52 protein-coding genes and 1 pseudogene (2 of these 53 cut by a window edge) are annotated in these 57671 nt (G+C 37.4%); 26 read left to right on the top strand and 27 right to left on the bottom strand.

Going from position 1 to position 57671, the window contains the following annotated elements; translation table 11 throughout:
* The 9 genes from DEU40_RS11150 to DEU40_RS11190 form a co-directional block, all read left to right on the top strand.
* Positions 1–1540 carry the 3' portion of a heavy metal translocating P-type ATPase gene (locus tag DEU40_RS11150; RefSeq protein ID WP_110009903.1) on the top strand. The gene continues 839 nt to the left of window position 1, outside the view, so the window shows 1540 of its 2379 coding nt (coding positions 840–2379); the start codon falls outside the window, past its left edge; the stop codon is at positions 1538–1540.
* A gap of 109 nt (positions 1541–1649) precedes the next feature.
* Positions 1650–1862, top strand: a complete 213-nt coding sequence (gene ccoS / locus DEU40_RS11155) for a cbb3-type cytochrome oxidase assembly protein CcoS (protein WP_110009904.1) — start codon at positions 1650–1652, stop codon at positions 1860–1862.
* Positions 1863–1883: 21 nt separating this feature from the next.
* Positions 1884–4145, top strand: a complete 2262-nt coding sequence (ccoN, locus tag DEU40_RS11160; RefSeq protein WP_110009905.1) for a cytochrome-c oxidase, cbb3-type subunit I — start codon at positions 1884–1886, stop codon at positions 4143–4145.
* Positions 4146–4167: 22 nt separating this feature from the next.
* Positions 4168–4368: a cbb3-type cytochrome oxidase subunit 3 gene (locus DEU40_RS11165; RefSeq protein WP_002983870.1), complete on the top strand. Its 201-nt coding sequence runs from the start codon at positions 4168–4170 to the stop codon at positions 4366–4368.
* A 10-nt stretch (positions 4369–4378) separates the two neighbouring features.
* Positions 4379–5260: a cbb3-type cytochrome c oxidase N-terminal domain-containing protein gene (locus tag DEU40_RS11170; protein WP_110009906.1), complete on the top strand. Its 882-nt coding sequence runs from the start codon at positions 4379–4381 to the stop codon at positions 5258–5260.
* Positions 5261–5354: 94 nt separating this feature from the next.
* Positions 5355–6809, top strand: coding sequence for a cytochrome c oxidase accessory protein CcoG (gene ccoG, locus DEU40_RS11175; RefSeq protein WP_110009907.1), 1455 nt, complete (start codon positions 5355–5357; stop codon positions 6807–6809).
* Positions 6810–6819: 10 nt separating this feature from the next.
* A complete protein-coding gene (locus tag DEU40_RS11180; protein WP_110009908.1) occupies positions 6820–7272 on the top strand; it encodes a FixH family protein in 453 nt (150 codons plus the stop codon).
* Entirely contained in the window at positions 7263–7988 is a 726-nt protein-coding gene (locus DEU40_RS11185; RefSeq protein ID WP_110009909.1) for a sulfite exporter TauE/SafE family protein, read from the top strand. Before DEU40_RS11180 ends, DEU40_RS11185 begins: the two co-directional genes overlap by 10 nt.
* Positions 7989–8007: 19 nt before the next feature.
* Positions 8008–8745, top strand: coding sequence for a hypothetical protein (locus tag DEU40_RS11190; RefSeq protein WP_110009910.1), 738 nt, complete (start codon positions 8008–8010; stop codon positions 8743–8745).
* Between the two features lie 55 nt (positions 8746–8800).
* Here DEU40_RS11190 and serS read toward each other — a convergent pair whose 3' ends face one another.
* The 11 genes from serS to DEU40_RS11245 form a co-directional block, all read right to left on the bottom strand.
* The gene (serS, locus tag DEU40_RS11195; protein WP_110009911.1) at positions 8801–10069 is read right to left on the bottom strand and encodes a serine--tRNA ligase; all 1269 of its coding nucleotides are present in this window, start codon (positions 10067–10069) and stop codon (positions 8801–8803) included.
* A 65-nt stretch (positions 10070–10134) separates the two neighbouring features.
* Positions 10135–10653 (bottom strand): hypothetical protein, encoded by a 519-nt coding sequence (locus DEU40_RS11200; RefSeq protein ID WP_110009912.1) that lies wholly within the window; start codon positions 10651–10653, stop codon positions 10135–10137.
* Positions 10654–10691: 38 nt separating this feature from the next.
* Positions 10692–12590 (bottom strand): asparagine synthase (glutamine-hydrolyzing), encoded by a 1899-nt coding sequence (asnB, locus tag DEU40_RS11205; RefSeq protein WP_110009913.1) that lies wholly within the window; start codon positions 12588–12590, stop codon positions 10692–10694.
* Positions 12591–12656: 66 nt separating this feature from the next.
* Positions 12657–13910 carry a polysaccharide biosynthesis C-terminal domain-containing protein gene (locus DEU40_RS11210; RefSeq protein WP_110009914.1) on the bottom strand — a complete coding sequence of 418 codons (1254 nt, stop codon included), beginning with the start codon at positions 13908–13910 and terminating at the stop codon, positions 12657–12659.
* 5 nt (positions 13911–13915) lie between these two features.
* Complete coding sequence (locus DEU40_RS11215; protein ID WP_110009915.1) at positions 13916–15049, bottom strand: glycosyltransferase; 1134 nt, start codon at positions 15047–15049, stop codon at positions 13916–13918.
* Between the two features lie 98 nt (positions 15050–15147).
* Positions 15148–15636, bottom strand: a complete 489-nt coding sequence (locus DEU40_RS11220; protein ID WP_110009916.1) for a hypothetical protein — start codon at positions 15634–15636, stop codon at positions 15148–15150.
* An 86-nt stretch (positions 15637–15722) separates the two neighbouring features.
* Positions 15723–16859, bottom strand: a complete 1137-nt coding sequence (locus tag DEU40_RS11225; RefSeq protein ID WP_110009917.1) for a hypothetical protein — start codon at positions 16857–16859, stop codon at positions 15723–15725.
* A 20-nt stretch (positions 16860–16879) separates the two neighbouring features.
* On the bottom strand, positions 16880–17665 hold the full coding sequence (locus DEU40_RS11230) for a (Fe-S)-binding protein (protein WP_062676022.1): 786 nt from the start codon (positions 17663–17665) through the stop codon (positions 16880–16882).
* A 79-nt stretch (positions 17666–17744) separates the two neighbouring features.
* A complete protein-coding gene (locus tag DEU40_RS11235) occupies positions 17745–19082 on the bottom strand; it encodes a (Fe-S)-binding protein (RefSeq protein WP_110009918.1) in 1338 nt (445 codons plus the stop codon).
* Positions 19083–19090: 8 nt separating this feature from the next.
* Positions 19091–20041, bottom strand: a complete 951-nt coding sequence (locus tag DEU40_RS11240; protein WP_110009919.1) for an MlaD family protein — start codon at positions 20039–20041, stop codon at positions 19091–19093.
* A gap of 128 nt (positions 20042–20169) precedes the next feature.
* A complete protein-coding gene (locus DEU40_RS11245) occupies positions 20170–22323 on the bottom strand; it encodes a SurA N-terminal domain-containing protein (protein WP_110009920.1) in 2154 nt (717 codons plus the stop codon).
* A 260-nt stretch (positions 22324–22583) separates the two neighbouring features.
* Here DEU40_RS11245 and lon point away from each other — a divergent pair, with 260 nt between their 5' ends.
* Together lon and DEU40_RS11255 are read left to right on the top strand one after the other, a co-directional pair.
* Complete coding sequence (lon, locus tag DEU40_RS11250; RefSeq protein ID WP_110009921.1) at positions 22584–24989, top strand: endopeptidase La; 2406 nt, start codon at positions 22584–22586, stop codon at positions 24987–24989.
* A 201-nt stretch (positions 24990–25190) separates the two neighbouring features.
* The gene (locus DEU40_RS11255; protein ID WP_110009922.1) at positions 25191–26303 is read left to right on the top strand and encodes an AI-2E family transporter; all 1113 of its coding nucleotides are present in this window, start codon (positions 25191–25193) and stop codon (positions 26301–26303) included.
* A gap of 90 nt (positions 26304–26393) precedes the next feature.
* Here the strand turns inward: DEU40_RS11255 and DEU40_RS11260 are convergent, their stop codons facing one another.
* Positions 26394–26642 (bottom strand): bacteriocin-like protein, encoded by a 249-nt coding sequence (locus DEU40_RS11260; RefSeq protein WP_110009923.1) that lies wholly within the window; start codon positions 26640–26642, stop codon positions 26394–26396.
* Positions 26643–26795: 153 nt separating this feature from the next.
* Between DEU40_RS11260 and DEU40_RS11265 the strand changes: the two genes are divergently transcribed.
* On the top strand, positions 26796–27173 hold the full coding sequence (locus tag DEU40_RS11265) for a DoxX family protein (protein ID WP_110009924.1): 378 nt from the start codon (positions 26796–26798) through the stop codon (positions 27171–27173).
* Between the two features lie 111 nt (positions 27174–27284).
* On the opposite strand, the pseudogene DEU40_RS11270 reads toward DEU40_RS11265, so the two are convergent.
* Positions 27285–28642, bottom strand: a pseudogene (locus DEU40_RS11270) (acyl-CoA dehydrogenase family protein).
* Between the two features lie 208 nt (positions 28643–28850).
* Here DEU40_RS11270 and DEU40_RS11275 point away from each other — a divergent pair.
* From DEU40_RS11275 to DEU40_RS11325, 11 genes are all read left to right on the top strand, one after another.
* Entirely contained in the window at positions 28851–29762 is a 912-nt protein-coding gene (locus DEU40_RS11275; RefSeq protein WP_110009968.1) for a DUF4349 domain-containing protein, read from the top strand.
* 161 nt (positions 29763–29923) lie between these two features.
* Complete coding sequence (locus DEU40_RS11280; protein ID WP_137904798.1) at positions 29924–30799, top strand: TraB/GumN family protein; 876 nt, start codon at positions 29924–29926, stop codon at positions 30797–30799.
* Between the two features lie 24 nt (positions 30800–30823).
* On the top strand, positions 30824–31333 hold the full coding sequence (locus DEU40_RS11285; RefSeq protein WP_110009926.1) for an RNA polymerase sigma factor: 510 nt from the start codon (positions 30824–30826) through the stop codon (positions 31331–31333).
* Positions 31323–31928 (top strand): hypothetical protein, encoded by a 606-nt coding sequence (locus DEU40_RS11290; protein ID WP_062676034.1) that lies wholly within the window; start codon positions 31323–31325, stop codon positions 31926–31928. Before DEU40_RS11285 ends, DEU40_RS11290 begins: the two co-directional genes overlap by 11 nt.
* 206 nt (positions 31929–32134) lie before the next feature.
* The gene (gene pgi / locus DEU40_RS11295) at positions 32135–33775 is read left to right on the top strand and encodes a glucose-6-phosphate isomerase (protein ID WP_110009927.1); all 1641 of its coding nucleotides are present in this window, start codon (positions 32135–32137) and stop codon (positions 33773–33775) included.
* A gap of 47 nt (positions 33776–33822) precedes the next feature.
* On the top strand, positions 33823–34707 hold the full coding sequence (locus DEU40_RS11300; protein ID WP_034692667.1) for a bifunctional 5,10-methylenetetrahydrofolate dehydrogenase/5,10-methenyltetrahydrofolate cyclohydrolase: 885 nt from the start codon (positions 33823–33825) through the stop codon (positions 34705–34707).
* A 7-nt stretch (positions 34708–34714) separates the two neighbouring features.
* On the top strand, positions 34715–35344 hold the full coding sequence (locus DEU40_RS11305; protein WP_110009928.1) for a 7-carboxy-7-deazaguanine synthase QueE: 630 nt from the start codon (positions 34715–34717) through the stop codon (positions 35342–35344).
* Positions 35345–35429: 85 nt separating this feature from the next.
* Complete coding sequence (locus DEU40_RS11310; RefSeq protein WP_228406501.1) at positions 35430–36758, top strand: exopolysaccharide biosynthesis polyprenyl glycosylphosphotransferase; 1329 nt, start codon at positions 35430–35432, stop codon at positions 36756–36758.
* A gap of 102 nt (positions 36759–36860) precedes the next feature.
* Entirely contained in the window at positions 36861–37613 is a 753-nt protein-coding gene (locus DEU40_RS11315; RefSeq protein WP_110009930.1) for an MlaE family ABC transporter permease, read from the top strand.
* Entirely contained in the window at positions 37613–38428 is an 816-nt protein-coding gene (locus DEU40_RS11320; protein ID WP_002983922.1) for an ABC transporter ATP-binding protein, read from the top strand. The genes DEU40_RS11315 and DEU40_RS11320 overlap by 1 nt, the downstream gene beginning before the upstream one ends.
* Positions 38412–39023, top strand: coding sequence for an outer membrane beta-barrel protein (locus DEU40_RS11325; protein ID WP_110009931.1), 612 nt, complete (start codon positions 38412–38414; stop codon positions 39021–39023). The genes DEU40_RS11320 and DEU40_RS11325 overlap by 17 nt, the downstream gene beginning before the upstream one ends.
* 36 nt (positions 39024–39059) lie before the next feature.
* On the opposite strand, the gene DEU40_RS11330 is transcribed toward DEU40_RS11325, so the two are convergent.
* Together DEU40_RS11330 and DEU40_RS11335 are read right to left on the bottom strand one after the other, a co-directional pair.
* On the bottom strand, positions 39060–39371 hold the full coding sequence (locus DEU40_RS11330) for a hypothetical protein (RefSeq protein WP_110009932.1): 312 nt from the start codon (positions 39369–39371) through the stop codon (positions 39060–39062).
* 85 nt (positions 39372–39456) lie between these two features.
* Positions 39457–40263, bottom strand: coding sequence for a M48 family metallopeptidase (locus tag DEU40_RS11335; protein ID WP_110009933.1), 807 nt, complete (start codon positions 40261–40263; stop codon positions 39457–39459).
* Between the two features lie 105 nt (positions 40264–40368).
* On the opposite strand from DEU40_RS11335, the gene DEU40_RS11340 reads away from it, so the two are divergent.
* Entirely contained in the window at positions 40369–40917 is a 549-nt protein-coding gene (locus tag DEU40_RS11340; protein ID WP_110009934.1) for a DUF4251 domain-containing protein, read from the top strand.
* Here DEU40_RS11340 and meaB read toward each other — a convergent pair.
* Positions 40914–41906 (bottom strand): methylmalonyl Co-A mutase-associated GTPase MeaB, encoded by a 993-nt coding sequence (meaB, locus tag DEU40_RS11345; RefSeq protein ID WP_110009935.1) that lies wholly within the window; start codon positions 41904–41906, stop codon positions 40914–40916. The genes DEU40_RS11340 and meaB overlap by 4 nt on opposite strands.
* A gap of 197 nt (positions 41907–42103) precedes the next feature.
* Here meaB and DEU40_RS11350 point away from each other — a divergent pair, with 197 nt between their 5' ends.
* Positions 42104–42301: a hypothetical protein gene (locus DEU40_RS11350; protein ID WP_228406502.1), complete on the top strand. Its 198-nt coding sequence runs from the start codon at positions 42104–42106 to the stop codon at positions 42299–42301.
* A 116-nt stretch (positions 42302–42417) separates the two neighbouring features.
* Complete coding sequence (locus tag DEU40_RS11355; RefSeq protein ID WP_034692685.1) at positions 42418–42705, top strand: c-type cytochrome; 288 nt, start codon at positions 42418–42420, stop codon at positions 42703–42705.
* A gap of 181 nt (positions 42706–42886) precedes the next feature.
* On the opposite strand, the gene DEU40_RS11360 is transcribed toward DEU40_RS11355, so the two are convergent.
* The 11 genes from DEU40_RS11360 to DEU40_RS11410 all read right to left on the bottom strand — a co-directional run.
* Positions 42887–43393, bottom strand: coding sequence for a tetratricopeptide repeat protein (locus DEU40_RS11360; RefSeq protein WP_110009936.1), 507 nt, complete (start codon positions 43391–43393; stop codon positions 42887–42889).
* Between the two features lie 16 nt (positions 43394–43409).
* Positions 43410–44078, bottom strand: a complete 669-nt coding sequence (prfH, locus tag DEU40_RS11365; RefSeq protein ID WP_110009937.1) for a peptide chain release factor H — start codon at positions 44076–44078, stop codon at positions 43410–43412.
* Positions 44079–44145: 67 nt separating this feature from the next.
* On the bottom strand, positions 44146–45537 hold the full coding sequence (locus DEU40_RS11370) for an RtcB family protein (RefSeq protein WP_110009938.1): 1392 nt from the start codon (positions 45535–45537) through the stop codon (positions 44146–44148).
* Between the two features lie 27 nt (positions 45538–45564).
* Positions 45565–46302, bottom strand: coding sequence for a hypothetical protein (locus DEU40_RS11375; protein ID WP_110009939.1), 738 nt, complete (start codon positions 46300–46302; stop codon positions 45565–45567).
* 448 nt (positions 46303–46750) lie between these two features.
* Complete coding sequence (locus tag DEU40_RS11380; RefSeq protein ID WP_110009940.1) at positions 46751–47251, bottom strand: hypothetical protein; 501 nt, start codon at positions 47249–47251, stop codon at positions 46751–46753.
* A 57-nt stretch (positions 47252–47308) separates the two neighbouring features.
* On the bottom strand, positions 47309–49426 hold the full coding sequence (gene scpA / locus DEU40_RS11385; RefSeq protein WP_110009941.1) for a methylmalonyl-CoA mutase: 2118 nt from the start codon (positions 49424–49426) through the stop codon (positions 47309–47311).
* A 138-nt stretch (positions 49427–49564) separates the two neighbouring features.
* Positions 49565–52600 (bottom strand): reprolysin-like metallopeptidase, encoded by a 3036-nt coding sequence (locus DEU40_RS11390; RefSeq protein WP_110009942.1) that lies wholly within the window; start codon positions 52598–52600, stop codon positions 49565–49567.
* 137 nt (positions 52601–52737) lie between these two features.
* Entirely contained in the window at positions 52738–54840 is a 2103-nt protein-coding gene (locus DEU40_RS11395; protein WP_110009943.1) for a prolyl oligopeptidase family serine peptidase, read from the bottom strand.
* 86 nt (positions 54841–54926) lie between these two features.
* On the bottom strand, positions 54927–55604 hold the full coding sequence (locus DEU40_RS11400; protein ID WP_110009944.1) for a hypothetical protein: 678 nt from the start codon (positions 55602–55604) through the stop codon (positions 54927–54929).
* A gap of 72 nt (positions 55605–55676) precedes the next feature.
* Positions 55677–56762, bottom strand: coding sequence for a peptide chain release factor 1 (gene prfA, locus DEU40_RS11405; RefSeq protein WP_062676053.1), 1086 nt, complete (start codon positions 56760–56762; stop codon positions 55677–55679).
* Positions 56763–56909: 147 nt separating this feature from the next.
* On the bottom strand, positions 56910–57671 hold the 3' portion of the coding sequence (locus tag DEU40_RS11410) for an APC family permease (RefSeq protein ID WP_110009945.1). 537 nt of this gene lie beyond the right edge of the window; 762 of the gene's 1299 nt are visible here — the last part of the coding sequence; its start codon lies beyond the right edge, outside the window; its stop codon occupies positions 56910–56912.

The raw sequence follows: 57671 nt of genomic DNA on the forward strand, positions 1-57671 counted from the left end.
AATTTTCCAGAAAAGAACGTACAGCGCGCTTTCTTACGACAGGGACTACAAATCTTTTTACCCTATTGCCGTAACGAAGGTAGACTTTGAGGGAAAACAGGAAAACATCCTTCTTTCTGCAGTAAAAGTTGGAGACAGAATTTTAGTTAGAAATCAGGAAATCATTCCGGTAGATGCGATTCTTATTAACGGAGAAGGAAATATCGACAACAGTTTTATTACCGGAGAAAGTGAAAGCATCAGTAAACAGCCGGGCGATAAAATCTTTGCCGGAGGTAAGCAGATCGGGTCATCTCTGGAGCTGGAAGTTATTAAAGATGTAGACCAGAGTTACCTTACTCAGCTCTGGAATAAAGAAGCCTTTAAAAAACATGAAACCGGACTGGATACATTGACCAACAGTATCAGTAAATATTTCACATTCATTATTTTAGGTATTGCTCTGGCTGCTGGAATTTATTGGGCATTTATTGATTTGGAGAAAATGTTTCAGGTTATTTCAGCCATTCTGATCATTGCATGCCCTTGCGCACTTGCACTGTCCGCACCGTTCACTTTCGGTCACATTATGAGGATTTTAGGCCGAAATAAGTTTTATGTAAAAGATACTTTAACGATTGAAAAAATCGCAAAACTTGATACGATTGTTTTTGACAAAACAGGAACGATTACACACAGAAAAAAATCAAATATCAAATACGAAGGATCTGAGATCAGCGAATTTGACTCTTTGAATATCAAAACTTTATTAAAAAATTCCAACCACCCGCTTTCAAAATCATTGTACGAATTCATAGAGGTGAACGATGAATATTTCCCTGTAGAGAAGTTTGTTGAAATTTCAGGAAAAGGGTACGAAGCCAGTGTAAGAGGAAATCTTTATAAAATTGGTTCAGCACGTTATAATAACCAGGAACCTAAAAACCTCGAAACAGCCGTTTATATCAGTAAAAATGGTGAATACCTGGGTAAATTCATCTTTAAAAACGAATATCGTCCAAGACTGAAAGAACTTTTCACAAAACTTACCCAGTACAAAATATTTATCCTGAGCGGAGACAACTCCTCAGAAGAAAACCAGCTTAAAGAACTTATTCCGAATTACAAAGGAATGGCCTTTAATCAAAGCCCGGAAGACAAACTGAACTACATCAAAGCCCTTCAGGATCAGCACTTAAAAGTGGCAATGCTTGGAGACGGGCTTAATGATGCAGGAGCCTTAAAACAAAGTAATGTAGGAATCGCCATTGCTGATGATACGAACAGTTTTACCCCATCTTCCGATGTCATTATGAACGGAGATAAAGTAGTTACTCTTGACAATTATCTGAACGTTTGCAAGGGTTCCATCACGATTGTGAAAATGACATTTATAATCAGTTTTTTATACAATATTGTTGGTTTAAGTTACGCTGTTACAGGGCATATGCATCCGCTCTTCGCAGCAATCATTATGCCAATCAGTTCGATTACAGTGGTTACCTTTACTACAGTTTCAACCTGGATTTTAGGTCGTAAATATTTCAAAAAACAGGCGTAAAAGCCCTTATTTAGACTGATTTTAAATTAGCTGAAATCGGCATTTCGTGATGAATGTCATTATTTTTCACTAAATTTGAACCCCGAAAATAGGTTAATTTTGTTGTCCAATGGATATTCTATATTTAATGATCCTCTGCAGTGTTTCTTTGGCTGCGATTTTCTTGGTCGTATTTATAGTGTATGCCCGAAAAGGACAGTTTGAAGATGATGAATCTCCGGCTGTCAGAATCCTTTTTGATGACGAAAAAGTTGAAGAAAAAGATGAAACCGGCAACAAAAATAAAGACGAAAAAGAAATAGGAGAAAATAATAAAAATTGAGAAAAATAGTGAATAGTTGATATGGAAACACAGAAGTTTAGTTATGACAATAGTATTGTCCGTGCGTTCCTTTATGCGACCTTAGTTTTCGGTCTCATTGGATTTACGTTCGGGCTTACGGCGGCATTAATGCTTTTCTACCCTGAATTACCTGAATTCTTTTTCGGGACAGATGACACAACCATTAAAAGTTTGGCATCGGGTAATATTGAAGGGTTAATAAACACTCATGGTGCATTTGGTTTTGGTAGAATCAGAATGCTGCACACCAATACCGTAATCTTTGCATTCGTTTGTAACATCGTTTACACGGGTATTTATTACTCATTGCAAAGATTATTAAAAACAAGAATGTACAGTGACACCTTGTCTTGGCTACATTTCTGGACCTGGCAGTTTATGATCGTTGCTACGTTCATTACCTTCTTTATGGGGATCAATACCTCTAAGGAATATGCTGAACACGAGTGGCCGATCGACATATTGATCGCATTCTCATGGATCATTTTTGGTATCAATATGTTCCTGACTATTTCAAAGAGAAGAGTGAGACACCTTTACGTAGCCATCTGGTTCTACATCGGTACCTGGATTGCAGTAGCAATGCTTCACATCTTCAACAACCTTGAAGTACCTTTATCTTTCACGGGCTGGAAATCTTATTCAGCATATGCAGGGGTAAAAGATGCTATTGTACAGTGGTGGTATGGACACAATGCGGTTGCATTCGTATTGACAACTCCGGTTCTTGGTTTAATGTATTACTTCCTTCCGAAGGCTGCAGACAGACCGGTATTCTCTTATAAACTGTCTATTATTCACTTCTGGTCATTAATTTTCGTATATATCTGGGCTGGTCCTCACCACCTTCAGTATACAGCTCTTCCGGCTTGGGCTCAGGCGGTAGGAACAGGTTTCTCTATCATGCTTATTGCACCATCATGGGGAGGTATGTTAAATGGTCTTCTTACGCTGAGAGGAGCTTGGGATAAAGTAAGAGAAAATCCTATCCTTAAGTTCTTCGTAGTAGCTGTTACCTGTTATGGTATGGCAACGTTTGAAGGACCGCTTTTGGCAACTAAAAACATCAACAAAATTGGTCACTTTACAGACTGGGTTATCGGTCACGTACACTTAGGAGCTCTTGGATGGAATGGTTTCATGGCATTCGGGGTTATCTATTACCTGGTACCAATCATGTGGAGAACAAAACTTTGGTCTGTAAAATTAGCTAACTGGCATTTCTGGTTAGGTACTTTAGGAATCATTTTCTATGCAGTTCCAATGTATATTTCAGGATTTACACAAGGATTAATGTGGAAGCAATTCAACCCGGACGGAACATTATTATGGAAAAACTGGCTGGATACGGTAACTGCAATTATTCCTTACTTCAAAATGAGATTCGTAGGAGGTCTATTCTATATCTCAGGATCTATCCTGATGATTATAAACGTAATCGCTACAGTAAGAAAAGGATCATTCCAGAAAGAAGTTCCTGCTGAAGCTCCTGCGTTGGCAAACATCAGTAAAAACAGAAAAGAAGGAGAAGGTACTCACCTTTGGCTGGAAAGAACTCCGGTATTATTAGGTATCTTATCTTTCATCACGATATCTATCGGTAGTTCAATTGAAATTATCCCTACACTATCTCTTAAGAAAAGTGTACCTACGATTTCTGCAGTGAAGCCTTATTCACCGCTGGAACTTGAAGGTAGAGATATTTATATCCGTGAAGGATGTAACGCTTGTCACTCTCAGATGATCAGACCGTTCAGAGATGAGATTACAAGATTCAACGGTAAAAACGGACAATACTCCAAAGCTGGAGAATTCGTATACGACAGACCATTCCTATGGGGTTCCAAGAGAACAGGACCGGATTTGCATAGAGAAGGTGGTAAAAACCCAAGTTCTTGGCACTACAAACACATGTATAACCCAAGATCTACTTCTGCTGGTTCTATCATGCCACGTTACCCTTGGTTAATTGCTACTGACTTAGACAGAACCAAGATGGTGGACAAAATGAAACTGATGAAGAATGTGTTTGATGTACCTTATACTAAGGCTGAAATCGATTCTGCAGACAAATGGGCTAACAACCAATCGGCAAAAATTGTGAAAGATATCTTCTCTGAAGCTAATGACCTTAAGCAGGCTTATGCTAAGAGACCTCAGGGAGAACTAGAGAAAAAAGAAATTGTAGCTCTTATTTCTTATCTTCAGAGATTAGGTACAGATATCAAAACAACTGAAATCAAAACAGCAAGTAATAACTAAAAAACATTAAAAAGTTCATACTATGATTCCTCAGAACTTTAAAGATATATTATCCAATACTGAAAATGCTGGCTTCTACCAGACACTGGCTCTGATTTTCTTTATGCTGTTCTTCATAGCTTTAGTAATCTATGTTTTTAGCAGACCTAAAAAATATTACAAAGAAGAAGAAGAGGCACCTCTTGGGGATGATGAAGATGACGATTTTAATTTAAAAAATTAAACTATTTTTTATGAAACAAAGAACACCTGTTGTTATAAACATCTTAATAATAATCGGACTTTTAATAGTTTTTTATTATTTATTTGTACAGAGCTACGCGTTCCTTTCTTCACCTTACTTCTGGGGAACTGTTGTGATCGCTGGTATCCTGTCTTACATTCATGGAGCTATCGGAGACCTTATCGAAAACAACAAATTCAAGAAATTATCTCCTGAAGAAAAGGCAGCTTATTTAGCTGAAAAGAAAGTTCCTTATTTCAAAAGATTGTACCAAAGTGCATTCAAAAAGCAATCTGCTTCTGAAGAAAAGGATATCCTTATCGACCACGGTTTCGACGGAATCATGGAGCTGGATAACCAATTACCGAAATGGTGGGTAGGTTTATTCTATTTTGGGACCGCTTTTTGTATTGTATATATTGCAGCTTACTCTTTCACAGACTTCGCTCACCCGTTAAGCGAATATGAAAAAGAATATAAAGAGCAGTTGGCAAGTATTGAAGAATATCAGAAATCTCAGCCTCCTGTAACGATTGAAACAGCTAAGTATTCAGCTGATAACATTGCAGAAGGTAAAGAATTATTCAAAACAAACTGTGCATCTTGTCACAAAGAAGACGGTAGTGGAGGTATCGGACCTAACCTTACTGATAACTATTGGATCAACCAGCCTGAGAAAACGTTATTCAAAAACGTGTTCCATATGGACTGGAATGGTTCTCCTACTAACCCTGCCATGAGAGCATTCGGTAAAAATGGAGAAGTTTCAGGTGCAGAGATTGAGAAGATTGCAGCTTATGTATATCACATCAACCAGGAACAACCACCAGTGACTCCGGCTCAGGGAGGAGCAGCTCCTCAAGGAACTGAAGCGCATTGGGAAAAAGAATAATTTAAAAAATTAGAAACATATGAAAAAAACATAATTTGTTATTAGATTAAAATAGTAACGAATTATGTTTTTTCTTTTTTAAAACCTATTATATATGTCAGACATAGAAGATATAGAAGTACGCGGCGGACAGGGACAGGTTCTGGACCCTGAGACTTACAGAGATTCTATAGGGACAATGGAGCAATCCGGAAAAAGAAAATGGGTCTTTCCAAGAAAACCTAAAGGAAAGTACACCAACTATAGAAATATTGTAAGTTATTTACTATTAATTATTTATTTTACATTACCGTTTATCAAAATCAATGGTAACCCATTGCTGATGTTTAATGTAATAGACAGAGAGTTTTTCATTTTTGGACAGCCTTTCTATCCACAGGACTTTTTTATCCTTACTTTAGGTGCTATTGCCTCTTTGATCTTTATTATTGTTTTTACGATTGCGTTCGGAAGAATTTTCTGCGGGTGGATCTGCCCTCAGACAATTTTTATGGAATCGATATTCCGTAAAATCGAATACCTGATTGAAGGAGACCGAAATAAGCAGATGAAGCTGGACAGACAGGAGTGGAACAGTGAGAAGATCTGGAAAAGAAGTTTGAAATGGACTATTTATGTCATCATTTCACTCATTATTACCCACTTTATGTTTATGTATATCGTAGGATATGAAGAAGTATTTAAAATAGTTGGGGAAGGGCCATTTGCACATCCTACCAATTTTATTGTAATGATACTTCTTACCGCAGCATTTTACTTTGTATTTGCGTGGTTCAGAGAGCAGGTTTGTACATTGGTTTGTCCTTACGGAAGACTTCAGGGTGTATTGATCGATAAAGATACCATCAATGTTTTCTATGACTTCAAAAGAGGAGAAAACAGAGCAAAATGGAGAAAGGGCGAAGATCGTAAAGCTGCAGGAAAAGGTGATTGTATCGACTGCCACCAGTGTGTTGTGGTATGTCCTACCGGAATTGACATCAGAGACGGGCAACAGCTGGAATGTATCAACTGTACAGCATGTATTGATGCCTGCGATGAAGTAATGGAAAAAGTTGGCCTTCCGAAAGGACTGATCCGTTATGCTTCTGAAAACGAGATTGAAAAAGAAACTCAATTTAAATTTACAGGAAGAATGAAAGGGTTCTCTATATTCCTGTTCCTTCTTGTAGGATTCTTAGGATATCTTCTTTACAGCCGTGGTGAGATGGAGGCTAAATTCATTAAACCTGCGGGAAGTACATTCTTTGTGAGAGACGGTAAAATTACCAATACTTATAATTATACCTTCCTTAATAAAACGAACGAGAAAAAAATCGTTACCATCAAAGTGATAGATCCGGCACATGGTGAAATTACATATAGTGCATCAAGTAAGATTCAGGTAGACAGAGATAAAATTTCCAAGGGAACCATCAATATCAGCTTCCCGGAAAATGATATGAAACTCTCTAAACAGAATATAACAATTGGTGTTTACGATATGAAAGGTAAACTGATTGATTCATACCAGACTTATTTTGAAGGACCTTTTAAACTGCAATTTTAATTAGAAAAGAATGAAAAACTTTAGTTGGGGACACGGTGTTGTAATTGCATTATTAGCATTTATAGTTTTTATATTATCCATGATGTTTCTTTTCCCGAACGGACAGAAGAATTCTGAAATGGTAACCGATAATTATTACGAAGAAGAATTGAAGTATCAGGATGTGATTGATGCTAAGAAAAAAGCAGATGACCTGCAGGAAAAACCTGTATACAGCCAGAATACCAAAGGCATTACAATCACTTTTCCAAAAGAATATAATAATTCAAATACTACGGTAAAATTTGTTTTAAACAGAACCGACGACCAGAATTTAGACATTAAAAAATCTGTACAGCTTGATGCCAGCCAGTCTTTCACCATTCCTGCGCAGGTATTGAAAGTAGGAAACTATACGTTAAGATTAAGCTGGACAAAAGATAAAACAGACTACCGAATGGATTATGACGTGATATGGAAATAGGACTTATTGTATCGGCTATTGCTTTAGGATTTGCTTCCGGTTTTCACTGTATCGGAATGTGCGGACCTATTGCTTTATCGATGGGATTAACCAAAAAACAGGCTGCCAATTTCTATCTTCAAAACCTTACCTACCAATTCGGAAGAATTTTCACCTACTCATTATTAGGTGCTCTTCTGGGGATTATCGGGCAGGGATTTGAAATGGCAGGCTTCCAGAAATATCTTACCATTACTGCCGGGGTTCTTCTGATCATTATGGCTGTATTTTCATTTGGTGGAAAAGATTTTGCTTCAAAAATTCCTTTCCTATCCAAGTTTCTGTACAGTGTAAAAATGAATTTAGGAAAATTACTTCAGAAAGCGGATTACCGTTCGAGATTTACAACAGGTCTATTAAATGGCTTTTTACCATGCGGAATGGTGTATATGGCACTTACAGCCAGTCTTGCAGGCGGAGGAATATGGCAGGGAGCTTTATATATGGCTTTATTTGGGCTGGGAACCCTTCCGTTCATGTTCGCTATTGTTCTGGCCGGAAATCTCATGAATCAGGCCTTCAGAGTAAAAGTTTTAAAAGCAGTTCCGGTAATCATGATTATTCTGGGAGGATTATTCATTCTGAGAGGTCTTGAGCTGGGAATTCCATATGTTTCTCCGAAAGCAGAAGCTATGACGATTATGAAAGATCCAAATGGAGCTGTTAACTGTCATTAATCCGTATTTTAAATCAACCATGAAGAAAATTATTGTCTTATTTCTGATAGGCCTTTTCACATTGCAGTCCTGCAGTGTGAATTCTGAAATTGTTTATCACAAAGATGCCGCTTCCACTTCTGTCACCGATATCGATACAAAAGAATTTATGTCGGAAATGATGGCAATGACACCGGATTCCTTAAAGCAGAAAGAATTCGGGGAAATGGATAAGCTTCCGATTGCCTGGACAAGTATGTATGATCTTGCCAAACAGGAAGGAAAATTGAAAACCGAAAATCCGGATTCGATTCGGATTATGAAAAAGGTCTTCATGAAATCAACAAAGGAAGATCAAAAGCTGGCTGGATTTTCTTTCAAAATAGAGCATTTTACTCCGGAAGACTATCAGGCTTTGAAAAACTTCACGAAAACTGAAAAAATTCCTCTGGATCAGAATATTTACAATAATTGGGACGGAAAGACTTTAACAATTAATACAGATAATTTTAATCTTAAAAATATTGAAGAAGCTATCAAAACCAAAAGCTCAAAGGAAGAAGCTGAGAAAGTAGCAGGTATGATGGTAATGTTTTTCAAAAAGATCGGTACTACCTTAAAGTTTGAAAATAAAATACAATCAATTTCAGGTAAACATGACTGGGTAACACAGATTGATGATCATTCCATAAGAATAGAATATGATCTGAAAGCTATTTACGATAATGATACAAAACTCAAAAACGCTGATAAGAAGATTATCATCGTTACTGAATAAAACAAAGACCACCGGATTATGGTGGTCTTTTTATTATTACTAAAAATAGATTAATTTAGTTGATCAAATCAAATCTTGCATATTCCGCAACCTTCTTAGGAAGCTTAATTCCTTCCGGTGTCTGGTTATTCTCCAGCAATGCAGCCATAATTCTAGGTAAAGCCATTGCAGATCCGTTCAGGGTGTGAACCAGCTGAGATTTCCCATCACCTTTATAACGGCATTTCAATCTGTTGGCCTGGAATGTTTCAAAGTTAGACACTGAACTTACTTCCAGCCACATTTCCTGTGCGGCACTCCAAACTTCAAAGTCATAAGTCATGGCAGATGCAAAACCTGTATCACCTCCACAAAGTCTTAATACTCTGAACGGAAGTTCAAGATCTGTAAGAATTTCTTTGATGTGTTCTACCATTTCTTCCAGCACAGCATAAGAATTTTCTGGTTTCTCAATTCTTACGATCTCTACTTTTTCAAACTGGTGAAGACGGTTCAGACCTCTTACATGAGCTCCGTAGCTTCCCGCTTCTCTTCTGTAGCACTGAGAGAATGCTGTATTCTTAATCGGAAGATCTTTCTCATCAAGTAATACATCACGATAAAGGTTTGTTACAGGAACTTCCGCCGTAGGGATCAAATATAATTTATCTTCATTAATATAATACATCTGTCCTTCTTTATCCGGCAGCTGTCCGGTTCCAAAACCGGATGCCTCATTCACAACGTGAGGAGGGTTCACTTCTGTGTATCCTTTTTCCACATTTTTATCTAAGAAATACTGAACCAAAGCTCTTTGTAATCTTGCTCCTTTTCCTAAATAAACAGGGAAACCGGCTCCGGCAATTTTTACTCCTAGTTCAAAGTCGATAAGGTTGTATTTTTTTGCCAGTTCCCAGTGAGGGATTGCTCCTTCACCAAGACCTTCTACCGGATGAGACTGGAAAATGATTTCGTTATCATCCGCAGAAGCACCACTCTTTACCAATTCATTTGGAATGTTGGGAAGCTGATACAGAATATTCAGTAAGTCGTTTTCTTTACCTTCTAACTGGGATTTCAATTCTGAGCTCGACTCTTTGTATTGTGCTGTTTTAGACTTTGCAGATTCCGCTTCTTCTTTTTTTCCTTCTTTCATCAAAAGACCGATTTCTTTCGAAATTTTGTTGATTTCGGAAAGCTGGGAATCTAGTTCAAACTGGATTCTTTTTCTTTCGTCATCGGCAGCGATAGCCTCGTCTACCAACTCAAGATTTTTGAATTGTCTTTTCTTAAGACCTTCTAAAACGCGTTCTTTGTTGTCGCGCAAAAAATTGACTTGTAACATTTTATTTAGATGTTAAATATTAGATATTAGCCTATAATCAGCTAACTGTTGTACAAATTTAAAAATTATTTTGTGACCGTGACAGTATTTATCGAAGTTGGTGCATTGGCCTCTTTTGAAAATACCGGAACTCTGTTATACAGAACTTTTGAAACCTGGAATACCGTTGGGGTATTGCGATACTGAATTTCCAAAGTATCAATCACATTATCGCTTGCATTTGTGCTTTTTGTATACGTAATCTTCATTCGGGAATAATAGGAGGTTCCTGTTCCGGGATTATCAGGGCTGATGGAATCCAGTCTTCTTCTTTTGGCTCCAGCCAGATATTCCATATAAAATAATGAATCTGTAGTCATTTTCAATGAAATGTTGATCGGAGCAATATCTTTAGTCCCAAAAATATCATTCACAGAATACCCTGTAAAAGATCCTGTTTTCTTACTGTTCAGCAAATCCTGACCAGCACTGTTCCTGACATAGATATTCATTAACTGATCTATTCTCTGCAAAGAATCATCATCACTTTTACAACTGATCAGTGCAAAAACCGCTACAAGTATACACCAAAAATATTTCATCATAAATACAAAGGTAAAATATTAATCTTTAGGCTCCTTCTTTATTTTTCAAAATATTTCTGATACCACAACTCAAAAGTAACCAGCTGCCAGATTTTTACCCAGTCATACTCATGTTCCTGGTGATTCCACCAATCATCAATCACCGCAGCATTAAAGAAGTTTCTCTTTTTTAAACTTTCAAGATTTTCAGTAATAAATTCTCTTACTCTTTTTTCGTTTTTAATGAAATAATTGACAGGAAATGAAAATCCTTTTTTGGGCATATTCAAAACTCCCTGAGGAAGATAATTCTCTGCTGTTTTACGCAATAGAGGTTTATTCTGAATTCCATTAAATCTGATGTTTCCAGGAAGTGATGCTACATAGTCTATTAAACTGTTGCTTAAATAGGGATAACGAAATTCTACGCTGTATTTCATCGCACTCAGATCATCCCGGAAAACATGGTGGGAGGATAGTGAATATTTCATGTCATATTCAAAATATCCCACATAGTTTTTTGCTTCTGAAAGGTGGTATTTTGAAAGATGTAAATCTATTTTACTATAAATATCCGGGGTTATAAGGCTTTTAATTTCCAGCGGTCTCATACTGATCTGGCTCTGCCTGAAAAAATCAAACATATGATCCTGGGAAAAGTAGTTTTTTACCCGTTGTGAAAATTTATCCTTCGTAAATATTAAAGAGCTTACAAAATTAAAATGCCTCATCAGAAGCCATCTGTTCAGCTTCAGTGTATGAGAATAACCGGCAAAAAGTTCATCAGCGCCATTTCCGCTTAATACGACTTTAAAATTCTGATCATGTGCATATTTTGCAGCATTGATCAAGACTTCGAAGCTGCTGTAAGGTTCTTCAAAGTGCTGGATATTTTCTTTAAGGTCTTCCAGCGCTTCTTCGTCACTCACTGCTTTCACCGCATGCGAAACACCAAAATGTTTAGCAGCTATAGATGCATTCTTCACCTCTTCTTCAGAAAACGGATAAGATATGGTGTATGTATTAATATTGGTATTAAAAGATTTTGATTTTGAAGCAATTAAAGTAGAATCAATACCTCCGCTCATCATTACTGCGACAGGAACATCTGCATATAACTGTTCAGAAATATTTTCAGAAAGCAGTTCATCTATTGTTCTTACAGCTTCTTCCTCTGAAATATTTTTTTGAGACGTTGAAGGTAGATTCCAGAATTTTTCTTTAGTGATGTTCTGATTGTTTAAATCAACAGTCATGATGGAAGCTGGTTCAAGGGATAAAATATGCTGAAAACAGGTTTGTGGAGCTAATGTTGTCTGAAAAAGAAAATTGGTATAAACTCCGTCCCAGTTGATTTCAGGCTTTACCAGCTCATTCTTCAGCAATGATTTTATTTCTGATGCCCAAACCAATCCCTGCTCGTTTTGATGGTAAAAAAGAGGCTTCATCCCAACTCTATCTCTTGCTAATATAATTTTCTGACCGGAAAGATCAACAATACAGATGGCAAACATTCCATCTAATTTTGCAAAGGCAGAATTTCCCCACTCCTGATAGGCTTTGAGAATAACTTCAGTATCAGAACTGCTATGGAAAGAATATCCCAAAGACTCAAGTTCTTTTCTTAATTTTTTAAAATTATAAATCTCTCCGTTAAATGTAATAATAATCTGCTCATTCTGTGAAAGCATAGGCTGATGGCCTTTTTCGGACAGATCAATGATGGATAATCTACGGAAACCTAAAGCAATATCATAGTTCCCCTCTTTTAAAACCGGAAACTGCTCTTTGATTTTTTGGGTGGAATCATTCCCTGAAAAAGAAATTCCTTCATTGGCATTATACAGCCAGAATCCTTCATCATCCGGCCCGCGGTGTCTGATCGCCTGATTCATTTCCAGAATATTTGTTGAGGAAATACTTTTATGAAATGAATAATAACCGCTGATTCCGCACATAGTAAAGAGGTAATAGATTTGTAAAAATAGGAAAATGACTTTATTTTATGGGTGTGCCGGAAATAATTATTTCTTCAAAAATTTCTTTTTTAAAAGCTGTATTTCCCGTTTTGAAACCATATAGTCTTTCAAAATAAACGGAGTAGACCTATAAAATTTCCTGAACAACAGGAAGGCCGAAACAAAGTAAGATGATGTAGTTGCTATACAAGCTCCGATAATTCCCCATTTCGGTATTGCAATGAAAGAGAGTACCACTGTAACCACTAGCCCTACAATCGATTTGATATTGAGAATTTTTAAATCTCTCATTCCTGAAAAGTAATGCCCAACCATATCACTTACCGCAATGGCAAAAATTCCCGGTGATAAAAGAAGCATTATTTCTTTGGTATCTCTGAACTCTTTCCCGAAGATCATCTCGTAAACCTGAGAGGGTATGATTATGATTCCCAGCACAAAACCTATCATCAGAAAAAAGGTCAGTTTTAAGGATTCTTTGGTTTTCCCTATAGATTCTTCACTGCTTTTACTATTGACTACATCTGAGTATAAAATCACAGCAATACTGCGGGTAATGGTCCATATCGCTTCTGAGAAAGTAACCCCGATGGAAAATATCCCTACACTCGCTAAACCTTCAAAATGTTCTAAAAAATAAAACGAAAGCCTGTAATTCAAAAACTGCACAAAAGCACTCAGCTGGGTCTTCCAGCCGTATTCAAACATGTTCCTGCCTACCTCTTTACAGAATGATATCTGGGATATATTGCATTTTTTAATGATCTGGAAAAAGCTGGTAAGAAAAAGAAGTGCAAGACATATAATCTGGGCGAGAAAGTATACGGAAACATCTTTCTTTCCGAACAGATAAACCAATATTCCAATAAATACAATATGTACAAGCTGCTGCAAAACAGTATACATATTGAACCTTTTAATATCCTGTGTTCCAATAAACAAGCTGATATTAGTAGATAAAAGTGAAGAAAAAACGGAAATTCCGATAAGGTACAGGAGATATTCACCCTGAATAGAAGCAATACTGAATAAAAAAGGAATTAGAAGACCCGTCAGGAGAGACCACAGATAGGCATACAATAAAACCTTTTCTATTTTAAACCTTGAGGCAAAATACGAAGCACTGCTTCCGGAAAAGATATTGCTGAAAAAACTTACTGCTGCTGCATTGGCCACCACAATAGAAATGGTTCCTTTCCCCTCACTTCCCCACATATTCGTTGAATAGATCACCAGCCCGAAGCTGAGGATCAGAATAAGAAAGCGTGAGACAAAGGTTTTAATGATAGTAAGCTGCATGGTGATTATGGATCAATAGATTTTTTTACAAAATCAACGAAGTTATCTTTTATAAGTTCCCAGTTATATTTTTCTTTAAATTCTTTTCGTGCATTGAGAGTATGGGATCGATAGAGCTCCGGATTCCTGATATAATTGATGATAATATCCGAGATTGCTTCTGCATCATGAGGATCAACAAGACTTCCAAACGAAAGCTCTCCCATATGCTCCCTGATCCCTTTCAAATCTGAATAAATCACAGGTTTTCCTGCTCCCATAAAATAAAACAGTTTTATCGGCAGCGAATGATTGTTTTCAAAATTAATTTCCCGAAGATCAAAACAAAGGTCAGCTTCTGTAAACGCTTCTGTAAAATACTCAAAACCAGTAGGTTTTATAATATCTATATTTTCAAAAGAATAGTCCTTTACTAATGTTCTAAAATACACATCATCACTTTCGTGTATTGCTGCTCCTATGATCAGGATTTTAATATGAAGATCAGGAACTTTTTGACGGAGAAGGTCTACGGCCTTAAAGAAATTTTCAATTCCTTTATCTTTGGAAATCTGACCCGTGTAACATAATGTGATGCTTCCCGGAGTGAGTTCTTTTATACTTTCATTAATATAAACAGAAGCCGGATAATAAGGCAGAATCATTTGTTTTTTAAATCCAAAAAAATAGGCCAAAGGGAATTTCTTGGTGGTTTCACCAAAAATAAAATGTGTACTTAGAAACCCTGCATACAGCTGAATAAGAGTAAATTTCACCGCCTGAAAAATTTTAGCAGGAAAGCGATAATTTTGAAGCATTGACATGGAAGGATACCATTCTGTAACATCATAGATACAGCTTATCCTGTGTTCTTTTACAAACTTCTTTACTGCCACAACAGCCAATGGTTCAGAGCAAATGATACCATCCGGATGAAAAGTATCACAAACTTTACTGAAAGTTTCCATTTTCGTTTTTATACTTTCTTCAAGAACAGCAAAAGATTCTATTTGTATCCCATCAATAAAACCTTTATACTCTGCATATAAACTGCATATTTTTATTTCATACCCATTATCTCTAAGAGCTTTTGCCTGATGATAAAAAATGCGGTCATCATTATAGCTGTGGGAAGTCGTTAAAAAAAGTACTTTAGGCATTAGTCACTGCTCGAATCTATACAAATATACATTAAAACAAAAAAGTGGAAATATATTTTCCACTTTATGATTATTCTTTTGTATCAGCTTAACAGCTATTATTTTATAGAAGCCGCCCAGCTCTTCTCCAAAGGAAGAAGGAAGTGGCTTAAAAAGTCCAGATACGTATTTTTAGAGAAGTCAAAAACCTGAATATCTTCTGCAAGTTCTCCGTTTCTCAGCTTCGTTTTAAAGTCTATTAATTTTAACGTTTTCACTTCACCATTCTCCACAAAACTTGCTTTCATCCTGTCGAAAAGGCCTAGCTGATATTCTTCGTCAATTTCTCTCATTACCTTTCCTAATGCATCAATGCTGCATCCTGAAGCCATTTCTTTTTCTTCATCCACACATACGATGATAAACTGATTCTTTTCAATTTTAAAGGAAGAAGAAAGTGGTTTTCCATGAGCAGCCCACGTTGCAAGGAAATCAAATAGTTTTTCAGTAATAGCTTTAGCTTCTCTTGTTTCAAAAGGTCTTGAAGCCGGATATATAATGACTCTGTAGTCGTTGGTTTCTACAATATTAGATTCTTCGATTTTCATAATGTAAATATTTATTTTTCAAGATATTAAACAATCAATCTTTATTTTACTTACCATTGAATGCTCCTATCATTGTAAAGACAAAATTACGTAATTTTCCCGAGTTTAAGATCATTGTATTTTTTACTCAGTACATAGAGCATCATAATGAAAACCGGAAAGATAAAAGGAAAGAAGAACCTTAAAGCTGCCGACTGCGGAAAGAAAAAGAATTTTATATAAACATTCACCAGGAAAAGAACCGAAATTATTCTCACCCATGCATCTTTAGAGCGCCAGAAGATCACTCCGATCATAATAGCCAGTGATAAAGTGACTTTTTTAAAATAAATGATTTTAATATAAATAATACTCAGATAGTCTTTTAAACTGACATCAATAGGATGTGTAGAAATAATAGGTCTTCTGTCAATAAAAGTATCATAAAACAGATCTTTCCATCCGGGATAATGATAAAACTTAATGATGGCGAGATACATGGCAAGAAGTACGATTCCCTGTGCAATAAAAGAAATATCAATTTTCTTTTCCCGGAAATAATGAAAAAAGAAAACAGACATAATATAAGTCAGGGTAAATGTAATATAATCTGGCCGAATAAAAGTAATACCAAATAATAGCGCAAACATTCCCCATTTATTCCATTTTTTGATTAAGCCAATCATAAAGATCAGCATAAACTGGAAAATAAACATATCAGGTGTAGAAACCCTCGACATATAAGTCATTGGTGGTAAAAGCATGGTGGCAATCGTTAATAGTACCGCAAGCCAGTATTTCTTTGGAAACAGGAGTTTCAGAATATAAAATAATAATATTCCTGAAAAAAAGTAAGAAATAAGACTGGTAAATAATACGGCCATTGGCGCTGTAAACCCTAGTTTGTAAAAAAGAGTTATCACAAGAATATACCCTACTTTGATCTGAAAATAGGGTAATTGTTCTATAAAAGATTGTGTATTTTTAACGAAATACTGCCTGGGAATATCCCATTGCTTTATTCCGATGATGTCTGTATAGTGTTCTGCTGGAGCCTCTTTCTTGATTTCCTCATAGGTCAGGATTCGGACTTTATCAGGAGAATTCGGGAACTCGGAAGTATACATACATCCCATATAGCCCGGCATATCCCAGTCATATACTCTGTTCTGATAATTCCAGAATGTAAGAAGAGCAAGTACCGAAATGATAAACAAAAAGGAGAGTCTCCATTCCCGCTTCATAAGCCTGTATAAGATTACAATTATAAGTCTTCTGCTTCAGCAAGAAGTTCTACGATATCTTTTACGGCTACCTCAGTATTTTTATTAAAATGTTTTACTCCATCCGTCATCATGGTGTTACAGAAAGGACATCCCGTTGCAATTACCTTAGGTTCAAAAGATAATGCTTCTTCTGTTCTTTCAATATTGATGTCTTTCTTTCCTTTTTCAGGTTCTTTAAACATCTGCGCACCACCTGCTCCACAGCAAAGTCCGTTGGTCTTGCAGCGTTTCATTTCTACAAGCTCAGCGTCCAGTTTCTCCAGAAGCATTCTTGGCGCTTCATATTCGTCATTGGCACGTCCTAAATAACATGGATCATGGAAGGTAATTTTTTTCCCTCTGAATGCACCTCCTTCAATTTTCAGTCTTCCTTCCTCCATTAAAGTTTTAAGGAACTGAGTATGGTGAACTACTTCAAAGTGCCCTCCCAGGCTGGGATATTCATTCTTCAGGGTATTGAAACAATGCGGACAAGCCGTTACGATTTTCTTTACTTCGTAAGCATTCAATACTTCGATATTGGTAAGCGCCATCATCTGGAAAACGAATTCGTTTCCGGCTCTTTTTGCAGGGTCTCCGGTACAGCTTTCTTCCTGACCCAGAACAGCAAATTCAACGCCTATTTTGTTTAATATCTTACAGAATGCTTTTGTAATTTTTTTGGCACGGTCATCAAAACTTCCCGCACATCCAACCCAAAATAAAACTTCAGGGGCTTTTCCTTCGGCAGCATATTCTGCCATTGTTTTTATAGTGAAATCCATTCTAAATCAAATTTATCAATATACCAATGTAACAGTTTACCAATGATTGTTACATCGTTACATTATTTACATTGTTACATTAATTTTCGTTTGCCCAGTTCAGACGGTCTGCCTGATTGTACTGCCAAGGGGCTGCGTTGTTTTCCACATTGGTCATCATCAGGTTCAGTTCCTGTGGAGCAGCAGACTGTTCCATCACCAGGAATCTTCTCATTTCAAAAATAATGGAAAGCGGGTCAAGCAATACCGGACAGGCTTCTGTACATGCATTACAAGTGGTACAGGCCCAAAGTTCTTCTTTTGTAATATAATCGTTCAACAACTTTTTACCGTCATCTACGAATTTTCCGTTCTTATCGATGTTTCGTCCTACTTCTTCCAATCGGTCTCTGGTCTTCATCAGGATCAATCTCGGAGAAAGTTTTTTACCAGTAATATTAGCCGGGCAAACGGAAGTACAACGTCCACATTCTGTACACGAATAGGCATTCAGCAATTGTACCTGGTTCAGATCAAAAATATCTTCTGCCCCAAATTTGGAAGGAACGTCGGCTTCAGCTCCTTCAGCTGGTGCTGCGTAAGGATCTGCATTAGGATCCATCATTAGTTTGATCTCCTTTGTTACAGATTCAAGATTGTTGAATTTCCCTTTTTTCTCAAGATTGGCATACCATGTACTTGGAAATGCAAGAATAATATGTAAATGCTTTGAATAATAAAGATAATTCATGAAGAAAAGAATCCCTACAAAGTGGAACCACCAGGCTGCTTTCTCTGTGAACATCAAAAATCCGTTATCAAAATTGAAGACTTCCAAAAACGGAACCAATGTCATTTCACTGATCGGGAAACTTCCATGTACTGGTAAAACTCCTCTTGACTGCAAAATAAAATCTGAGGCATTCATTTTAAAGAAAGCCATCATCAGGGCAAATTCGATGATAAGAATCCAGTTGGCATCTTCTTTCGGCCATCCGAAAAGCTCCTTCATTGTTAATCTTTTAACCCCATAAAAGTTTCTTCTGATGAAAAATATAACTACACCTATTACAACCAGAAGTGCAAGCACTTCTAATGTAGCTGTAAAGAAGCTGTAGAATCCGTGTCCCAGAACCGAAGCCAGAAAACGGTGAGTACCAAACAGTCCATCAACAATTATTTCAATGAGTTCAATATTAATGATGATAAAACCAACATAGACAAAAATGTGTAAAATTCCTGCGATAGGACGTTTTACCATCTTACTCTGTCCCATGGCCACATTAGCCATGATACTCCAGCGTTCAGATTTTCTGTCACTTCTATTGATTTCACGACCCAGCCTGATATTTCTGTAGATCTTCTGCAGGCTTTTGGCAAACAGCCCGAACCCGGCTACTAATAAAATCAGGAAAATAATGTTATCGATGTACTGCATAAGGCGTATTAGTCTTTGTTATTTTTACCGAAAACCGAGAAATTGATATATCTCTTCGGATTCGCTTTCATATCTTCGATTAATGTATTCAGATTGGAAGAAGCTGAATTCAGGTTGTTGTACAGTTGATCGTCCTTCATCAGTTTACCTAAACTTCCTTCTCCTTTATCAATACCTCCAATCACCTGATTCAATTTTCCTACTGTAGCATCCAGATTGGCAATCGTTGCATTCAACTGTTTAGTATCGATGCTCTGAGCCAGATTCCCATATTTATCCAGTGTTACTTTTCCGCTTTGCATAGTAAGGCTTGCATCATCCAGCACCTTTTGCAGTTTTGGATCATTGTGTCCTACAAGCGTATTTACACTTCCTGCTGTGGATTGTAATGCTCCTACTGTTTTATTAAGGTTGGCTAGTAAAGCTTTTATTTCAGCTCTGTTCTGAGCATCAAAAACCTGATTGGCATTCGCCATTAAAGAGTCTACTCTATGTAAAACCACCTGTAGCTGATCTTTTACCGGACCTACCTGCGAAGAAAGACTTCCCAGCGTTCCCAGCTTAAAAGCACCTTTTAAAGTGTCACCGTCTTTTGCAGTAGGCCCGCCATACATAAGGTTTACTCTCATTTCTTTACCAGACATTAATCCCGGCTCAAAGATCTCCAATGATGAGTTTTTTGAAAATTCGAATTTATTGTCGACGGTAACTTTTACGACAAAATTAATTTTTCCATCTTTTGAGGTGATAGGAATAATCTTATCTACCTGCCCTACTTTCAGACCATTAATAGAAACTGCCGCAGACTGCGCCAGACCTTCTACATTGTCATATTTTGCGTAAAATATATTGTCGGTAGTAAAAAGGCTTTTCCCTTTCATAAACTGAAACAACACCACAAAGCCTACGATAGCTAGAAGTGCAATCACACCAGCTTTTAATTCTTTACTGAACTTCACTTGCTAATTTTTTTCTAATAAGCAAATATAATACATTTTAAATAAATCTTTTCCTTTATTATTCTGCCATAAATACAAAAAAAGCGACAAAAAATTTTGCCGCTTTTTATATCATTGAAATGAATTTCTTATTGTTGCTGATTCCCCAGCTTGTTCCAGATCTCGATTCTGTAATCTTCGATATCTGCATTGTACTGAAGGCTCTTCATCCAGGCCTGTCCGAACATTCCTGCATTTCTCTGAGTAAGAGACTCTGTAAACTGCTTAAGATCTCCAGGCTGCTTGTTTACAGTTTCTGATTTTTTGATCAGAACATAAACTCCTGTTCCACCTTCAACCGGGTTAGAAAGTTTACCTTTTGCAACACCGAACGCTGCACCGGCAACTTTAGGTTCCATAGCACCTGCTACTGAAGGATTCAATAGGTTCACCTGAGCTGATTGTTTCGGAGCTGCAAATAATTTAGCAATCTGATCTAAGCTGGAAGCTTTTGCTGCTGCAATTTTATCAGAAATTTGTTTTGCTGCCAATTTATTTTTAACGATAACTTCGATCTGGTCTCTTACAGATTCAGGATCAGCAAGACCTGCCTCCTGTTTTCCGTTCAGATACACTACAATTTTATCACCTGTTCCATCTACTGTAAATAATTCAGTATCTCCTTTTGATCTTTTCTTATCAAAAGCCCAGGTAAGGATATCAGCATCTTTTTCAGTACCTAAGCCCTGAAGCTGACCTTCAAATCTTTTTGCTGCCTTCGGATTAGAGAACTGGTAGTTTCCTTTTTTAGCAATGTTCACAAAATCGTTGAAAGATTTCCCCTGAACCTGCTGAATGAATTTTCTTGAGTTTTTGTCTGTTTCAGCCTCAGTAGCATCTGATGGTTTGATCGCTTTCACAAGGTTAGCAACTTTATACCCCATTGATCCTGATTTTTTATCTTCAATATTGATGATATGGTAACCGAATTGTGTTTCTACTACCCCTGTAGCTCCTTTAGGATTGTTTGCAAGATAAGTAAGGAATTCAGGAACAAAAGGCGTCTCTGGCGTTGTCCATCCAAGGCTACCTCCCTGAGCTGCAGAATTCGGATCACTTGAAAGTTTAAGGAAGTCTGTAAATTTAGCTGGAGTAGCTTTTACAATAGCTCCGATAGAGTCTGCCAATTTCTTAGCCTGCTCTTTGGTTCTTGTTACCCCTTCACCTGCAGGGCTTCCTTTGAATGCAATAAGGATATGTCTTGATAAAGTAGAATCTGAAGGTCTTTTACCTACCAATTTAGATACTACATATACATCTTGTTCTTTATAAGGACCAAAAGTCTGACCTACAGCTGCTGTTGTGATCTGATCTTTGATTGTTGGAGGCAATTGTGCAGGATTCAGATACTGAGGATTGAATGGTGCATCAGAATTTGCTGCTACAAACATAGAATCGTTTTTAGTATTCTGGAAGTTTTCAGTTCCTCCACTAGCATCCGTACCTCCTGAATATAATTTTGTAATTTCTTTCAGAGCTGCTGCATCATCTGCCGCACTAGGTTTAGATGGAAAAAATACAATACCGAGATTTCTGCTTGGCTCAGCTTTGAACATTACAGGGTGCTTCTTGATGTAATCAGCAAGATCCTGTGTGGTAACATTGATCTTTGTTTTTTGAAGATAAGCTGCGTAATCTACTTTTACAAAGTCGATATCTGCAAGCTGATCTCTCTGCTTCATCAATTCTTCAGCTTCTTTCTTACCTGTAGTAATCCCTGCTGAAATATTGGTAAACACCTGTCTCGCCATTAGTCTGTACTCGATTGTCTTTCTTGTTTTCAACCATTGAGTATATCCCTGAGGATTGGTGTTTTGTAATGTTTCAATTTCTTTTTTAAGCTCTTGAGTTTTAAAGTTACCTTTCTCATCAAAGAACTGTTGATTCTGAGCAAACATCTGATCGTACTGGATCTGATTCCAGAAATAATCATCAGTCATTTCAAAGCCCAGTTTCTCAAACTGTTGTTTGATAAGTTTAGATTGTACAAGTAACTGCCAAGCCTGCTCTTCAAGACCGTTTTTCGGACGACCTTGCTGTTCAGCCTGCTGCTGCAGCACGAAAAGCTGATCATTGAACTCTTCGCGGGTGATTTTCTCACCGTTTACTTTTCCTAAAACATCAGGATTCTTACCAAAAACCTTGTCGATACTATCGGGGTTCACCAGGAACGCCAAAAGCGCTAAGGCTATTACTCCCATTAAAAGCCAAGGCTTACTCCTAATCTGTCCTAAAATTGCCATTTTATAAATTATAGTTTTTTATCAGTTTGCGAAAATACACATTTTTAAGAAATTACAGAAACAGAACTGCTTTATTTTGATTTTTAATGCAAAGATTATCTGAAAAAGGAAATTTTGACCGTATTTTTAAGTAAAAAACAAATGGCATAAGTATTGTGCATTTTTAGAATATTATAATATACCACACGTTTTCAGAGTATATTATAAAAAATTCCTTTAACGATAAAAAACGAAAATGACAATTTGTCATTCGATTAACTATGACAGAATTTGAAGATATTAGTTTAGAAGAAATGATCAGTGACGGATTTGATATCGTAACTGAAGAAATCAATCTTTCCGACTTCGCAGAGACTGATAAAAATTCCGAACAGAAAATATTCCCTATACTTCCTGTAAGAAATATGGTAATGTTCCCCAATGTGGTAATTCCTATTACAGCAGGGAGAAAAACCTCTATACAGCTTCTTGAGGAGGCGCAGAAAAACGGAGATTTTATTGGAATTGTAAGCCAGAAAAATTCGGATCTGGAACAACCGTCTGAAAAAGATATATATACTACCGGAACGCTGGCAAAGATTATTAAGATCATTAAGCTTCCCGAAGGCAATATTACAGCTATTACCAAAGGATTTCACAGATTTAAGATTAAAAAAATCGTTGATAATCAACCATATTTTAAAGCTGAAATATCAAAATTAAAAGACACCCAGCCTAAAGACCGGGAAGAATATGAAGCATTGCTGGAAAACATCAAGGATCTTGCCTTAAAGATCATTGAACTGGATCCTAATATTCCTAATGCCGCCAACTTTGCGATTAAAAATATTAACAATAATGATGATCTTCTGAATTTCATCTGCACCAATGCTAATTTCTCTTCGATTGCAAAACAAAAGCTGCTTGAAGAGAAAAGTCTTATGACAAGAGCCAACCAGTGCTACGAGCTGATGCATGAGGATTTCAGAAAACTGGAACTGAGAAATCAGATTCATCAGAAAACTTCAAAAGATTTAGATAAGCAACAAAGAGAATATTTCCTGAATCAACAGATCAGAACCATCCAGGAGGAACTGGGCGGCGGACCTGAAAGTGATGTTGAAGATCTTATTGCCAAGGCTAAAACAAAAAAATGGAGCCAGGAAGTAGAAGACCACTTCCAAAAGGAAATCAGCAGACTTCAACGTCAGAATCCCAATTCCCCGGACTATAATGTTCAGAGAAACTATCTGGATTTCTTTACAGACCTTCCTTGGGAAACCTATACAAAAGATATTTTTGATATTGCAAAAGCTGAAAAAGTACTTGACAAAGCGCACTTCGGACTTGAAGATATCAAGAAAAGAATCCTGGAGCACATGGCCGTTTTAAAATTAAAAAACAACATGAAATCTCCTATCCTGCTATTGGTAGGGCCTCCGGGTGTGGGTAAAACTTCTTTAGGAAAATCTATTGCAGATGCTTTAGGAAGAAAATATGTAAGATTGTCATTGGGAGGACTTCATGACGAGAGTGAAATCCGTGGACATAGAAAAACGTATATCGGTGCTATGGCGGGAAGAATTTTACAGTCTATCAAAAAATCAGGTACTTCAAATCCTGTAATTGTTCTTGATGAGATTGATAAAATCGGACAAGGTCTACATGGAGACCCAAGCTCTGCACTCCTAGAAGTTCTTGATCCAGAGCAAAATAAATCTTTCTATGACAATTTCCTGGAGATGGGTTATGACCTTTCAAAAGTGATGTTCATTGCAACTGCCAACTCACTTTCAACCATACAGACGCCTCTTTTAGACAGAACGGAGATCATTCAGATTGCCGGCTATACTTTGGAGGAAAAGATTGAGATTGCCAAAAGACATTTGATCAGGAAACAACAGGAGGAAAATGGTCTGGATGCAAAATCATTCAAACTTGGAAATGCAGAACTTAAACACATTATAGAGGCTCACACTTCAGAAAGCGGAGTGAGAACCCTGGAAAAAAGAATTGCAGCCATTGGAAGATGGGTAGCTCTACAGACTGCTTTGTTAAAGGAGTATGATCCAAAAATCTCAATAGAAAAAGTAGATGAAATTCTTGGGGTTCCAAGACCGAAAAGTTTATCTGAGATCACCGGAGTTCCTGGTGTTGTAACAGGTCTTGCCTGGACAAGTGTAGGAGGAGATATCCTTTATATTGAAAGTATTTTAAGCAATGGTAAAGGAGCATTAACGATGACCGGAAACCTGGGAACGGTAATGAAAGAATCGGCTACTATTGCCCTTGAATATATTAAAGCGAAGCATGATGAGCTGGGCATTCCTCAGGAAGATATTGAAAAGAAAAACATTCATGTACACGTTCCTGAAGGTGCAACGCCAAAAGACGGACCATCTGCCGGTATTGCGATGCTGACATCAATGGTTTCTTCGTTTAAAAACAAGAAAGTAAAACCTCACCTTGCCATGACAGGAGAAATTACTTTAAGAGGGAAAGTATTACCTGTAGGAGGAATCAAAGAAAAGCTTCTTGCCGCAACAAGGGCTGGGGTAAAAGATGTTATTCTTTGTGAGGCCAACAGAAAAGATGTGGAGGAAATCAAAAAAGATTATCTGAAAAATCTGAGAGTACACTACGTCAACAGAATGGAAGAAGTCATCGACATCGCCATTGAAGAATAAAACAACTTACAACATATTAACTTCTCAATAAAGAAACACGCTCTGATATCCGGAGCGTGTTTCTTTTTATAAAAAAGCGTACAATTTCATCGGCTGGAATAAAATTTGCAACAACAGAAGAAAATCCCGCAGAATTGAATAAAAATTTTTCAATTCAGATGGGTTTTCTTATTTTTATTCCACACTGCAGATTTTTAGATTATGAATTTTCTTAGACTTCCTTTCCTTGTCAAGCTTACCCTCGTGGTGGTTTCCATCATTGGTCTTGGTTATCTACTGGCATTAGGGCAAAGTATTTTAGCGCCCTTTTTCCTCGCATTCCTTATGGCCATGCTGTTTTTACCGGCAGCCACTTTTATGGAAAAAAAGTTAAGATTTCCGAGATCTGTGTCTACGATGACTTCAGTATTTATTATGCTGATGATTTTAGGCGGAATTATTTACTTCTTTACCAATCAGCTGTCTGATTTCAGTAAGGATCTTCCACACCTCAAGGAACAGTTTACTACAGTTTTTAACAGCCTCCAGCATTGGGTTTCCAAAACATTTAATGTAAAAGTGGATGAACAGGTGGATTATATTAACCAGGGATTAACTAAACTTCTGTCTTCTTCGGGAGTCATTTTAGGATTTACTTTTGGAATATTTTCAACCGGATTCGGATTTATTATATTTTTCACCCTGTTTTTTATCTTTATTTTAAATTACAGAAGACTTTTAAATAATTTTATCGTTACTGTTTTCAACGAAAGACATAAAGCGAGTGTACAGGAAGCTGTGAATGAAATCAGAATCATGACCAAGAAGTATATCTTCGGTCTTTTTCTTCAGGTGATTATTGTATCTGTTCTTACTTCGGTCCTTCTTACGATTCTGGGAGTAAAATATGCTATTCTTTTAGGAGTTTTGACCGGGTTATTAAACGTCATTCCCTATCTGGGAATCTTTATTTCTCTGTTAATTTCCTGCTTTATAGCATTCGCCACTTCTACTCCATCAACATGTATTTACGTTGCTTTGGGCTATATTGCCATACACGCTGTAGACGGAAATATTGTTCTTCCGTTTGTAGTAGGCTCTAAAGTAAAGATCAATGCCTTATTTTCTTTTATTGGAATCCTTTTAGGAGAACATCTTTGGGGAATTGCGGGAATGTTCCTGTGTATTCCGGCAATTGCCATTATCAAAATTATCTGCGAAAGAGTGGATGATCTTAAACCCTGGGGAAGGCTGCTCGGAGAAGAACCTAAGCCCAATAAGAAGAAAAAAAGCTACAAAATTTCCAAGAATATTACTTTGAAGGAAATGGACTAAATATGAGTAATGGGCAATAAGCAATAATTGACATACTTCTAACTTTAAATAAAAAGACTGCCTTTTTCAAGACAGTCTTTTTTATATTATTTATGGAAGAGCACACAAAGGGTTCATTCCATTTGGACACGTTTCCGTACAAAGAATATAAGATTGGCTGTCGGGACAATATCCATAAGAAGGTCCACTAGGATCTCCACCCGGGCCACCTAAACAAGGATCACCTGGTGGAATTTTACACGGACATCCAATTGGTCCTATATCACATTTTCCAACACCTCCGCCTCCTTGGATTTCTCTCAAATCCGTACGGTTTAATTTTTTAAGATTTTTCAACATAATAGTATTAGTTTAGTTTGAATATCAAATATAAACAATGAAATTATCCAAAACACAACATTAACCTATCATTAACATTAATTATACATTTTTTATAAAAATACAATCAAAAAATCCTATTTTTATTTTACATTTGGTATAAAATCACCAAACATGAAAACAGTAAAATTCATTTTATGTTTACTTTTCGGGCTTATGTTTATTAATGCCGGATTAAACAAGTTTTTCAATTATATGCCCATGGAGAAACCTACTCCAGAACAAATGAAACTTTTCGCTGCTTTTGGAGAGATCAGCTGGCTGATGCCATTAGTGGGCATTGTAGAAGTTATTGGTGGGTTATTATTTATTTTCCCAAAAACAAGAGCATTAGGTGCCATTGTTATTTTACCTGTCATGGTAGGAATTGTCACGCATGTTTTCACAATGGATAAATCTCCAATGGGAATGAGCATTGCAGGAGTGATGTTTCTGATCAACCTATGGATGATTATTGACAACAAGGAAAAATATAAACATTTAGTTTCATAAGATTGCAGGTAATAGGTTGCAGGTTGTAGGTTGCAGTACCAGTAAACTTCAGATGGAGTCTTGTTGATTTTAGTTCCTGTAACCTATTATCTGCTACCTGCTACCTCTTTCCTATACGAAAGCACTGAAACCCGTAATCGATCGCCCAACAATGAGCGAGTTGATTTCTTTTGTTCCTTCGTAAGAATAGATTGCTTCTGCATCGGCAACAAATCTGGCCACATCATACTCGAGCAGAATTCCGTTCCCTCCCATTACTTCTCTTGCTCTGGAAACAATATCTCTTGTTCGGAGGGTACAGAAAACTTTAGCTAAAGAAGCATGTTCGTCTTTCAAAATTCCTTCATCCTGCATTTCAGACAGTCTGAAAACCATGGTCTGCATGGCGGTAAGATTAGACAACATTTCCACCAGATGTCCCTGAATCATCTGGAATGAAGCGATAGGTCTTCCAAACTGTTCTCTCTTTCGGGTATAATCCAAAGCACTTTCGTAAGCTCCGCGTGCACAACCTGTAGCCATCCATGCTACTCCTGCCCTTGTCATTCTCAGTACTTTGCCGGTATCTTTAAAGGAGTTGGCATTCTGCAAACGGTTTTCTTCAGTTACGAGACAGTCTTTTAAGGTAATCAACCCGTTCTGGACAATTCTTAAAGCCATTTTCCCCTTGATTTTTTCTACAGAAAATCCGGGGTTATCTTTTTCAACAATAAAACCTTTCACTTCTCCGCTATCCAGATCTCTTGCCCAGATAATGATCAGGTCAGCGAAAGTAGCATTCCCGATCCATTTTTTCTGCCCATTCAGAATCCAGCCTTCCGGTGTTTTTTACAGGTTACCGTAAGTCCGCCTGCTGCTCCGGATCCAACTTCAGGCTCCGTAAGCCCGAAAGCCCCTATTTTTTCAAATTTCTGCATCTGAGGAAGCCATTTTTGCTTCTGCTCTTCAGATCCGCAAATATAAATAGAACCCATCGCCAGCCCCGATTGTACTCCGAAAAATGTGGCGATAGAAGCATCCACTCTTGCCATCTCCATGGCAATAACACCTTCCATCAGGAAAGGCATTCCCGGACAGCCATACCCTTCATAAGTAACCCCGCAGATATCCAGTTTCTGGAATTTAGGAATGAGTTCAAAGGGAAATTCATCTCTGAGCCAGTAATGATTGACCAGAGGCTTGACTTCTTTTTCCATGAACGCTCTTACTTTAAGCTGAATTTCACGCTGTTCAGGAGTAAGAGTATGATAGATATCATAAAAGTCTCCATCAATGGCAGGAAGTTCTTTCTTTTTCTTTTCGGGATCGAGCATTTTCATAAGCCCGGAAAGCTGTTTATCATCCAGTTTTGAGAAATTATGCATCAGTTTTGGCAAGTCCACTTTTTGAGAAATGGCACTCAGCTGATCAAAATCTATAGATGTGAATAACCCTATTGCGTTTCTGATTTTGGAAAAAGTATTTGACATAGTGATAGATTGTAGTTTTGGTTTGTAAAAGATAAGCAAAAACTGCTCCGAAAGCAATGGCTGAAGCTCAAGTTTATTTTACAAAATACTATATTTCAATTCATTAAAACCGAAAATTTTGTTTACAAGCTTTTTACTTTTGATTTTCAAATGTTACAAAAGATCCTGGCTGAACTTTGACTCAAGCAAAACAACAAAAATCAGCGCTATGAAAACCACTTACATTACATTATCTCTGTCAGCTATACTTTTATTAGGAATTTATTCATGTAAAAAAGGAGAAGTAGCTTCAACAGACCTTGAAGCATATGCTACAACAGATTCTGCTTCTGCTATTGTTTCCGACAGTATTTCATCCGTTGCAGAAATGAAAGTAAAAGACAAACAGTTTATCAAGACTGCGGATGTGAATATGGAAGTAAAAGATGTGTATAATGCAACGATTGCTATTGAAAAATCGGTTCAGGAGCTTGGAGGATTTGTTACCAATAGTAATCTTCAAAGTAACGTTGTTTCTGAAAACACCTACAACACATCCAATGAAAAGGCGATGCTGGTTAAAAAATACCAGACAGAGAACAGAATGCAGGTACGTATTCCAACGGAAAAACTGGGAGAATTATTGACAGCGATCAATACCAATAAATTATTTCTTAATTCAAGATCCATCAATGCTGAGGATGTTACGGCCAACATCAAGTATTCTGAACTGGAAGGAAAGAGAAATCAAAAAACTTCTGAGAACATCAGCAAGCTGAAAACCAATAAAGATAAAGTAACGCTGGATGATGAGAATATGTCTGAAGGAAATCTTCAAAAGCTTTCCAGCATGAACATGACGGATGATCTGAAATACAGCACGATTGACATTTATATCAAAGAACCTCAGTTGCGTATTGCAGAAATTGCTGTTACCAACACCACAAGTATTGATAATAAGTATAAATACAATTTCATCTATGATGCTAAAGATGGCTTTGTATACGGTTTTTATCTGATTCAGAGAATTATTGTGGGGCTTATCAATGTATGGCCACTCCTATTAATTGCTGCTGCAATCCTCTATTTTTTAAGAAAAAGAAAAATTTCAAAACCTGAATATCCAAAAAACCCGGAATAAAAAACCATCCTAACCAATTGGTTATCATCATAATTTTAGATTTTACAGCCTCCTGTTTTCAGGAGGTTTTTATTTTTTTTGAAAAAAACTGTAACGATTGTAATGCCTGCTTTACCTACTGTTTAAAAGAACAGAGAATCAAAAAAAAAAATATATATATTATGAAAAATTTTATCAAACTTGGATTTGCAGCATTATTGTCATTGAATTTCATAACATCCAATGCACAAGGTAAAAGCAACAACAAAGAAAACAGCCTGCTTTGGGAGGTTTCCGGAAACGGTCTTTCTAAGCCTTCTTATATTACCGGGACTTTTCATATCTTATGCAGTAAAGATTTTGAGATCAAACCTAAAGTACTGAAAGCGCTTGAGAAATCTGAAAACCTTGTTATGGAAATCAATTATACAGATCCTGCAGAAATGATGTCATTACAGAAAATGTTTAAAGCAGATAAAAAAATATCTGACCAGCTTTCTTCAGAAGAAGCTAAAGAGCTGAATACGATTCTCGCTAATTATGGAACAGACCTGAAAAGCATTAATTCTTCAAGCCCGCAGGCACTTTATGCATTGCTTTCCACCAAAGCCATTCCATGTCCTCAGACTGAAGTAAAACTTTACGAGATGGAACTTCTTCAGAAAGCGATCAAAGATAAAAAAAGCATCAAAGGACTGGAAAAAGTAGAAGATCAGATGAAATCAATCAATGAGGCTTACGACCTGAAGAACATTATTACTCAACTGAAAATGGACAAGGAATATCAAATATTGTTCAGACAGATGATTGAAGCTTTTAAAAATGAAAATGTACAATCTTTATACAGTCTTTTTAAGGATGAAAGATTCATGAATGCCCAACAGGAAAAGGCCATGCTGACCAACAGAAATCAAAACTGGGTAAAAATAATGCCGGACATGATGAAAAACGAAAGCTCTTTATTTGCTGTCGGTGGATCTCATCTTATGGGTAAAAACGGAATTATCCCTCTTCTTCGGGCCAAAGGCTACACCGTAAGACCTGTGTCAAGCTTATAATTATAACCAAACCATGAAACCATTGTGAGCAGTCCAGCCGAAACCGCTTTTTTAAAGCTTGTCAACCAGCATAAAGGTATCTTATACAAAGCTTCGCGGATCTATGCAGATTCCGTAGAGGACCGGGAAGACCTTCAGCAGGAAATCCTAATCCAGCTTTGGAAGTCCTATCAGAATTTCAAAGGGAACAGTGAATTTTCTACCTGGATGTACCGGGTTGCCATCAATACTGCAATTACCTATTTAAAAAAAGAAAAGCAGAGATCCAATAACCATATGGATGCTCATCATCATTTTGAAGTTCAGCAGGAAGATTATAATCCCACCAAAGACAGACAGCTGGAAGTTTTCTACAGTGCCGTTCAGGAACTGAATCCTCTGGAAAAGGCCGTCATATTTTATTTCATGGAAGGGATGTCACACAAAGAAATCGGAAACAATTTAGGTCTCAGTGAAGGTAATGCCCGCGTAAAACTCAACAGAACAAAAGAAAAAATACAGCAAATCATAAAAAAATCAGGTTATGAATTTTGATCAATTAAAAGAACAGTGGAATAAAGAAGACAGCGATGTCCATATTCCTGATACCATAAAGCAATTAAAGGAAAGCAAACACCCTATAGAAAAAATCCAGAAAAACATGAAGAAAGAATTTCCTATGCAGATTCTGGCCATCATTCTGATCGCTTTTTTCCCTTTACAGTTTAAATTTCCTCATTCACAGTACATTATTTATTATGTATCCTATACGATGATGGTGGTTATCTCTTCATACTATCTGCTAGGATTTTATAAATTCTACAAGCAGACAGAACTTTATACAGGAAACACCAAAAACAGCCTTTGGAAAATATATCATGAACTCCGGCTGAATATGGAACGATATCAGTCTTTCGGATTTTTATTACTTCCACATTTACTTATTACTATTGGACTGGTTATCTACAATACGATGAAAGAGCAGGGAAAGTCTTTACCAGAACTTTCTGCTTCTCATCAACAGGGATTAATCATTGCAGTACTGATCGGAACGTTAGGGTTTATAACCAGCATTGTTCTATGGACAAAATACATCTATGGAGGAAGCGCAAAACAATTGGAAAACATTCTGAACGAAATGGATGAATAGTATTGAAAACTCTTACCACAAAACACATTTTATAAAACCTCAGGTCTGTTCTGAGGTTTTGTTTTTTAAAAAAATGTTATTTATCTTCTTCAAATTTATCTGAGGTTTTATTTTTCCGTAAATTTGCAGATCAGAAATAAATCATTATGGATGATTAACCATTTTCATTCGATACATGATTTTCTGAATGATAAAAATTCTGTAATATGCTATCAAAAATAAATCCAACACAAACCAACAGCTGGAAAGCACTTGACGAACATTTCGGTGGAAATGACTTTGATCTTAGAACTCTCTTCCAATATAACCCGAACCGTTTTAACGAGTTTTCCCTGCAAAAGGACAACTATCTTTTTGATTATTCTAAAAACCTGATCGATTCCAGAACCAAGGATCTTCTGTTACAATTGGCAGAAGAAAGCCAGTTAAAAGATGCTATTTCCAGAATGTTCTCCGGAGATAAAATCAATGAAACTGAAGGAAGAGCTGTTCTTCACACCGCATTAAGAGATTTTTCAGACCGTGAAATTCTTGTGGATGGAGAAAATATCAAACCACAGATCAAGAGAGTTCTTGAGCATATGAAGTCTTTTTCTGAGAAGATTATTTCAGGAGAACATAAAGGTTATAGTGGAAAAGAGATCACAGATGTAGTCAACATCGGGATTGGAGGATCGGATTTGGGTCCTGTAATGGTTTGTTCAGCTTTAAAGCATTTTAAAACAAGATTAAACGCTCACTTTGTTTCCAACGTGGACGGAAATCATATCGCAGAAGTGGTAAAAGATTTAAATCCTGAAACTACTTTATTCATCATTGCTTCCAAGACATTTACGACTCAGGAAACAATGACGAATGCCAATTCAGCTAAAGACTGGTTCCTGAAAGCAGGAAAACAGGAAGATGTCGCGAAGCATTTTGTGGCTTTATCTACTAATATTGAGGAAGTTAAAAAATTCGGAATCGCAGAAGAAAATATTTTTGAGTTCTGGGACTGGGTAGGCGGAAGATATTCTCTTTGGAGTGCTATCGGATTAAGTATTGTACTTTCTGTAGGATATGAAAATTTCGAGCAGCTTTTGAAAGGTGCTTTTGATACAGACCAACACTTCCAGACGGCAGAATTCTCTGAAAACATTCCTGTATTAATGGGACTTCTGGGAATCTGGTACCGTAATTTCTATGCAGCAACTACTTATGCCATCCTACCTTATTCTCAATATCTGGACAGATTCGCTGCATATCTTCAGCAGGGAGACATGGAAAGTAACGGAAAATGTGTAGACAGAAACGGTGAATTCGTAGAATATGAAACGGGGCCTATCATTTGGGGAGAACCGGGAACAAACGGCCAGCACGCATTTTATCAATTAATCCACCAGGGAACAGAATTGATTCCGGCAGATTTTATTGCCTATGCAAAAAGCCCGAACCATGTTTCTGATCATCAGGATAAATTATTAGCGAACTTTTTTGCTCAGACTGAGGCACTTGCCTTCGGAAAACTGGAAGAAGAAGTAGAAGAAGAGCTTAGAAATTCCGGAAAATCTGATGAAGAAATAGACAGGCTGATCAATTTCAAGGTCTTCCATGGAAATACACCAACTAACTCTATATTATTCAAAGAATTAACTCCTTTCTCATTAGGTCAACTGATTGCTTTATATGAACACAAAATTTTTGTTCAGGGAGTAATCTGGAATATTTTCAGTTTTGACCAGTTTGGAGTGGAATTAGGAAAAGTATTAGCCAACAAAATCCTTCCTGAGCTTGAAAACAATGAGGCAATAAGCTCTCATGACAGCTCTACCAATGGATTGATCAATTACTATAAGGAAAACAAATAGTAAGTAAAAAGAAAGTAAAAGTAAATCTATAAAGTAAAAAAGTAAAAATGGCAGAAATTCTTGACGGACTTAAAGTATCCAAGGAAATTAAAGCAGAGATCAAGGTTGAAGTAGAAAAGATTCTCGCAAGCAAAAGAAGAGCTCCGCATTTGGTGGCTATTCTTGTAGGGAATAACGGAGCTAGCAAGGCCTATGTAAACTCTAAAGTAAAAGACTGTGAGGAAGTAGGATTTCAATCCAGCTTAATCAAATTTCCAAGCACAGTTTCAGAATCTGAACTATTGGAAAAAATTGACGAGCTTAACAAGTCTAAAGCAGTAGACGGATTTATCGTTCAGCTGCCTTTACCGGATCAGATTGATCAGGAAAAAATCATCAATGCTATTGACCCTAGAAAAGATGTGGATGGTTTCCACCCGGAAAACTTTGGAAAAATGGCTCTTGAAATGGATACTTTCTTGCCGGCAACTCCTTTCGGGATCTTAACTTTATTGGAAAGATATAATATTGAAACGAAAGGAAAAGACTGTGTCATTATCGGAAGAAGTAAAATTGTAGGAAGACCAATGAGTATTTTGATGGGAAGAAAAGATTTCCCTGGAAACTCTACTGTTACCCTTACGCACTCATACACGAAAGACATCGAAGAATATACAAGAAAAGCAGACATCGTCATTACCGCTTTGGGAGATCCACATTTCTTAAAAGGAGATATGATCAAGGAAGGAGCAGTAATTGTTGACGTGGGTATTACAAGAGTAGATAATGACTCTCCAAAAGGATATTATCTTGCAGGTGATGTGGATTTTGACAGCTGTGCTGCCAAAGCAAGCTGGATCACTCCGGTACCTGGAGGAGTAGGCCCAATGACAAGAGCGATGTTGATGAAAAATACTATCATTGCTTACAAAACTTCGGTCTATAACGACTAATTTTAAAATGAATAAAGAAGAAGATATTTTATTAAAAGAAGGTAAAATGCTCCCTGTGATGGAGCATTTTTACACTTTACAGGGAGAAGGAGCACATACCGGAAAAGCCGCCTATTTTATCAGGCTGGGAGGGTGTGATGTTGGATGTCACTGGTGTGATGTAAAAGAAAGCTGGGATCCGGAACTTCATCCCCTGATGAATGCAGAAGAAATTGCAGAAACAGCTGCCAGACACTGTAAAACAATTGTATTGACCGGTGGTGAACCTTTAATGTGGAATTTAGATATACTGACCTCCAAACTGAAAGAATTGGGATGTACAGTGCACATCGAAACGTCAGGAGCGTATCCTATGAGCGGGCAGCTGGATTGGATTACTCTCTCCCCTAAGAAAACAGGACTTCCTAAGGAGGAGATCTATCAAAAGGCCAATGAGCTTAAAGTCATTATTTTCAATCAGCATGATTTTACTTTTGCTCAGGAACAGGCTGCAAAAGTTTCCGAAAACTGTAAGCTTTATCTTCAGAGTGAATGGAGCAAAAGAAACGACATGTATCCCAAGATCACAGATTTCATTCTGGAAAACCCTGAGTGGCAGGCTTCTGTTCAGACTCACAAATATCTGAATATCCCGTAAAAAAGTGTAAATTAGCCGTGCTTATCCGCTATAATACCGATAGATGCAGAGAATTCGATACTCTAGATACCTGAAATCAATCATTATGTTGCTTGACCTCATGGTTACTGCATCTGTCTTCATATTCTTTTTTATAAGCAGAAACGAAAGTTTAAAATACAATAAAGAAACCTGGTACCAGAATAGTTTTTCTCTCATTCTGTTGTTTTTGTTCTGGGTGCTCCTGAGCGGTAGGACAAAAATATACAATATCCCGAGAAACCTCACTTATACCCTGTTTCTTGAACGGCTTTTAATTCATTTCCTGTTTTTTATACTTGGAGTGCTGCTTATAGGAAAGGTAAGTAAGAATGTATTTTTCAATTCGGATATTTACTGGCTTTCCCTTTACCTTTTTATTGCCATCTTTCTTGCAAAATCATTAGTATATTTTGCAATCAAATATTTACGGTCTCTTGGTGCCAATTACAGGAATGTCATGTTTTTAGGAGACAACCATTCCACAGAAATTTTGAAGAATATCTTTACAGACCGAAAAGATTATGGATACAGAATATTTGAATACGAACATACCGCGGTGAAAATCAGTGAACTGGTAGATTTCTGGAAAAAGAACGGAATCCACACCTTATTTTTATCTATGGAAAACTCCTATGACGAAGCAATGGAAAATGAAATTTTCAGACTGGCTGAAGATCATAAGATTCACATTTCACTGATTCCAAGTATCACCCAAAGCGATTTTTTCCTTTATGACCTTGGATATATACAGACCCAGCCGGTACTTAATCAAGCCAGATATCCATTAGATTATTATTCTAATTTCCTGATGAAAAGGACATTTGATATTTTCTTTTCTGTTATTATATTGGTCTTCATCTGCTCATGGGTATTTCCAATCATTGCGATTTTAATTAAAACAACTTCCAAAGGACCTGTTTTTTTCTTTCAGAAAAGATACGGCTTTCATGAAGAGGTTTTCAATTGTATTAAATTCAGAACAATGGTTGTGAATGATGAATCTACCACGAGAACCACCTCAGTAAATGATTCCAGGATTACCAAAATAGGTAAATTTTTAAGAAAAACAAGCCTTGATGAACTTCCTCAATTCATCAATGTGCTGAGAGGAGAAATGTCTGTGGTAGGCCCGCGTCCTCACATGCTGGCTGTCGACAATTATTACAAACCTAAAATCGGCAGATACAGCCTGAGAAGTATGGTAAGTCCTGGTATTACCGGTTTAGCACAGGTGAACGGACTGCGAGGTGACTTCGGAGATGTGGAAGTAGAGATGAAAAAAAGAGTTCTTGCTGATGCATTCTATGTAAGAAACTGGAGCTTTGCCCTGGATCTGGTCGTTATTTTAAAAACCGTTCTATTGGTTATTGGAGGAGATAAAAATGCAAAATAAAGAACAGGATAAGATAATATTGAAATAATTTTAACACAAAACCAAGCTTTGGTCTTATTCTTGACTGTAGCCCAATTAAATAAAAAAGTCTAATTTAGCAGTATGTTAAAAAAGTTTTTCACAGCAATAGGGGAATATATTATCCTCTTGGGAAAATCCCTGCAGAAACCTCAGAAAATGAGGGTTTTCTGGAAGCTGTTCATGAGAGAAATTAATGATTTGGGAGTAAATTCTTTCGGGCTCGTAGTCTTCACTTCTATTTTCGTGGGGGCTGTAGTTGCTATTCAGATGTTCAACAACTTTGATGCTTCTTCTTTTCCTATTCCTACTTCATTTGTAGGATACGCTACAAAGGCTGTATTGGTTCTGGAATTTTCGCCAACCATTATCAGTCTGATTCTTGCGGGTAAAGTAGGGTCTTATATTGCATCCAGTATTGGAACAATGAGGGTTTCCGAACAGATTGATGCATTGGATATCATGGGAGTAAACTCTCCGAATTTTCTGATTTTCCCTAAAATTGTTGCCTGTGTTCTCTTTAACCCTCTTCTTATTGCTATCAGTATAGTATTTGGTATCGGCGGAGGATATATTGCCGGAATTCTGACCGGAAACTGGACTGAGAACGATTATATAGTGGGAATCCAAATGTATATGCCCAATCTGTTTATCTATTATGCATTTATCAAAACAACTGTTTTTGCCTTCATCATTGCCACAGTACCTTCTTATTTCGGATATAATGTGAAAGGAGGATCATTGGAAGTAGGTAGAGCCAGTACGCAGGCGGTAGTATGGACAATGGTATTCATTATCATTTCCGAATTAATTTTAACCCAATTAATATTAAGCTGATGATTGAGGTAAAAGATCTTAAGAAAAGTTTTGGAGATGTTGAAGTATTGAAGGGAATTTCAACTTCATTTGATAAAGGAAAGGTAAACCTGATTATTGGACAGAGTGGTTCAGGAAAAACTGTGTTTTTAAAAAGTTTATTGAATGTGTATATGCCTTCATCAGGAGAAATTCTGTTTGATGGAAAAGATATCAATACGATGACCAGAGATGAAAAACAGCATCTCCGTTCAGAAATCGGGACCGTCTTTCAGGGAAGCGCATTATTTGACTCTTTAACTGTTGAAGAAAACATTATGTTTCCTCTTGACATGTTTACCAATCTTACCTACAGAGAAAAAAAGAAAAGGGTTTTTGAAGTAATAGGAAGAGTACACCTTGATAAAGCTGAAAAGAAATATCCTTCTGAAATTTCAGGAGGAATGCAGAAAAGGGTTGCTATTGCAAGAGCAATTGTAAACAATCCAAAATATCTGTTCTGTGATGAGCCCAATTCCGGACTTGATCCCTATACTTCAAAAGTAATAGATGATCTTCTTTACGAGATCACAAAAGAATACAACACCACAACCATCGTCAATACCCACGATATGAACTCTGTAATGACGATTGGCGAGAAAATTGTATACCTAAGACTTGGAATCAAAGAATGGGAAGGCAACAAAGACATTCTGATTACTGCAGGCAATAAAAATCTGATTGACTTCGTTTATTCTTCAGAACTGTTTAAAGAGCTGAGAGAATATTTACTTGAGAATAATAAAACGATTGAAACGACAAATACAAAAATAGACGATAATGAAAAAGGTACTTAGTATAGCGTTATTAGGGTTTTCAATGTGGGCATCTGCACAGATTTCACTGGCAGGTAAAGCCAACTTAATTTTTCCGACTGGCTCACCTTCATGGTCCAACATTAAAGGAACAGTGAATGATGCAATTGAAGGAACAGGTAAAAATAATGTAGGTTTCAACATTGGGCTTTCATTAAAAGTAGGTCTTCCTACTTCATTGTTTGTGATGCCTGAAATCTATTACACTCACTTCAAAAATGAGTTTACAACAGAGAACACTACTTTTGATGTAAAAAGCAACCGTATTGATGTTCCGGTTCTTTTAGGATATAACCTTTTAGGGAATATGCTGGGCGTTTTTGTAGGACCTGTAGGAAGTTTTAACTTAAATAAAGACAATACTTATAACGATTTCAAAGAAAATGCTAAAAATGATTTTACTGTAGGATACCAGTTTGGTGCACAGCTTGAAATCAAAAAACTTATTGTAAATGCCAGATATGAAGGTGCTTTCAGTAAAGACGAAAGAAATTTCATCAACAGAGTTTCCGGTACGGAAATCAGATATGATAACAGGCCTAATCTGTTTATGGTAGGTTTAGGATATAAATTCTAATTTAATATCGAAAATAACAACTTTAAACCCTCAAATTTAAATTTGAGGGTTTTTATTTTGTGCTTCAAGTTCAGCCTGGCGTTTTGCAATTTCTGCGGCCTGTTTTTCAAGCTCTTCTTTGTCTTTCTGCAGCTGTTTGAATTCCTTTCTCTTCTGTTCGGCCTTGATAGCACTTCCTTTACTTACATATCCTACCATTCCTCCAATGATAAGTCCTATACCTATTCCTGCCATTATTCCCATAATGTGGGAAATTTTAATTTGTTCTACGGCAAAATCGGTTGTCAGATAAAAAAGTAATGCAGAAACTGCTAAAAGTATAAGTCCGGTAATTGATAAACTCTTCATAATATTGTGTTTAGGTGTTTATAAAAAAAGCCTTACCAAATTTACTAAAAATTTAATAAGGCTTTACTCAAGATTAAAATTCTCATTATAATTTTCCTCCCGCAGCCTTATAATATTCTAAAGCTTTCGGAAGATCTTTATTGATATCTGAAATTCTTGTTTCCGGGCTTGGGTGGGTAGATAAGAATTCAGGCTGTCTTGCTCCCGAAGAAGCTGCTTCCATTCTGTTCCAGAAAGGAATGGCTGCTCTTGGGTCATATCCGGCCATAGACATCAGATATAGTCCCATTTCATCCGCCTCAGATTCCTGCCCTCTTCCGTATTTCAGTAAAGCCACTTGCGACCCGATAGGATATACCTTCTGGAAAACACTGGCCCATTGTGCATTGGAGATGGTTCCTCCCAGGATTGCGCCTCCGTACTGGGCTACCATTGCCTGAGAAATTCTTTCGTTTCCGTGGCCTGCCAGTGCGTGGGATACTTCATGTCCCATTACAACGGCAAGTCCGTTATCGTCTTTTGTTACCGGCAATATTCCGGTATAAACTGCTACTTTACCGCCAGGCATACACCATGCGTTCAGCTCGTTGCTCTGCAATAGATTAAACTCCCAGCTATAGTTGGCAAGATCCGCTGATCTTCCAATACTCTGATAATATCTTTCTGCTGCATTTTTAATTCTGTTTCCTACATTTACCACTCTCTTTGCATCTGCCGTACCGGTAATCACTTTACCTTTAGACAATGTCGTTCTATATTCCTGTGAAGACATTGTTAAAATTTCCGAATTGTTGGCCAGTTGTAAAGAAGATCTTCCTGTAATCGGATTTGTAGTACAGGCAACAGCCGACAGAGCAATAGCTCCCATTCCTAATAGATGTGTAACTTTCATAGTTTGAGTGTTAATAATTCAACCTTAACAATTTTTATTCCAAAATATTTCTTAAAGAAAATATTTGCATACATTTTGCTGTTTAAAATTAATAATTATCTCATTATGAAAAAGTATATTTCTTTACTGATGATTTTTGGATTCCTGTTCTTATTTCAGAGCTGTGCTTCACAAGGTTCATTAGATTCGAAAACAGTGGATACTTTAGTAAATTCCCAGGAGTTTACCTTCTATGCACAACGAGCCAATCCTACCAATTATGATGTTATCAATGTCATGAACTCTATGCCCAATGCTACTGCAACGAGAATGCTTAATCTGAATGGAGATTATACCATTGATGTAAGTAAAAATACACTCGATGTGGTACTTCCTTACTTTGGAAGGCTTTTCAATCCAACTTACGGAAGCACAAGTGATAACAGCTACAGATTTACCTCAAAAGATTTTACGGTAACTAAAACTCAGAATAAAAAGGGAACCTGGACTTTAAAATTCAAGCCTAAAGATGCAAGAAATGTAGATGAAGTGAATATAGAAATTTTTAAAAACGGAAAAGCTTTCGTATCGATGAGAAGCAGCGACAGGCAGCCCATTACTTATGACGGATATATTTCAAAAACTGAAGTAAAACAGGAAAAAGAGAAGCTTTAATCCCTTTTTTGATCAGATAAAAATTTTTCAACAAATAATTTTGCTTCAGTACTTGGATTGGAAACCATAGCTGAAGCATTTTTTTTGTGCATATGATAAGCTTCCTCTACCGGATTGCTTTTTTTCATCAGGGATAAAATATATTCCTGGACCCAATATTCGAATCGCTTTTCAGCCTGCTGAACACGGATTTCGTCAAAACGGCCGCTTTTCTTTTTGAGATCAATAAATTCAAATATTTTATCGTAGACATCCTGCAGCCCTTCGTTATGAAGAGCAGAGCCTAATAGCACAGGGATCTTCCAGCCTTTTTCTTTAGGAGGAATAAAGTCCAGAGCTCTTTTCAGTTCAAGCCTTGTATTTTTCGCTTTCTGAAGGTTATCCTGATCCACTTTATTGATAAAAATAACATCCACCATTTCCATGATTCCTCTTTTTATGCCCTGAAGTTCATCTCCGCCTCCAATGATTTTAAGGAATAAGAAAACATCGGTAATATCAGCAACCAGTACTTCTGACTGTCCTACTCCAACGGTTTCTATTAAAATATAATCGTATCCTGCAGCCTCGCAGATCATCATGGTTTCAAAAGTGGTATTGGCTACTCCTCCGAGAAACCCGGAGCTTGGGGAAGGGCGTATAAAGGCATTTTCTTCTTTGGCCAGTTCTTCCATTCTGGTTTTATCTCCCAAAATACTTCCTTTGTTGATTGCCGAACTAGGATCAATAGCGAGAACAGCCACTTTCTTGCCTTGTGCAATTACGAGGCGTCCGAAGTTTTCTATAAAAGTAGATTTGCCGGCTCCGGGAACGCCCGTTACTCCTACTCTCACAGAGTTTCCGGTATGAGGCATAATTTTCTTCAAAAGTTCTTCTGCCTGTACCCTGTGCTCTGCTTTTTTACTTTCAACCAATGTAATAGCTTTTGCAATCAGGCGTTTGTTTCCTGATTGTATTCCCTCTATTAACTCTTCTGTAGAAAATTTCATTGATTCAAAATTAATAATTAAAATGGGAATGGTCAATAGCATCTTCATAATGATGAGTTAAAAGACATCAATTATCTTTATTTGTAATTCCCTATCTCGTATGAATCAATTTTTATTTCTTCTAAATTAAAACTAGAACACCCTGTATCAAAGGCTTAAGGAATTTATTACATTTGTTATATCTCAAAAAAAGAAACATGAAAAAACTCATCGCTGCGGCTTCGTTTACCGGTATTCTACTGGTTTCCTGTACGCCGAAAGCTGCTACCTCTACTGCTGCTGCAGGAACTTCAACGTCTACTGCAGAACAGATTGCCCAAGGGAAAACTATTTTTGAAAATTCCTGTGGAAGATGTCATAAATTGCCGGATCCTGCTTCACATACACCTGTATAATGGGTAGGAATCATGAATTCTATGGCTCCCAAAGCAAAATTAACGGATGAGCAGCACCAATGGGTTTATGATTATATTGTTTCTGTAAAGAAGTAATTCATCAAACAAAAATAGATATGAAAAAATTCATTTTAACAGGTATCGCAGCATCAGCATTTCTGGTATCCTGCGGACCGAAAAGTGTGGCTGTTACCGGGCCAAAGTACACCTCATCTGAGCAGCTGGCGCAAGGAAAAACCATTTTTGAAAATTCCTGTGCAAAATGCCATAAGCTTCCGGAGCCAACCAAGCATGACAACCAGGGATGGATCAATACTTTAAGCAGAATGGCTCCGAAGGCCAAGCTTACTGATGACCAACATCAAATGGTGTATGATTATCTGATCTCCGTGAATAAAAAATAAGACTGCCTCAAAATTGTCATTCTGAACACAGACTGAAGGTCTGCGAACGTAGCTCAATAAGGGAGTGAAGAATCTCACGCTTATGGTTATCAATGAGATTCTTCCTTCGTCAGAATGACAGAAGTCAAATGATTTGACTTTTGAGCAGTCATACTGCTTTTATTATAAGTCAAAAAAAAGATTACTCCGCTTTCTTTATGTCACCTGCTCTGGTTACTTTTCCTTCAATCATTTTTTCTCTGTCTTCAAGTACTTCAAGTGCTGCCCGGCTGTAAGCAAATTTCTTAGCTTCTTTAAGGGTCGCCACAGCCTGTTTGTACTCAAAGTTTCTTTCATGAAGAAAAGATTGGCAGTTCAGAATTTCTGATTTGTCAATACCTTTTAATTTCAGAGCAAAGTCAATTAGTTTTTCTGCTTCTTCATAATCTTCATTATTCAAAAGACATTCAATATAATATTTGGGAGTATTGATATTCCCGATATTACTTTGCATGGCTTCATTAAAGTACTTCTTTGCTGTTTCATAATCCTTTAATTCTTCAGAATATACTCTTCCCATCAGACAAAGGCTGTCTGCATCTTCAGGTTCATAAGATAACGCGAAGTTCAGTGCATCCATGCATTCAGAAAGATTGAATGGAAAGTAGTCTAACGCTTCAAAATAATATTTGCTTTTAGTTAAGGTCATTGTTGAAGTTTTTAAGTTAATTTTTCAAGGCATTCCTTTGTTTTTTGAATGTCCTGTCTTCATAATTCTTTTTAAAATCTGTTCCTGAAAATGTACGAACCGAATTTCCACGTTCCACCTGTATCTGCATAGACCAGGTTTCTTTCAGCTTTCTTTCCAACTGTTGAATATAAACCGCCATTACCTTTTCTTTTAATCTGATAACCGATAACTTTTTATTTTCAAGTTGTGAGCGGGAATCTTGCACAAAAACAGTTTCTTTTGTGGGAATATGAGTGGCACGCACAGCAGTATTCACTTTATTTACATTTTGCCCTCCGCTTCCCTGACTCCTCGCAGTCTGAAATCTGATATCTTTTTCATTGAAATCAATCATTTTAACATTTTCCAATTCAAAAATCCCGATAAACCAGTTGCTTCTTTTATGCAGTTTCCTGAAGGTACTTTTTCCAATCCAGCAAATGCTTCCCAGCCAGCTTTTCAGAAACAGGTTTACGTCTTTTCCTTTTAAAAGTACAGTCACTGATTTTAAGGTCAGATTTTCATCACCGTTTTCACGATGAATGATTTCGTATTCTATTGTATTGTGTTTTGCCTCTTCAAGAAAGGTCTTCAGAACCTTGGCTACCACCCACTGGCATTCCAAAGGACCTCTTCCTGAAGTGATCTGTATTAATTTTTCCATTTTTTTGTTACATTTTACTAAACCTTACAGGTTTTGAAACCTGTAAGGTTATAAAATATTAGGCTGATTACTTATCCATTCTCACAATTCGTGGCTGGAATGTTCCCAGGATGTCTACCAGATCACTCTGTGCATTCATCACTTCATTGATGTCCTTGTAGGCCATTGGTGCTTCCTCTGCATTTCCGCCCATCAGTGTGATATTTTTCATCTTCAGTTCTTTTTTGATGTCATGCTGGGTGAAAAGGCTTCTGCATTCCCCTCTTGAGTGCGCTCTTCCGGCTCCATGAGATGCAGAGTTCAGGGATTCCGGGTTACCTTTTCCACGAACGATAAATCCTTTCGCCGTCATGGATCCGGGAATCATTCCCAATTCATTCTCATTGGCAGGAGTGGCGCCTTTCCGGTGAACAATCACTTCTTTTCCGTTATGGATTTCTTTCCACGCGAAGTTGTGATGGTTTTCAATTCTGGCTTTTACTCTTCCACCGACCGCTTTGACCAGCCTTCTGTGAATATCATCGTGGCAGGCTGAAGCATAATCTCCGGCAAGGTTCATTGCCGTCCAGTATTCCAACCCCAGGTGGGTACTGAGGTCCAGCCAGGCGAAGTTTTGAGCTTCTTTTGGTAACGGACACTGTTCTGTTGCCACTCTTGAGTAATACTGGGCTATTTCAGCTCCAAGACCTCTTGACCCGCTGTGAGAAAGTATTCCCAGATATTTTCCTTTAGGCAGGCCAATCTGTTCGTCTTCCTCGGTGATTTCTACTTCCCCGAATTCTACAAAATGATTTCCGCCGCCTGAGGATCCCATCTGTTTGATGGCTTTTCCCTTTAATCTTCTTAAGATCGGGATCATATCGAATGTATCTCTGTCGAAAATCTCGTGATCAATGTGAGATTTATGGGTCTCATACATTCCGAATTTTGTATGTTCAGCAAGCGCTTTTTCATACTTATCTCTCGCTCCTTCAAGATATGAAACGGGCGTATCCAGAATACTGAGGCTCATTCTGCAGCCAATATCCATTCCTACTCCATAGGGAATTACTGCATTTTCCACCGCCAGAACGCCCCCGATTGGCAGTCCGTAACCACTGTGGGCATCAGGCATTAATGCTCCCTGAGTTGAAATTGGCAGCTTCAAGGCAGTGTATAACTGATTTTTTGCCTCCTCTGAAATGTTAGTACCAAAAATCTGAAATGAAGCCCGCTGTGAATTCAGCATCCGCTTTTCAGTTTTTTTGGATGAAAGCAGGGTTTCTGCAATCTGTCCGAAGGTGAGATCTTTTTCAAATTCTTCCGGATTCAGCAGGATTTCCTTTAAAAGAGATTTTACGTGGTGAATATTCTTCGTTGCAAAATTTCTTTTCATGACTTCCAATACTACGTTTACGCTTTGATTATTTGGATAGCCCAGTTTTAATATATCTTTTCCTTTTAGTTTTAAATTTCCCATTGTTTTTGTTTTAAATAACAGTAGGACTTATAAGTCCTGTAAGCTTTCTGCAATCTCTGTTGCAGACATTGTGCAGGTAGCATATTTCCTGCTTTTAATAAGTGGAATATCTTCTCTTTTGCTTTTCCATGAAGATGACTTACCATACATTGTTTTGTTGATAATTCCTACAATTTTATGCTGCCCTAAATAATCGTCCAGTTCTGCACACTCTTTTTCCAATTCAAAGTTTACAGGTTTATAATGGGTGATCATATTAGGTCTTGTACGCAGTATAAACCTCCATGGTTCAATAAATTCGTAGTAAGGAACATAAGACTTCCGGGCCGGGCAGTATTCTTCCTGTTTCAAAAAATACTGTCTTTCTCTTGCTGTAAGTCCCAGCTTCGGGTCATTCCAGGAATATGAAGAAATATGCTGGAGTTTCTGTACTCTCTCTACATATATTCTCCGCCCGAATTTTCTTTTCTTTTTTAAAAACCGGCGGCTTTCCGAATACATGTAGGTATTAATTTTCTTCAGTATTCCTTCAAAGAATTCTCCGTCTTTGGATCTCATGACATCTTCTCTTACCACAAAGAATCTTACAAATCCTCTTTGATAAGGTTTATCCAAAAGAATCCATGGGGTATTTCGTCTGATTTCCCAAAGTTCTTCACTACGTCGATATTTTTTTCTTATCTGCTTTTCTACATCTTTTCTAATTGCTCTTTTTCTGCTTCTCACACTTCTCAGGCGGGAAAGCAAAAGGTTATCATTTTCCATTGTGAACAGAAGCCTTGTGTGAAATGGTAATTTTTATCTCACACAGCTTTTAATCAACTAAAATACTAGTTGAATGGATTAATAATAGACGAAATAGTTCTGAGAGGAATATTTCTCATCTTATTTTGCCTTTAATGACACTAAAAAAAGATTTCGGGGAAACTTGAAGTTTGAAATATTGCGCAATAAAAAACCCGAAATCTCTACGACTTCGGGTTTTGATATTTCATTGTACTGTTATTCTAAGAATGTACCAAACCGCGAAGCCTTACCACCATAAGTGGCAATCCAACTGTAGAATTCTGTTTAGTTCTGAACATTGCTTCGTCGTTTTTTATTGGTTAAACTTGATTTTCAGGTGCAAATATAGACATTTTTCTGAGAATCAAAATATTTTTTAATAAAAAAGACTGGTTAAAAAATAACCAGTCTTTTATTTATTGTGAAATTAATCTTTTGAACCCAGACTATCCATTTCGTCATCCATTCCTTTCACCTGATTGGAATGATAGACTCTTTCTGATCCGAGAAAGTAAAGATTATGTCTTGCTTTGGCAATGATACCATTATATTCATCCTCGGTCATACCCTCCGGAATGCTGTCTCTTTTTTCTGAAGGCTTTCGGTAGACTTCAAGAGCTCCATATTCATTTAATACTTCTTTGGCAGATTTTGCCTGTTCGAGATTATCGGTATAAACAATAACATTGCTTCTGCCTATGCTGTGTTTGCGATAAGCGTCCAACATTTCTGCATCGTGAGCAAAAACATAGTCGAAAAAATCTTGTGTCTGTTTATCTTCCTGATACTGATCAGCAGACATACCACTTTCTACTCTGGACTTTGAAATAATGATGTTTGCTTCGTCAAAGCCTTTTTCTTTTAATCCTTTTTTAATTTCCTCTGTATCTACAGTCACCGGAAATACTGAAACTACTGTATAAGCCATAATGAAATTTTTTCATTAAACTATACAAAAGCCATGCAAGTTATTCTCTACAAAGAATTAATTTAGAAATTTTTCCAGAATTTCGACGGCACATTTCGGCAGGTTGGTTCCGGGCCCGAAAATAAAATCGGCACCATTAGCATACAGGAATTCATAGTCCTGCTGAGGAATTACTCCTCCTACAACGATAGTGATATCATCTGCTCCCAGCTTGGATAATTCTTCCACCACCTGCGGAACCAGTATTTTATGTCCTGCTGCCAGTGAAGAAACACCCAAGATGTGAATATCATTTTCTACAGCCTGTTTAGCGACTTCTTCAGGGGTCTGGAATAAGGGAGCCACATCCACATCAAATCCCATATCGGCAAATGCTGTTGCCACTACTTTTGCACCTCTGTCGTGGCCATCCTGTCCCATTTTGGCTACCATTAGCCTTGGGCGTCGTCCTTCTTCTTCTTCAAATTTCTGAGTCAGGGCAAGGGCTTTTTCAAAATATTCATTTTTACCAGCATTCATTGCGTATACACCAGAGATTGTTTTAATATTTGCTTTATATCTTCCAAAAGATTCTTCCATGGCATCACTCATTTCGCCAAGGGTAACTCTTCTTCTTGCGGCTTCAATACATAGTGCTAGAAGGTTTCCTTTTCCTGTTTTTGCGCTTTCACGGATGTCATTAAGGATTTGTTCCACTGCTTCTGTATTTCGTTCTGCTTTGATGGTATTCAGTCTTTCGATCTGCTTTCTGCGAACTTCTGTATTATCAATATCTAAGATTTCTATCTGCTCCTGTTTCAATGAGGATTTGAATGAATTCACTCCGATAATGAATTCTTCTCCGCTATCAATCTTAGCCTGTTTTTTAGCGGCAGCTTCTTCAATTCTCATTTTTGGAATTCCGGCTTCAATAGCTTTGGTCATTCCTCCTTCCTGTTCTACCTCATCAATGTACCTCATCGCTTCTTCAATCATCTGCTGAGTAAGGCTTTCCACCAGGTTACTACCTCCCATCGGATCTACCACATCACATATTCCACTTTCCTGCTGAAGAATGATCTGTGTATTTCTTGCAATTTTTGCTGAATAGTCGGTGGGAAGTGCAATGGCTTCATCCAGTGCATTGGTGTGAAGGGACTGTGTTCCTCCTAAAGCTGAAGACAACGCTTCGATAGCTGTTCTTGTAATATTATTGAAGGGTTCCTGCTCTGTCAGAGACCAGCCGGAAGTCTGAGAGTGGGTTCTTAATGCCAGAGATTTCGGGTTCTGAGGATTAAACTGTTTTAAAAGGGTTGCCCAGATATATCTTGCAGCACGCATTTTAGCAATTTCCATGAAATGATTCATTCCGATTGCCCAGAAGAAAGATAGTCTCGGGGCAAAATCGTCTACATTCATTCCTGCTTTGATACCTGTTCTTACGTATTCAAGACCGTCTGCCAATGTGTACGCCATTTCAAGTACGGGTGTAGCACCAGCTTCCTGCATATGGTATCCGGAGATGGAGATGGAGTTGAATTTCGGAATGTTTTGCGAGGTATATTCAAAAATATCTGCGATGATCTTCATGGAAGGTGCCGGCGGATAGATATAGGTATTTCTCACCATGAATTCTTTCAAAATATCATTCTGAATGGTTCCTGAAAGCAGCTCCTGTTTTACGCCCTGCTCTTCTGCCGCTACGATGTAGAAAGACAAAATTGGAAGTACCGCTCCGTTCATGGTCATGGATACTGAAATCTGATCCAGTGGAATCTCATTGAAAAGAATCTTCATATCTTCCACAGAGTCGATGGCAACACCTGCTTTTCCTACGTCTCCCACCACCCTTGAATGGTCAGAATCATATCCTCTGTGCGTGGCCAGGTCAAATGCTACGGAAAGCCCTTTCTGACCGGCTGCAAGGTTTCTTCTGTAAAAAGCATTGGATTCTTCGGCTGTGGAAAATCCGGCATACTGACGGATCGTCCATGGCTTTTGAACGTACATCGTGGAATACGGCCCTCTCAGATAGGGAGCAATTCCTGGAGAAGTCTGCGTTAATGATTCATCTTTTACATCTTTTTTTTCATAGGATGATTTGAGTTCAAGGCCGTCTTTTTCAAAATTGTAAATCTCTCTTTCCTGAGGTAATACACTAAAATCCGGGTTTTTCACAGAAATTGTCTTTCGCATTCCAATTATTTTTGTCCCCGTAAAGTTAATTTTTTTGAACGAAACATGAAACTTCTGTTAACATTCTGTTTTTCTTGATTTTAATAAAAGAAAATGGCCGGACAAATGCCCGGCCATTCTTAGTAATATATGCTCTGCTTATTTTTTAATAAGCTTCGTATTGTAAGTATTTTTGTCATCTTTTATCGTGATCACATACATCCCTTTGATTAATGAAGCAACATTAATTCTTTGTCCGTAAATCTGACCTTCCTGAGCTAATCTTCCGTCAGCAGTATAGATTTTATAATCTGCTTTTCCTTTCAGATTTTTCACTTCTACAAAAGTATCTGCAGGGTTCGGATAGATTGAAATCTCAGTTGATTTTACATCTTTTGTTTCATTTACAGCAAGGGTTTCTGCAATTTTTACAGTAAAGTCTCTGAAGCCTCCAGTAGAAATAACTCCTCCTCCCTGTACCGGAACTGATGAAACACCACATGGTCCTGTGGCTGCATTAAAGAATGTACTTGCAACTCTCATTCTCAATGTTTTATCGCCTGCATATGCAGTTGCGGGTACAGTAAATGTAATTGTTCCATCATGGAAGCTAAGCTGGTTTGCTGCATTGTATACAGGGACAGCTGAATGAGATCCTACTTTTTCAGTAGATTCAAAAATTCCATTTCTATTATAATCGATCCAGATTTCAAGGAAGTCACTGTATGTACCCAAATCATGCCCTAAATTTCTAAATGAAGCTGTATACTGGGTTCCTTTTGTTAAATTAATTATTTTCGTTGGATCATCACTGAAATCAAGATAAGTTTTTGCTGCAGTGGCTAAATTACCGGAGAAATAAGCAAGATTAGATAAGTTAAGCTGAATAAGACCGCTGTAATATGGCGCATTCAGGTTATTTCCCCCTGTACTCATCAGACAATAATCTGCTCCTGTAGTTAAACCTTTTGTTTTAAATGCATAGTTTGCTGAGAATGTTCCCGGAACACTATTCACAACAGCTGCAACCTGAGCTTCATAATTAGTTTCATCTTCTAAACTACTTAATAAAACAGAGTTTACAGAGCTTGTTGTATTCTGCCAGTTTGTTTCTCCTACTTTTCTATAGTTAATAGAATAAGTAGCTCCCGGCACGTTATTCCAAGATAATCTTGCTGTAGTTTTTAAGATTTCAGATGCTAAAGCAGACACTCCTGTAGGAGCTACTGTAGTAGATGTAGGGGCTGTACCTACAGTTACCTGTGGAGATACTGCGTAGAATACGTTTCCTATAGCTGAAATTTTTAATTTGATTGCTCCTGTAAGATTTGCAGGCATCTGTACTGTATAGGATCCTGTATTTGGAGTGGAGGCCACTAATTCTGTCCATGCAGATCCATTAACAAGGTCTGTAGTATACTCAATCTTTACATTACTTGCGTTATATGGTGCGGCATTGGTATTGGCAACATCCCAGGTAATTGTATTTGATGCATTATTGTATAGGGTTGTCGAAGAAGTAATTCCATTAAATTTAAATGGTCCGTCATTTCCTACAGTAAGGGTTGTTTCTGAAGATACAAGCATTGGTCTCAAAGCATTTTCATCCCTAGCAGTTACCGCATAGTGAAGTATTCTAGGTATGTAAGAAACGGTTTCCCAGGTTGCTTTATTAGTAAGTTTTCCAGCCATTACAAGTGGTAAACTCGGGAAATATCTTCTTCCGCTTGCTGTTCCGAAGAAAGATCTTGCAATAGAGCCTTGTGCATTGTATCCCCAACCACTGTCTCCGGAAATAGAAGCAAGATTATTGACACTGTCATATTGCTCCCAGGTATATTTTATTGCATCACCTTCAGCATCGGTAGCAGATGCATCCAGGTAATAAGGAGTGCCCTTTGGAATAGTGTATGCTGTAAGGGCTGCAATAGTAGGTGCAGTATTATTTGTAATATTTTCAGATGTCCCACAAGTGGTCTTGGCGTCTAAGCTATTAAGAATCTGATTAATTGAAGAATAATGGAAATAAGCATCCGAATTAGCCTGTACATTGTCCTGAGTAATTCCGGCATATCCCATAATTGTTGTTCCTCCACCCGGCTCAACATTTACACCAGAGCCTTCCGTAGCATGTGAAAAGGTATGGTTTCCTCCAAGCTGGTGTCCCATTTCATGCGCAACATAATCAATATCAAAAAGATCTCCTGTTGGATTGGTATTCTGTGTAAACGCAGATCCTTTTGCTAATGAAGTAGCTGTAGCAGGATCAACACATGTAGATCCGATAGATCCGGCATTTCCGTTACCACCGGCAGCATTGAATACATGCCCCATATCATAATTCGCATTCCCTACTTGAGCTGTTAAGGTTTGCTGAAGCTGTAAGTTTAAGTTTCCAGTATAAGGGTCTGTTGCAGGGTCTGTATATATAATGTTAGGAAGATCCTGAATAATCAGTTTAATTGCAAAATCTTTTTGAAAAACGCCATTTACACGGGTTATAGTAGCATTCATCTGAGTAACGGTATTGGTTACTCCTCCAGTCGGATCAAATTTCTTTGTATATTCTCCCGTAGTAGAGAGAGCCAATCTGTAAGTTCTGAATTTCGTACTTGCCGGTCTGTTTGTAATTCCTACATTAGAAAGGTTTTTTTTTCCGAAGGCTTCTAATGATTTAATATCTTTGAAATTTTTCTCTTCGGTAGTACATTCAAAACCATGATCTGCCTCTGTTCTTTTTGTTTTATAGAAAACACCATACACCTGCTTATCAACAGTAATAGGCTCTATAAACTGAAATTTCCCGTCTTTGATAATCATCGACTGCATTTCGGTAGGTGCAGTACTGAATCTTACATATTTGCCAGGATCATCAACCCCTACTCCTACATAAGATCCCAGCTGATATCTGTCTGCCATGGATTTTTCCATCACAGGATCACTATAAACAGCAAATTTTTCAATTTTTCCTTCTGCTGTAGGCAGAGATACGATTACAGCCTGAGCTCCTTTACCTGTTTCTACAGCATCTTTTAAAATATTTCTAAGAGACTGTAAATCAAATCTGTAAGCATACTGAACTTCTACTTCTTTTCTGATCTCTGATGTTCTTTGTGAGGCAGGTTCCCACCTCTGCGCATTAAGGCTGGATAGCCCAGCAGCCAATGCACAAACCAGTAAAATTCTTTTTTTCATAATTACCTAATTAGTTTAGAATTAATAAACTTTAAATATCCGCCTTAAAAATAAGAATTATAAACATAACAGCATAAAAAAAACAGCCAATTTTAAATAAAATTGGCTGTTTTTTTAAATATTTTACTTTTTTAGAGTTATTTCTTTATTCCCATCTCAAACAATGCAAATGATATAAGATCTGCATTTTCACTGATCACCTGATCTGTAGATCTTCCGGCGCCGTGTCCTGCATTCTTTTCAATTCTTAAGAGAATAGGGTTTTTACATGCCTGTTTTTCCTGAAGCTCTGCACCAAATTTGAAAGAGTGTGCCGGAACAACCCTGTCATCGTGATCACTGGTGATAATCATTGTGGAAGGATAACAAGTTCCTGCTTTTACATTGTGTACAGGTGAGTAAGATTTAAGGTATTCAAACATTTCTTTGCTGTCTTCTGCAGTACCGTAATCATAAGACCATCCTGCTCCGGCTGTAAATTTATTATACCTCAGCATATCCAGAACTCCAACTCCAGGGAAGGCTACTCTGGCTAGATCAGGCCTCATTGTCATTGTCGCTCCTACCAGTAATCCTCCGTTTGACCTTCCTGACAGCGCCATGTATTCTTTTGAAGTATACCCTTTACTTTGAAGATATTCTCCGGCAGCGATAAAGTCTTCAAAAACATTTTTCTTCTGCTGCTTAGTCCCGGCATCGTGCCACTTTTTACCATACTCACCTCCTCCACGGATATTTGGAACAGCGTAAATACCGCCATTTTCCATCCAGATGGCATTGACTACAGAGAATGATGGCTGCAGGCTGATGTTGAAACCTCCGTAAGAATACAGAATAGTAGGGTTTTTACCGTTAAGTTTAGTTCCTTTCTTGTAATTGATCATCATAGGAACTTTTGTACCGTCTTTTGAAGTATAGAATACCTGTTCCGAAACATAGTCATCCGGATTAAACTTCACTTTAGGTTTTTGATAGATTTCAGATTTGCCTGAGTCTACATTGAATTTATAAGTAGTTCCCGGTGTAATATAATTGCTGAAAGAGAAGTAAACATCTTTCTCTTTTTCTTTTCCTCCGAACCCTGAGATATTTCCTTTACCCGGAAGAGTAATTTCTCTCACCAATTTTCCGGTTTTATCAAACTGTTTTACCTGGTCTATCGCATCAATCATGTAGGTTGCAAAGAAATATCCTCCCCCTGAAGAAATTCCCAAAACATTTTCTGTTTGTGGAATGACATCTTTCCATGTTGCCGGAGCCGGGTTACTGATGGTTGTTTTTACAAGACGCATATTCGGTGCATCTTTATCTGTAAAAATGAAAAGATCATCACCCTGTGTGTCGACAATGCTGGCATTGATATCAAATCCGTTCATAATCTGCACAAAATCTCCGCCTTTTTGAAGGTCTTTTATGTACAGTTCATTACCATTGGTAGCATTCGCTGCAGAAATGATAAGGTATCTCTGGTCTTCAGAAACTCCTGCACTTAAATATCTTCTTGGCGTTTTCTCTCCTCCGAAAATCAGTTTATCTTCAGACTGCTTTGTTCCCAGCTTGTGAAAGTATACTTTATGTTTATCCGTCATCCCTGAAAGAACAGTTCCTTCTTTCGGTTTGTCGTAGCTTGAATAATAGAAGCCTTCGTCTCCCTGCCATGAAATTCCACTGAATTTCACATCCAGTAAAGTTTCATCAATTTGTTTTTTGGTTACTGCATCAATGATGATGATCTTGTTCCAATCGCTTCCTCCTTCAGAAATAGAGTAGGCAGCAAGGTTTCCTTTTTTATTGAACGACAGGTTGGAAAGAGAAGTTGTTCCCTTTTCTGAAAATTTATTAGGATCTAAAAAGACTTCTGTAGCATTAGTCTTGTTGTTTGTTCTATACAAAACAGACTGAGCCTGCAGACCGTCATTTTTATAATAATAGGTATAATCTCCTTCTTTGAAAGGTGCAGAAATTTTTTCATAGTTCCAGATTTCCTTCAACTGATTTTTAATTTTATCCCTGAACGGAATTTTAGAAAGGTAATTCTGGCTGTAAGCAACTTCTTCATCCACCCATTTTTTTGTAGGTTCAGAATCATTTTCCAGATCTCTGAAGGGATCAGAAACGGCAGTTCCAAAATAGGTATCTGTCTGGTTTCCTTTTAACGCTTTAGGGTAATTCATTTTCTGAGAATAAAAAGATGCTGAAAACAAAACTCCAGCTGTTAACAATATAGGCTTAAAATTCATACTGATCGGTTTGTCTCAAAAATACGTAAAGTATGTGAAATAAAAAAAGCCCCATTGTATTGGGACTTTCTATATTTTATAATCGGTTATTCATTGGCTCCGAAGCTTTCAAAATAAAAATCGGTAAGGTTGGAAACAATCTCATCCGGGCTTCCGTTCCAGTAATATATTTTGTCTCCTACTTTCATTTCGTAAAGATTAAAACTTTGATCAGCTGTTACCGTTTTATCAGCATTTTTGAAATCCTGAGCTGCCTGAACCAGATATTTTTTCAGTTCTTCTGCTTTTATTTTACTCAGATCGCCTTTTGGTCCGGAAGTTAATTTCGAGGGAACCAGAAAGCTTACGGAATAACTTATTTCTGCAATTTTTTCGTCTTTAACATATTCATTCGGGACCACTTTTACATTTTTAACAGTCAGTTTTCCTTTTTTAAAATTCCCAAACATTGCGATAAAATACTCTTCCGCCTCTTTTTTGCATGCTGAAGCCGTGGCCTTAGGGAAAGCAGCCAGAAAGCTCTCTACGCTGCCATTTATCATTTCTTTTGAAGTTTCCTTAAAATCAACCTGATACGCATTCTGACCTTCTACAGTAGGTCTTAGATAATCGTTAAGTTTGTTCAAAGCTGTTTCATCATTATTCACAAAAGTTCCGAAAAAGAGTTCAAAGGCTTCTTTGGGTTTCTTCACTTCTGTCTGAGCCATCAGCTGCTGTCCCATCACGGAAAGCAACAGCAGGAAAATAATTTTGTAGTTTTTCATAGTTTAAATTGTATTTAGTATGTAAAAAAGCCTCTGAAAAATCAGAGGCTGTATTTTAATTATTTCGATTTTTTAGTAATTTTCTTCTTCCCCTTTCATCTTTTCTGCATTTTCTGCCATGATTACGGCATCAATCATTTCAGAAATATCGCCATTCATGTAAGCATCAAGGTTGTACATAGACTTGTTGATTCTATGGTCTGTAACTCTACCTTGCGGATAATTGTACGTTTTAATTTTTGCAGAACGGTCACCGGTAGAAACCATGGATTTACGCTGTGCTGCGATATCTCCCTGTACTTTCTGTAATTCGATATCGTATAATTTTGTTCTCAGCATTTCCATCGCCAGCTCACGGTTAGCCAGCTGAGAACGAGCCTGCTGACATACGACAACAAGTCCTGAAGGCTTGTGGGTAAGCTGAACTTTCGTTTCAACCTTGTTTACATTCTGACCTCCGGCACCTCCTGAACGGGAAGTCTGCATTTCAATATCTGCAGGATTCAGTTCAAAATCTACTTCTTCAGCTTCCGGAAGAACTGCCACTGTAATGGCAGAAGTGTGTACTCTTCCCTGAGATTCTGTCTCAGGTACACGCTGTACACGGTGAACTCCGGATTCAAACTTCATGATTCCGTAAACACCTTCTCCTTCCACTTTCATGATCAATTCCTTGTATCCTTTCGCTGCTTCGTTAGAATCTGTCACTTCATGTCTCCATCCTTTTGTTTTGAAATACATGGTATACATTCTGTAGATATCTTCCACGAAAATAGCGGCTTCATCACCTCCGGTTCCGGCACGTAGTTCCACGATAACGTTTTTGTCATCTGCAGGATCTTTAGGAATCAGCAATACTTTCAGCTCTTCTTCCAATCCGGGAAGTTTAGCCTGAGCTTCCAGTTTTTCTTCTTTAGCCAGATCTACCAGATCTCTGTCTGAACCATCTGCAATGATTTCTTCAGATTCTGCGATACTGTCCAAAGCGCCTTTGTACTGATCATAAACTCTTACAATTTTTCCCAAATCACTATATTCTTTGTTCAAAGAAGAATATCTTTTTTGGTCTGAAATGACATCAGGCTGTATAATAAGGTCTGCAACCTCATTATATCTTTGTTTTATAGCTTCTAATTTTGGAATTAATGATTTAGACATTGTAGAAATTTTGTGGGTGCAAAGATAAGGATTATTAATTCAAAATTAAAATTCCTCATCATCATAAATTTTTGAGCATTAGGGATAAAGAGTCAAAAAGGTAAAAAAGCTGAATTGTAAAAATGTTTATGATATTGAAATCAGGCTCTAAGATCTTTTAGAAAGTCTTCTGTCTATTATATATAAAACAATTCCTACTGCAATAATTCCTAATCCTATGAGGCTTTCTTTAGGGTTATGAATGAATGTAAAATAGAGAATATAGATACTGAACAGCAGAAAAACAGCCGGAAAAATATGGAAAGCATTCGACTTAAAGATCTTCCTGTCTTTTTTCTTCAGGAAGAAAACCGTCGAGATTGCAAGACTTGCAAAAAGCTGCAGTATAAAAGCTGTATAGACAAAAATTTCTTTAAAGCTACCCGTTAAAATAATAATAGCAGCAATCACAGCATGGGCAAAAATAGCTCTTACCGGAATTCCTTTTGCATTTCCAGCTGATAATGGTTTCCAGATGTGGGTATGTTTTGCAAAAGCCTGTGTCAGTCTTGAGCCAACCCACAAGTATCCGCTTATGGTTGCAATCAGCTGCAGAGCTATAAAAATATTAACAATTTTTCCAAAAGCCGGACCCAACATATTGACTGCTGCTTCGCCCATCACATCTTCTTTTCCTGCCAGCTGATTTGCAGGAGCATGTTTCAGCATAATATAATTCACCAGAATATAACTTACCGTCACAAAAACAGTTCCTATAATCAATGATTTCGGAAGGTTTTTCTGCACATCCTTTATTTCTCCGGCAATATAGGAAGCTGAATTCCAGCCTGTGTAGGAATAGGTAACAAATACCAGAGAGGTAGCAAAGGCAGGAAGCATGATCTCATTCTGCCAGCTGTCACTGAAATT

The organism is Chryseobacterium sp. AG844, from assembly GCF_003182335.1.
Taxonomy (GTDB): Bacteria; Bacteroidota; Bacteroidia; order Flavobacteriales; family Weeksellaceae; genus Chryseobacterium; species Chryseobacterium cupriresistens.

Bases quoted from the DNA above. Each gene is read 5' to 3' on its own strand.
- ccoS (WP_110009904.1), top strand. From the start codon at position 1,650: ATGGATATTCTATATTTAATGATCCTCTGCAGTGTTTCTTTGGCTGCG.
- ccoN (WP_110009905.1), top strand. From the start codon at position 1,884: ATGGAAACACAGAAGTTTAGTTATGACAATAGTATTGTCCGTGCGTTC.
- DEU40_RS11165 (WP_002983870.1), top strand. From the start codon at position 4,168: ATGATTCCTCAGAACTTTAAAGATATATTATCCAATACTGAAAATGCT.
- DEU40_RS11170 (WP_110009906.1), top strand. From the start codon at position 4,379: ATGAAACAAAGAACACCTGTTGTTATAAACATCTTAATAATAATCGGA.
- ccoG (WP_110009907.1), top strand. From the start codon at position 5,355: ATGTCAGACATAGAAGATATAGAAGTACGCGGCGGACAGGGACAGGTT.
- DEU40_RS11180 (WP_110009908.1), top strand. From the start codon at position 6,820: ATGAAAAACTTTAGTTGGGGACACGGTGTTGTAATTGCATTATTAGCA.
- DEU40_RS11185 (WP_110009909.1), top strand. From the start codon at position 7,263: ATGGAAATAGGACTTATTGTATCGGCTATTGCTTTAGGATTTGCTTCC.
- DEU40_RS11190 (WP_110009910.1), top strand. From the start codon at position 8,008: ATGAAGAAAATTATTGTCTTATTTCTGATAGGCCTTTTCACATTGCAG.
- serS (WP_110009911.1), bottom strand. From the start codon at position 10,069: ATGTTACAAGTCAATTTTTTGCGCGACAACAAAGAACGCGTTTTAGAA.
- DEU40_RS11200 (WP_110009912.1), bottom strand. From the start codon at position 10,653: ATGATGAAATATTTTTGGTGTATACTTGTAGCGGTTTTTGCACTGATC.
- asnB (WP_110009913.1), bottom strand. From the start codon at position 12,590: ATGTGCGGAATCAGCGGTTATTATTCATTTCATAAAAGTATTTCCTCA.
- DEU40_RS11210 (WP_110009914.1), bottom strand. From the start codon at position 13,910: ATGCAGCTTACTATCATTAAAACCTTTGTCTCACGCTTTCTTATTCTG.
- DEU40_RS11215 (WP_110009915.1), bottom strand. From the start codon at position 15,049: ATGCCTAAAGTACTTTTTTTAACGACTTCCCACAGCTATAATGATGAC.
- DEU40_RS11220 (WP_110009916.1), bottom strand. From the start codon at position 15,636: ATGAAAATCGAAGAATCTAATATTGTAGAAACCAACGACTACAGAGTC.
- DEU40_RS11225 (WP_110009917.1), bottom strand. From the start codon at position 16,859: ATGAAGCGGGAATGGAGACTCTCCTTTTTGTTTATCATTTCGGTACTT.
- DEU40_RS11230 (WP_062676022.1), bottom strand. From the start codon at position 17,665: ATGGATTTCACTATAAAAACAATGGCAGAATATGCTGCCGAAGGAAAA.
- DEU40_RS11235 (WP_110009918.1), bottom strand. From the start codon at position 19,082: ATGCAGTACATCGATAACATTATTTTCCTGATTTTATTAGTAGCCGGG.
- DEU40_RS11245 (WP_110009920.1), bottom strand. From the start codon at position 22,323: ATGGCAATTTTAGGACAGATTAGGAGTAAGCCTTGGCTTTTAATGGGA.
- lon (WP_110009921.1), top strand. From the start codon at position 22,584: ATGACAGAATTTGAAGATATTAGTTTAGAAGAAATGATCAGTGACGGA.
- DEU40_RS11255 (WP_110009922.1), top strand. From the start codon at position 25,191: ATGAATTTTCTTAGACTTCCTTTCCTTGTCAAGCTTACCCTCGTGGTG.
- DEU40_RS11260 (WP_110009923.1), bottom strand. From the start codon at position 26,642: ATGTTGAAAAATCTTAAAAAATTAAACCGTACGGATTTGAGAGAAATC.
- DEU40_RS11265 (WP_110009924.1), top strand. From the start codon at position 26,796: ATGAAAACAGTAAAATTCATTTTATGTTTACTTTTCGGGCTTATGTTT.
- DEU40_RS11275 (WP_110009968.1), top strand. From the start codon at position 28,851: ATGAAAACCACTTACATTACATTATCTCTGTCAGCTATACTTTTATTA.
- DEU40_RS11280 (WP_137904798.1), top strand. From the start codon at position 29,924: ATGAAAAATTTTATCAAACTTGGATTTGCAGCATTATTGTCATTGAAT.
- DEU40_RS11290 (WP_062676034.1), top strand. From the start codon at position 31,323: ATGAATTTTGATCAATTAAAAGAACAGTGGAATAAAGAAGACAGCGAT.
- pgi (WP_110009927.1), top strand. From the start codon at position 32,135: ATGCTATCAAAAATAAATCCAACACAAACCAACAGCTGGAAAGCACTT.
- DEU40_RS11300 (WP_034692667.1), top strand. From the start codon at position 33,823: ATGGCAGAAATTCTTGACGGACTTAAAGTATCCAAGGAAATTAAAGCA.
- DEU40_RS11305 (WP_110009928.1), top strand. From the start codon at position 34,715: ATGAATAAAGAAGAAGATATTTTATTAAAAGAAGGTAAAATGCTCCCT.
- DEU40_RS11310 (WP_228406501.1), top strand. From the start codon at position 35,430: ATGTTGCTTGACCTCATGGTTACTGCATCTGTCTTCATATTCTTTTTT.
- DEU40_RS11315 (WP_110009930.1), top strand. From the start codon at position 36,861: ATGTTAAAAAAGTTTTTCACAGCAATAGGGGAATATATTATCCTCTTG.
- DEU40_RS11320 (WP_002983922.1), top strand. From the start codon at position 37,613: ATGATTGAGGTAAAAGATCTTAAGAAAAGTTTTGGAGATGTTGAAGTA.
- DEU40_RS11325 (WP_110009931.1), top strand. From the start codon at position 38,412: ATGAAAAAGGTACTTAGTATAGCGTTATTAGGGTTTTCAATGTGGGCA.
- DEU40_RS11330 (WP_110009932.1), bottom strand. From the start codon at position 39,371: ATGAAGAGTTTATCAATTACCGGACTTATACTTTTAGCAGTTTCTGCA.
- DEU40_RS11335 (WP_110009933.1), bottom strand. From the start codon at position 40,263: ATGAAAGTTACACATCTATTAGGAATGGGAGCTATTGCTCTGTCGGCT.
- DEU40_RS11340 (WP_110009934.1), top strand. From the start codon at position 40,369: ATGAAAAAGTATATTTCTTTACTGATGATTTTTGGATTCCTGTTCTTA.
- meaB (WP_110009935.1), bottom strand. From the start codon at position 41,906: ATGAAATTTTCTACAGAAGAGTTAATAGAGGGAATACAATCAGGAAAC.
- DEU40_RS11350 (WP_228406502.1), top strand. From the start codon at position 42,104: ATGAAAAAACTCATCGCTGCGGCTTCGTTTACCGGTATTCTACTGGTT.
- DEU40_RS11355 (WP_034692685.1), top strand. From the start codon at position 42,418: ATGAAAAAATTCATTTTAACAGGTATCGCAGCATCAGCATTTCTGGTA.
- DEU40_RS11360 (WP_110009936.1), bottom strand. From the start codon at position 43,393: ATGACCTTAACTAAAAGCAAATATTATTTTGAAGCGTTAGACTACTTT.
- prfH (WP_110009937.1), bottom strand. From the start codon at position 44,078: ATGGAAAAATTAATACAGATCACTTCAGGAAGAGGTCCTTTGGAATGC.
- DEU40_RS11370 (WP_110009938.1), bottom strand. From the start codon at position 45,537: ATGGGAAATTTAAAACTAAAAGGAAAAGATATATTAAAACTGGGCTAT.
- DEU40_RS11375 (WP_110009939.1), bottom strand. From the start codon at position 46,302: ATGGAAAATGATAACCTTTTGCTTTCCCGCCTGAGAAGTGTGAGAAGC.
- DEU40_RS11380 (WP_110009940.1), bottom strand. From the start codon at position 47,251: ATGGCTTATACAGTAGTTTCAGTATTTCCGGTGACTGTAGATACAGAG.
- scpA (WP_110009941.1), bottom strand. From the start codon at position 49,426: ATGCGAAAGACAATTTCTGTGAAAAACCCGGATTTTAGTGTATTACCT.
- DEU40_RS11390 (WP_110009942.1), bottom strand. From the start codon at position 52,600: ATGAAAAAAAGAATTTTACTGGTTTGTGCATTGGCTGCTGGGCTATCC.
- DEU40_RS11395 (WP_110009943.1), bottom strand. From the start codon at position 54,840: ATGAATTTTAAGCCTATATTGTTAACAGCTGGAGTTTTGTTTTCAGCA.
- DEU40_RS11400 (WP_110009944.1), bottom strand. From the start codon at position 55,604: ATGAAAAACTACAAAATTATTTTCCTGCTGTTGCTTTCCGTGATGGGA.
- prfA (WP_062676053.1), bottom strand. From the start codon at position 56,762: ATGTCTAAATCATTAATTCCAAAATTAGAAGCTATAAAACAAAGATAT.